Genomic DNA, 57,671 nt, shown 5'->3' with positions numbered 1-57,671 from the left:
GATTTGCTGACTGACTCAGGCACTGGTGCCATGAGTGATAATCAGTGGGCTGGTATCATGATGGGGGATGAATCCTATGCGGGGAGTCGAAATTACTACAACCTGTGTGATGCAGTGGAGCACTTCTTCGGTTATAAGCTCACCGTGCCTGCACACCAAGGGCGTGGTGCCGAGCAAATTTTGTTCCCAGCTTTGATTGAGCGTATGCGTCAGGTGCGTGGTGGCGAAACGCCAGTATTTATCTCGAACTACCATTTTGATACCACAGCGGGTCACATTGAACTCAATGGCGGTAAAGCGATTAACGTGGTAACGGAAGAAGCATTCGACACCACTACGCCTTATGATTGGAAGGGCAATTTTGATATCGATAAGCTGGTGGCAACAATTGAAGCGCACGGTTCGCATAACATTTGTGCAATTATCACCACGATTACTTGTAATAGCTCCGGTGGTCAGCCTGTGTCGATGGAAAACATGCGCAGTGTGTACGAGATTGCAACCAAGTACGATATTCCAGTGGTGATTGACTCGGCTCGTTACTGTGAGAACGCCTACTTTATCAAGCAGCGTGAAGCGGGTTACGAGAATAAATCGATTCTGGAAATCATCCGTGAGATGTACCAGTACGGTGATATGCTCACCATGTCAGCTAAGAAAGACCCGATGGTAAACATTGGTGGCATGTGTTGTATTCGTGATCATAAGGAGTTGTTCCAGGCGGTGCAGACGCGCTGCGTACCCATGGAAGGATTTGTGACATACGGCGGCATGGCTGGGCGTGATATGGAAGCGCTCGCTCGCGGTTTGTATGAAGCCGCGGATGAGGATTTTCTTCACTATAGAATTAGCCAAGTTCAATACTTAGGTGAGCGCTTACGTGAAGGCGGTATTCCGATTCAATACCCAACGGGTGGTCATGCGGTGTTTGTGGATGCCGCTAAGATTTTGCCACATATTCCAGCGGATCAGTTTCCTGCGCAGGTATTGTGTAATGCTTTGTACTTGGAAGCGGGTATTCGAGCAGTAGAGATAGGATCGTTGCTGCTTGGTCGAGATCCGGAAACGGGTAAACAAAAAGCGTCAGAGCTTGAGTTGATGCGTTTGACCATTCCACGTCGTGTCTACACAAACGATCATATGGATTACATTGCGGATGCGATTATCGAACTGAAAAATCGTGCACATGAGTTAAAAGGGCTCACTTTCGAGTACGAGCCACCAGTGCTGCGCCACTTTACTGCTCGATTTAAAGAGATCGATTAACTCAAGTTTAAATCTAGATAAGCAAAAGGCCGCGAGTTTCACGGCCTTTTTCGATTCGTTTATTTCTTAGCGTTACAGTTACGCTAACTCTAATGTGATGCGAACGAACTGGTCGTCTTGATACTGCACTTCATAATTGAAGGTACCACTGGCGTAAATGCTGCCAAGGAAAAGTGAGCGTTGACTCATTGGTCCGCGGAACAGCATCGAAATAGGAGCGATTAGGGCGTTATTATCATCGAAGTGCTGATTTAAGTTCTCAGAAAGCACACACAGCAAACAGCCGTGTTGGTCGTGAGATAAGTCGACGTCTTCCGGTCGCGATAATAACACGGTAGTCCCCAGTTTCTTCTCAATCTCGTTGATCAGCAGCAAGTAGCTATCTAGATCGGGTTGAGGATTTCTGGGTTTGTCTGCACCGACGCAGCGCTCGAGTAATTCTTCCAGATTTCCGTTCTCACCTTTTGCCTGCTGAGTCAAAGATTTTAACGGCTTTTTAATCAGCTTATAGCGATTACTCTTCAGTTTTGGTTTCAGCCATTTCTGAAGTAAGTCATTACGTTCTTTAAGGGAGAGGCCATGCGAGGACGCGTGAATTTTAAAGTGCAGGTGTAATAAAGCGTGAACCGCAAGCTCACTCAGAAGTTGGTTAGCATCTGTAGACTGTCTTGCCTGCTTAGAACTTTGCATTACACTCGAACAAAATTAGGGAAGAAGGATAATGGTGCCGAGAGAGGGACTCGAACCCTCACACCAAAGGCACTAGCACCTCATGCTAGCGTGTCTACCAATTTCACCATCTCGGCATCATGATGCTCTGAATACTCAGAGGCCTCGAAAGAAGCAACGCGAATTATAACCAAAATCCACCTGTTGGCGAGAGCAAAATGACGAATTTTGGCTCTTTCGAGTTTGATTGCATATTTATTGGTCACTTTTATGTTTTTTACCATCAACGCCTATCCTTATGCCCTTACTTTTATTAATGGTATGACGACAAAAGAGTACTTTTGCCTGAATTTTGAACGCTTGAACGTTTGCGTAAATAAATGTGATGAATATCTCTTTTTGTTGGCTATACTTGCGTCCCGTTTAAGCGGGAATTAGGGTTTAGTTGTTCAGGACCCTTACCCATACAAGCCGTCACATGGAGCAGGCCAAGCAACATGCTCGCCAGCAGTGAATGACCCCACGGACCGGACCAGCTACGTTCAATTGCTTGTATAAGGTAAAAATAAGATGTCGAACTATTCGTTCTGTCTACATTCTGGATCTAAAAGTGAGTTATCACTCGCTGCGTTGTCCCTTTCTTCTGCCAATTCCTTTGGCTCTTTTTTCTTTTTCAACGTTTAGTAGGTCCAGCTCATGAGTGTTCTATTTAGTCTATTTGGTATTGTTGCACTGCTAGGTTGTGCTTTCCTACTTTCTGAGGGTCGTTCTTCCATTAATTGGAAAACTGTATCTCGCGCCTTGATGCTACAAATGGGGTTTGCTGCTTTGGTGCTCTATTTCCCGTTGGGTCAAGCGGCGCTGGCGAGTTTAAGTAATGGTGTCGCGGGGCTACTCAGCTTTGCTGATGAAGGGATTAAATTCCTCTTTGGTGACCTCGCTTCTTCTGGCTTTATCTTCGCTATCCGTGTCCTTCCTATCATCATCTTCTTCAGTGCTCTTATCTCCGCCCTTTACTATTTGGGCATTATGCAAAAAGTGATTCAATTTATTGGCGGCGCTATCCAGAAGTTCTTGGGTACGAGTAAAGCAGAGTCTTTGGTTGCAACAGGGAACATTTTCTTATCTCAAGGCGAGTCACCACTTCTTATTCGTCCATTTCTTTCTAACATGACTCGCTCTGAACTGTTTGCCGTGATGGCTGGTGGTATGGCTTCAGTGGCGGGCAGTGTGCTTGGTGGTTATGCTGGTTTGGGTGTCGACCTCAAATACTTGATCGCGGCAAGCTTTATGGCAGCACCAGGTAGTTTGATGATGGCAAAAATCATCGTTCCTGAGCGTCAAACGCCAAGCGATTACAACAATATTGAGCTAGATAAATCAGAAGAAAGTAACGTTATTGATGCGCTAGCAAGCGGTGCCATGGGCGGTATGAAAGTTGCCGTTGCTGTTGGTACCATGCTTATCGCTTTCGTGAGTGTTATCGCGATGGTGAACACGGGGCTAGAAAACTTGGGCGAGATACTTGGTTTCTCTGGCGTAACGCTACAAGCGATTTTTGGTTATTTGTTTGCACCTCTCGCATGGTTGATTGGTGTGCCAAGCCACGAAATCCTAGCTGCGGGTTCATACATTGGTCAGAAAGTGGTGATGAATGAGTTTGTTGCGTTTATCGATTTTGTGCAGCACAAAGCGACACTGTCTGAGCATACTCAAATTATTATCACTTTTGCGTTGTGTGGTTTTGCGAACATTGGCTCAATTGCGATTCAGTTGGGCTCTATCGGCGTGATGGCACCTGAGCGCCGTAAAGATGTTGCAAGTCTAGGCCTAAAAGCGGTTGCTGCTGGTACACTCGCTAACCTGATGAGTGCGTGCTTAGCGGGCATTTTTATCTCTCTCTAATTTAGATTGAAGATACACACTAAAAACCCGCCTAAATGGCGGGTTTTGTTATTTCTAAGGCTTGGGCATTAAGCCGTAAGGTATCGATTTAAAAGCCTCTGGGTGCTCTTGATAAGTTGGCGCTTTATGTACCCCTTTCCAATCGAGCAGCATGATGGCTAGTACGTTACGGTGTTCGCCGTACTTGAGATCAAAGTTACCGTCGACCGACGGAATCATCCCTTTTTCTGCGTTGATTGCGTGACGAATGGCTTGGCGGGTTTTCTTTACGACCGGATCATGGTCCAAGCCTGCTAACAAAAACGAAATGCCGACTTCCGCAATCACGTCTTCTTTGGCGCGCAGTAGGATAGTGTCGATATTGTTGCGAAAGTAATCATAAATCCATTGGTGTTTCTTCTCGCTTACTCGCTCCTGATAATACTGTGAATCGGCAAAGATGATGTGCGTCATACCATAGAGTTTGTTCCAATACTGCTGAGCTGAAAGCATCTTATCTTTATCGTCGGGGTAGGTGTCACGGAAAGTTTGAGTGAATTCCTCGACCACATCTTGCTCTCCTAACTGACGAAGCCAGTAGACTTGGTTTGCAAGCTGAGCTGCCCATGCTTCTATCATCTCTTTGTCCGTAACGTAACGCGAGAAATCGTAGCGCCTAATAATTTTTCTCAGCGTTTTGTCTTGTTTATGCTTTAGGCCGTATTCGTTTGCTCTTGCCATTGCGCCAAGCAAATCCACACCAAGATAAAGGTACTCAGGATGGTGTTTAGTCACGGTATAGCGTCGCTGCCCTCGTTCGGTTTCTTTCTCTTGATACGTGGTCAGCCTTTGAGATGAATAGAGAATGATGTCTTCTGGTTCAACAACTTCATTAGCAAATTGGTTTAACCGGCTGGCTACTTGTGCCATGTCGGTCCAAATGGCAGCGTGATATTTCTCATCTAATGTTTGGCGGTACATGCGTAAGCCAAAATGGCCCTCTTTAAACGCCGGGAGAGTGAACAGTTCTTGTTCGTAGGTACTACGAATCAACTGCGCTGATTGAGTATTATCGAGAAGCGGTACGTCTTCCTGTGATGCCTGAGCAGCAAAGGTAAGTGAGCAAGAGAGTAAGACCGCTAAGCTAAGAGGTTTAATACGCATAAATCCATTCCCTATGAAGTCCTGAACCTAAACCTACCATCAATATTAATTGAGAATGTAAAAGCTGAGTCAATAGTTGAAAATTTGCCTAAAAGTCAGGTTGATACGTTCATCTTTGGTTTTCGCGGTTTTTGGTACGCAGTGCTTCCAGTGATGCTGGAGCTCGCCAGCCATAATCAGTAAGGAGCCGTGAGAAAGCTCATATTCAATCTCAGTTTTACAATGTAAATTTCTAAGCAAAAATCGACGTGTTTCACCTAAGTTCAAAGATGCGATAACAGGGTTTCTACCTAACTCTGGTTCATTATCTTGGTGCCAGCCCATTGAGTCTTGCCCGTGTCGATATAAGTTAGCGAGAACAGAATTAAAAGTGACATCAGCAACTGATTCACAACGCACTTTGAGCTGAGTTAACTCAGGAGTCCAAGGGTGAGGCTGCATGGTTAAGCCTGAGTAAGTATATGCTGCATCACCGTGCCACGCTTGTAAGCGAGGTTGAAGTACTGACTTGCCGAACATAGTAATGTGTTCTTGGTGCCATGGCAGTGTCTTTCGAAGTTGGTCAAAGTAATTATCCGCCTCAAGATGGCTAAGAAAATGAGGATCATAATAAAGTTTTCCTCTTTCTACTTCTTGCCATAGATCGCCGCCAAATAAATCGCCTTGTTGATGCATCATCTCACACCTAAAACATAAAAGTTGTCAATCACTGTTACCTTTCTGATTATGATTGGTTATTCTTGTGATAATAAGAATTTTAACAATAAATAAAAAATCTCGTAGTTGTATACGAGTTGTGGGGAGAAAATGCGTTATTTACCCAGAAAGCGATGCTATTTTGCATTGTTCTTCCTCACCTTTTTCGCTTTGTGTATTGGGGTTATTGAGCTGTTAAATCGAAACCAGCAAGAGCTTCACAAAGAGCGAGTTCAAGTTGAGGCCAAAGAACAACTTTCCATTCTCCGTTCCAATTTGGAAGCGGTACTTATGGCGGATATCTACAAAGCCAGTACTTTAGCGACACTCATTACTTTACTTCCTAAAAACCAAGAAGAAGAATTGAGTATCGCCGCTCACCGAATCCTAAATAAAAGTAAACATATTACAATCATCGGTATCGCGAAAAATGATGTAATTAGTCACGTATTTCCACGCCAAGGTAATGAGCGCCTAATCGGCCTTGATTACCGCGCAGTGCCACAGCAGTGGGTACAGGTGCAAAAAGCCAAGGATGTACAAGAAATTTTCATCGCAGGGCCCGTTACATTGATCCAAGGTGGCCGAGGTTTGATCGTGCGTGTGCCTGTTTTTCTTGATCCTCCAATGAATCAGGACTACTGGGGAGTGATCAGTGCGGTGATTGATTTCGATGCTCTGATGAGAGAAACCGGCGTAATTGATTTCTCGTATCGTTACCCTTTAATGATCCGTGGTTACGATAGCGGTGGCTCATTTGGTGATGCTTTCTTTGGCGCGCAAAGTGTAAATAGCATGGTATATGCAAAAGAGATGGTTCATTTTCCTTATGGTGGGTGGAGTATGGTGGTTTTCTCTGGAGGCAAAGCTGATCGCCAAATCTCTTGGCATCAGTTGCATTTAGCTAGAGTAATCGGCTATCCCATTATATTCGCACTTAGCCTCGCGCTGTTCGCCATTTATCGACTGTATACCATTGCAGATGACAGAGCTTTACACGATGAACTCACGAATTTACCAAACCGTCGCTATTTTATGAAGTTTTACAAGCAGCAGTTCGAAATAGCGAAACGTTATAAAAAGCGTTATAGCTTCGCCTTAATTAATATTGACCTAGATAGGTTTAAACACATTAACGATACCTATGGTCACGACGCAGGTGACAAAGTTTTAATCGCTACGGCTGAAAGGGTAAAAAGCTCTCTGCGTAAATCAGACATCGTGGCCAGAATGGGCGGTGATGAGTTTTTAGTTGTAGTCCATCACCCTGGAACGGAAGAAAATGTTCAGTCCCTTCTACAAAAACTTCGATTAGCGCTATGCTCGACGCCCGTCATTTACGATGAAACGCTTATCTATTTGAAAGCCAGTATTGGGTACGCGATATTTGACCCGAAAATGTCATCTCCTGAGCAAATGATGAAAATAGCCGATGAGAGAATGTATCAACAAAAGCATGGCGGATGAGCCTGAACCCAGTTTCAATAAGGGGTTAGAAGAATGGTAAAGTTGGGAGCCCGAAATCTCATCATCATTGAGGTGCAAGAATATGTGACTTCATATGTTCACAGACACTTTGCTGAGAGAGTCGTTATTAGCAGTGCATTAAGTGGCATATTTGCATAATATTGCATTTTGCAAATGCAGTTTGCGAAATTAATGGTTAATAAAGCAACGATATGCATCTGGATCTACTAAAAAACGGCTTTTTAAAAGTTGGCACGCATCGTGCTTTACTTAGAGTGACCCTTATTAAGCCGAGGGTCACCTAGCCAACTGACGTTGTTAGTGAATACAAATTGTTCACAAGTATATACCGCCAATCACGTATATTGTGATTGGCGTTTTTTCTTTCTAAAGACCGATGATATTCACGTCGCTGCCCGTCTCATCAGCTTCTCCGCACTTGCTGTAACAACTAGGTTGTCTTGGACAAACCGCCCCTCTGGAGCAGATCAACCTTGCTTGGGTTTGAATCCCGCGCTCTATCCAGTTGATGTTTAATATCTTAGCGATAGTCGTTAAGTCTTTTTTGATGTGGGGAGGAATAACACTACTTCCGCCGGAAGCGACACAAAGGGACTTAAGTTCTTCCGCTATGGAAACGGCATCGCCACCTTGTGCAGAAATAGCAGGGTTAAGATCAATACCGGCACATAGCACGCGATTATTTCCCGCAGGGTCAAATACGTTGACCGATTCGCAGCAGTAGATACGTGGCTCGTCGCCAACATTTAAAATCGAAATTTGCGCTGAACTGGTATCCAAAGGCTGGGAAAGGCGTCGGAATACCGCCCAGTGCTGGCAAGGGTCGTTTACTTTGCGCATGTTGCCCCAAGGCAATGGAATACCATTTCCTCGATACACTGCTTTTAACTTGCCGGGGCCATAGGCATCAAAATAGTGCCAATGAGGGTAAGGCGAGACCACCGTCATGCGACGCATTGCAACGGAAGGAGAAACCCCCGCCTTTTTGTGAACATCAATTTCGTAACCGGAGCGGTCAAGCAACTGACGAAATGGTACTTTGGGGCAAAGCAAGGCACCAGCAAAAAAGCTGGACTCAAAATCACGCCAAGCTTGCAGGATATCTTGCGAATTGAGTTCAGAGTTCGACACAGGGCTGTCCATTTGCTCCCAATTGTTTTGATGCCCGATAGATAAAACGTTATTCATTGCATCGCTGCTATGGAGCACTCTATGACCAATATATACCGCCAAGTCATACTTCAATCGGGTTGGATAGTCACGCATTCGTTTATTGAGATAAATAGTCCCAGGTGGCTCCATAAAAGAAGTAATCAACTGTTTGGCGCTGACGCCCAGTTCATCAATCACATCTTGTGGCGCTCGATCAACCCAGCGGATATCCAATCCCATACTCTTTGCAATGTCTACGAGATCCTCTACAGATAGATTCAACCGCTTCAAGCCGACCTCTTCGGCGGCGCGCTCTAAATCAGGAAAATGGTTTTGATGGTTTTCTTGGTGTGCTCGAATCAAGAGATGAGCAAACTGACGCCCCGTGATACCTGTTTGGGAGAGCATTTCTGGTATCGCGATTTGAAGAATATCATTGGAGAACAGGAAGCTCGGCTCCAACGCCATGCCATTAATCCCGCCACGATTTCCTTTGTTGGGTGTGATGGCTTCTAATTCGGGTTCATCATCTAAAAACCACGCCGGATCTTTTTGAAAAACTTCCGCGATCACTTCGAGCATATCGATACTCGGTACGCGTTTTCCGCGCTCAATCATCGAAAGGTAAGAAACCGACGGAGCGTATTCAGGATTAATTCTTACACAACGGGCAGATAAATCTTCCATCGTTAAATGGTTGTTTTTTCTTAGGTTACGAATTTTCGTACCAAGAAAATGAGACTGACGAATAAGGCTTTTTGACACAGACATTTTGTAAAATTCACATTGTAAAATTTTTGTTGTGAAATTGTAGTCAATATTTCGCTAGTCTACATAATGAGCAGGCAAGGAAATTAACCATCCACTTCACAGAATTGCCTGAAACTTAAATAAAGGATTTAAGTTTTACTCTAGGACGAGTTTTTAAGTGCGAGGATATGACGATGAATATGCTGAACTTCGATAAAAAAGAGATGCAACAACAACAACGCCCATTTATCGCTGAAGCCGTATTTGCCGTCGAAGCGGTAAGTGCTGAGCAGCAGAGTGAGAAACAAGTAAAAGCGAAGCAACTACTAGACCGCATGTTTCCATTGGAGAACGGGTCGCACCAAGATGTATCAAGTTACGTGATTGATTACCGCCATGTTTTGGCTTATTTCAAAGACGGTACACACAGCGGCCTGAAAAGCCCAAAACACTTTGTGGCGTACACTGGTGAAAAGGAAGATCCAAAGTCTATTTTGTTCAAAGATGATTCGGGCAATCATGTAGAAGTGCTGTTTGGCTGTCATAAAGGCACTGGTTGCGTGGAATTAGTGGACATTGATGATATTCAATTGGAAACTCGCACGACGTTTCATCCTGAACTAACTGGCAATGCACCAACCGCGATGCGCCATTGGATAAGTCTAATCAAAGGCGACAAAAAAGGTAAGCCGATGGCATGCAGTGAAGATAAAGAATATACCGCAAAAAATGGTGACGACTACATTCTAAGTTACTGTTACAGCGTCGATTAAGATACTCATGATTGGATATAAAAACCCCGCACTTTACGTCGCGGGGTTTTCTTTTTCATCGTAAAAGTCGTTTTCGCTTAGTCAGTTTATTTAAATTGGCATCACGCGGTTACGACCGAGTTGTTTTGCTTCATAAAGCTGTTTATCGGCTTTATTGATTAAGGCTTCAGGCGTATCACCCGGCTCAAATTCTGCTACCCCAAAAGAAGCGGTAATGCTGTGAACTTGTGTGCCTGAGCGCTTATCTCTGATACGCAGTTTTTCTATCATCCGGCGTAGTGTGTCTGCATATTGGCGAGCAATTCGCAGAGATTTGTTAGGTACAATTAACGCGAATTCTTCACCACCAAAACGGTACGCACATATCCCATCTCGACAGCTTTGTTGTAGCCGGCGGGCAATGGCTTTTAACACTGTATCGCCAAAAAGGTGCCCGTAATTGTCGTTAAATGATTTGAAATGATCGATATCAAGCATGATCAAGGTCATTGCCTGATTTGATGCGATAAGTGAAGAGAGATCTTTGTCAAATGCTCGGCGGTTGTATAGGTTTGACAAACCATCGAACAACGCATCTTGCTGTACTTCAGCCAGTTGATTTTTGAGGCGAGAAATTTCTTCACTCGCGTTAGTCAATTGGCTATTCAAAAACTTTGTTGAGTGACGAATTTCGTGTGACTCTGCGACAAGTTGACGAATCACCACCATCACTTCTTCAATGCTTAGGCTATTGTCCTCAACTTTTTCCAGTTTATTAAAGCTTTTGTCTACCATCTCAGAAAAGGAGGAAGTATCTGAAATCGTATCGCTCATTGAACTGGATACTTCATGTAGCAGAACTTCTACATTGGTTCTAAGATCTTCAAGGCTGGTTTCTGCTTTGCTGGCCACATAGTTGTTGTAAAGCTGTTTATTGGTTGCTGGCGGGCAAATACCGTAGTTTTCTAACACCGTGTCTAACTCAAAGTTGAGTTCTGGAATGGTCTTGTCAACGTAGGTATACCAAAGCGCGTAGTTGGCTGGCGTGGCAGCAACATGGTTTTTGATCATCAGTGGGACCGCTTTTTTTAAATTAGCGGTTGATTTCTTAAACTCGTCGGTCATTTCTGCGATGGTACTAGCAAAATGGGATTGGGCTTAGATTAACGGATATTAACTAATGTCGCTTTAATTTTTATCACTTTTGCATGGTTTATATAGAAAATGAGTGATTAAGATCGTGATCAATACCGTTGGATTCAAATTTTATAAAATATCAGTATGAAACATGTACAGGCATTTGGTGGTATTGCGTGTTTTGAGATATCCAGCAAATGGATTCCGTGTGAACGTTAGTAACCTAATGATCGTCAAACTCTCGTTTTCGTATAAAAGCAAGTAAATCAAAAGGCTTAACGTCAGGGTCTCTGTGAAAAGAACTCGTAGACGAAGAATTAACATCTGAGGGTGCGAATTGAAAAAGAAAATAGGACTTTATTGGTTCACGAACGACTTGCGATTGCACGACAACCCACTGTTGAAAAGCGCCAGTGTAGAAATGGACGAGTTAATTTGCTTGTATTGCTACCCTTCAATGACGCCTTACTTGCATCACTTTGCGCAGGAAGCCTCTTTCGGGCGTGCGAAATTGCAGTTTCTCGACGCATCGCTTAGTGAACTCAATCAATCTTTGAATCATCTTGGTCAGCGATTATGGGCGGTTGAACTGACGCCCGATCAAGCAATCAAGTATGCTGTTAATCGCTTCGGCGTCACACATATATATGCTGACGCCTTTCCCGGTTCGGATGAGCAACAAGCGTTAGATCGCGCAGTTGAAGGCGCGTCTCATGTAAAAATAAAACAGCAAGCAATCCGGACCCTGTTAAGGGAAGAACAACTGCCATTTGACTTGAGCAATCTGCCTAGGACTTTCACGCAGTTTAGAAAGCAAGTTGAAGGTTTAGACATCTCTCGGCCCCACGAGAGTATCCGTTCGTTACCTCCAATTCCTTTAGGTGTGAATCTTCCTTCCGTTACTGCATATTACTTTGACACAAAAGCTGCGTTTCATGGTGGAGAAAGCCGCGGGCTTGAACATTGTCGCCAGTATTTTGCTTCCACACTAGCCAGTGAATACAAACAAACACGCAACGGTTTAGATGGCATGGATTACTCTACCAAGTTCTCTCCTTGGTTAGCTAATGGGTGCCTTTCTCCGAGAACTGTTTATGCCATGTTGAAACGTTATGAAGCGGAGAATGGCGCAAATGATTCAACCTACTGGATTTACTTCGAACTGCTTTGGCGTGAATACTTTTATTGGTATGCCCGTCGATACAAGCGACAGCTCTTCCGATTCGGTGGCATCCAAAATCGAGCACCACTCACCAGCTTTTACGCGCACCGTTTCCAACAATGGAAGAAAGGTGAAACGCCATTTCCTATCGTCAATGCGTGTATGCACCAACTTAATGAAACCGGTTATATGTCGAATCGTGGCAGACAGTTAGTCGCCAGTTGTTTAGTGCATGAGCTTGGCCTCGATTGGCGTTATGGCGCGGCATACTTTGAGTCACAACTGGTTGATTACGATGTGGCATCGAACTGGGGAAACTGGCAATACTTAGCAGGCGTTGGTGCTGATCCGCGTGGTTCACGACAATTCAACCTCGAAAAGCAAACCGAAATGTACGATCCGCACATGGAGTTCATCGATAAGTGGCAAGGTCGTTGTGCTGGTGCACATTTGGATAGTGTAGACATGGTCGATTGGCCTATCGTAATGGGCAGCAGTGATAAAGCTTCGTCATCGGAGAAACCGTAATGCGATTTGAAACCGTACGATTGATCTTGGGCGATCAACTTAGCAGTGAGCACTCTTGGTTTCAGCAACCGGATGAGCAAGTGCTTTACCTGATTGCAGAACTCAAGCAAGAGAATACTTACGTCACGCACCATATTCAGAAAGTGTGTGCGTTCTTTTCTGCAATGGAACAGTTTGCGAAAGAGCGTCAGAGCGAGGGTCACCAAGTTCTGCACCTCACATTGGATGACACACAAACCTTCGACGATCTTGAGCAAGTCTTGCAACACTACGTGAGCGAAGTTGGTGCAAGTAAGTTTGAATATCAACGCCCGGATGAATACCGTTTACTAGAGCAGTTAGCCAAACTAAAGCTTGATAGGGTCGTGGCGCGTTGTGTCGATTCGGAACACTTTTTGTTGCCGTTTGAAGAGATAGAATCGCAGTTTCCTCAAGGCAAACACATCATGATGGAGCACTTTTACCGCCGTATGCGCAAGCGCTTCGACATCTTGATGCAAGACGGAAAACCCGTCGGCGGAAAATGGAATTACGATGCCAATAACCGTAACAAGCTCAAAGCCAAAGACATTGAACAACTGCCACAACCTTTGATGTTCAGTACCGACGTGCGCGATATTACTGAGCGGTTGGCACGACATGACATCAAAACTATCGGAAATCTCGAAGGAGACTTGTTGTGGCCGATCAATCGCGCGCAAAGCCTCTCTTTACTCGCGCATTTCTGCCAAGTCTGTCTGCCGTTATTTGGACGTTTTCAAGATGCCATGACAGGCCAGCACGATGCTAAGTGGAGCTTGTATCACAGCCGAATTTCATTCTCGCTTAACAGCAAATTGCTGCACCCGAGAGAAGTCATTGATGCTTCACTCAAGGCATTTAATTCCAACGCAGACATCGACATTTCTCAAGTCGAAGGGTTTATTCGCCAAATCTTAGGATGGCGAGAGTACATTCGAGGCGTCTATTGGGCGAACATGCCTAATTACCCGAAAAAGAGCGAGCTGGGCGCAGAAAGAAAGCTGCCAAACTTCTTTTGGAGTGGCGAAACCAAAATGGCCTGTATGCGCAATGCGATTGAGCAGTCCCTCGATTATGCCTACGCACACCACATCCAACGTTTGATGGTCACTGGTAACTTTTGCTTGCTAACCGAGATCGACCCAGATCAAGTGGATGAGTGGTATCTCGGTATCTATGTTGATGCGATTGAATGGGTCGAAATGCCGAACACACGTGGCATGGCATTGTTTGCGGATGGCGGCATTGTTGGCACCAAACCTTACGCGGCGAGTGGTTCTTACATCAACAAAATGAGCGACTACTGTAAGGGTTGCCATTACGACAATAATGCGAGGAGTGGGGAAGGATCGTGTCCGTTTAACAGCCTTTATTGGCGCTTTATGAACAAGCACGACAAGCGCCTCGCAGCCAATCCACGAATCGGGATGATTTTCCGCTCTTGGGACAACATGGAAGAACAGCAACGCCAAGCGATTCTTGATACCGCAGAGCACTACATAGAAAACGTGGAGAACTTGTGATGGAAATACTCATCGTCGGTGGCAATGGTGGAATTGGTTTGGCAGTGGTGAGAGAAGCCGCAGCTCGGTTCCCTCAAGCGCGCGTGCATGCCACTTATCGTAAGCAGCAACCAGATTGGCAACACCCAAATGTCGTTTGGCATCAAGTGGATGTATCGCAAGACGAGCAGGTAAAAGCGTTCAGTGAGCAGATTGAACACGTCGATTGGTTGGTGAACTGTGTTGGTATGTTGCACACCCAAGAGAAAGGTCCTGAGAAGAATCTTAGCTCGCTCGACGCAGACTTCTTTCAGCAAACCATCACGGTCAATACTTTGCCAAGTTTACTGTTGGCAAAATACTTCACTCCCAAGCTAAAATGCAGTACTGCACCTAAGTTTGCGACCATTTCAGCCAAAGTTGGCAGCATTAGCGATAATCAGTTAGGTGGTTGGTACAGCTATCGAGCATCGAAAGCCGCATTAAACATGTTCCTCAAAACCATGTCGATCGAATGGCAAAGGATGGTCAAACATGGCACGGTGCTGTCACTTCACCCAGGTACTACAGACACCGCTTTGTCGGCACCTTTTCAAACCAATGTGCCAGAGGGAAAGCTGTTCACACCAGAGCGAGTCGCAAAGGATTTATTAGGCTTGTTAGAAAAAGCAACTCCGCAAGATAGCGGGGCGTTTTGGGCTTATGATGGGACGTTATTACCTTGGTAAGAGAACGCGTACAAACGTTAATACAAAGGGAATAACATACTCCAGAGAGGGTCGGAGTGACCTACGTTTTCGTTGATTTATTTCTTCGGCAACGCTCAGAACAATAAACGATTTCCTCCCAATTTCGCGCCCACTTCTTTCTCCAAGAAAATGGGCGCTGACAGACCGGACAGACTTTCATGGGAAGGTTGGATTTAAAACCTTTCATCGCGCTGAATGTTCACTCCTAATTTGGTTAAAACTACTTATCAAATAGGTACAGGTAATCGCCGTAGCCTAAACTCGCCATCTTGTTCACAGGTACAAATTTCATCGCAGCAGAGTTCATGCAATAGCGTAATCCCGTCGGCTTCGGACCATCTTTAAACACATGACCTAGGTGTGAATCACCAAACTTACTGCGGATCTCCGTTCTAGGGTAGAGTAGTTTATAATCGGTTTTCTCCACGATGTAACCCGGGTTAATTGGTCGAGTAAAGCTTGGCCAACCTGTCCCAGATTTGTATTTATCAGTAGAAGAAAATAGCGGTTCACCGGTCACAATATCCACATAAATTCCCGCTTCTTTGTTGTCCCAGTATTCATTATCAAACGGACGCTCCGTGCCTTCTTCTTGCGTCACGTAATACTGTAGCTCTGTTAAGTTTGATTTGATTTCAGACTGAGCAGGCTTACTGTACGCTTTCACTTTCGAAAGCAGCCTTTTTTCTTCAATCAACTGTCGAAGTGTTTTAGGGCTTTCTTTTCGATCTTCACCAAATACTTCGTCGAGATATTTATCGCGACCTGATGCGTAGCGGTAGTATTTGTACTTCAGGCTACTCTTCTTGTAGTAATCCTGATGATACGACTCCGCAGGGTAAAACTTTTCAAACTCGATCAGCTCTGTTTTCAACGGTTTTGGATAGATCATCGCCTTGTCGATTTCCATCATAAACTGCTTAGCAATCTGCTTTTGCTCCGCATTATGATAGAAGATCGCCGGACGGTATTGAGGACCACGGTCAACAAATGAACCTTTATCGTCGGTAGGGTCGATATGACGGAAGAAGTAATCCAGCACTTGTTCGTAGTTCACAACAGCAGGATCGTACTTCACCTCAATCACTTCAATATGACCAGATTTACCAGAAGAGACTTGGCGGTAAGTCGGGTTTTCAATATGACCACCTGAATAACCTGATACAACATCGATTACGCCGGGCAGTTGCTCTAAATCCGATTCTGTACACCAGAAACAACCGCCAGCTAGCGTTGCGATTCTTGTATTCTCTGAAGCCTTCAGCTTATCCATCGTATCGGCGGTACCTGTTTTACTCAATAGTAGAAACAAGACTGGAAGTGCGAAGGAGAAACCGGCCAATAACTTAGACATATTCTTCATAGCTACCTCATCGTTATTTTTGTAGAAAGTGTTACTTGAATAAAAAGTGTTACGTATAGAGAAAGGTAACCGAGCGAAAAAATTACAGTAATGTTGAAAATTCCGTTGCCCTTTTATGCGATAGAGCTAAAGTATCGACAAGAAACACACCGCTAGTAAGGGCAACGATGCCTTGAATGAGCGATGCTAAATGAGGTAAATCATGCAAGCTGAAGTTAAATGGATAGAAGATTTTAAATTTCTTGGGCAATCTCAGTCGGGCCACTCCGTAGTGATGGATGGCAATGGCGGTGCAACCGCACCAAGCCCAATGGAAATGGTACTAATGGCTGCTGGTGGCTGTAGCTCTGTCGATGTTGTTGATGGTTTGAAAACAGCAGGCCAAAAGGTTTCGTCAGTTAATGCCAAGCTAACCACAGAGCGTCGTGAAACCGCACCGCGTATCTTTACGCAAGTGAATATCCACTTTGAAGTGTCAGGTGACGAGCTTGACCCAGAAGTCGTAGCAAAAGTGGCGGCTGACTCGCTAGAAAAATACTGCTCGGTTTGCTTAATGCTAGGCGAAGGTGTTGAGATGACCCACAGTTGGGAAATTGTGTAAGTTGACAGACTCCACAAAATATAAAAACAGGAAAGAGAAAAGTCCGGGCTTTTCTCTTTTTTTATTTCGCAGTTCACGTACCTTGTGAAGAATCTGAAAGCAGTAATTGCAGGTTGTAGGAGTCTTCCAGTGACAGAACTAGAAAAAATGATGTCTGGCCAGGTCTTTGATGGCATGGACAAAGAAATTGACGCCATTAGAAGCCATGCTCTTCAAGCACTTAGAGCACTTAATAATAACACCGACGAAAGTCAGCGCGACGAATTGCAAAAGCAGCTATTTGGCAAGGTAGGCCGTTGTATTGTCCAGTCCCCTTTTCATTGTGAATTTGGTAAGACCATCGAAATAGGTGAAGAAACCTTTATCAACATGAACGTGGTCATGCTCGATGGTGCCAAAATTACCATCGGGAACCACGTGCTCATTGGACCGAGCGTGCAATTCTATACCGCTTCTCATTCTGTTGATTACCGAAGTCGTCGACGTTGGGAAACGTTTTGTAAACCTATCACGATTGAAGATGATGTGTGGATTGGCGGAAATTCCGTCATCAACCAAGGTGTAACAGTTGGCGCTCGCTCGGTGATTGCGGCGAACTCGGTCGTTAACCATGATGTGCCGCCAGATTGTCTATACGGAGGCACGCCAGCTAAGTTGATTCGTCGTCTCAACGAAGAAGAGTAGAGATCAGTATGCAATAACACTGGCGATTAGAGAGTTCTGACTGAGCTCTCTTCGTCGAGTACATCGTTATATTTTAATGTTAATTTCTCATTCAATTGCTAAAAGAACGGCACCAATTGATAAAGTCAGGGCAACGACAACAGAGTTAACAATGATAATACCCAGTAATAGAATCGACAAATAACGATACCATTTTGGTACTTCTCTAGAAATATTAGGTAATTTTCGCTTTTCACCTGAGCTAGGTTGAACGATTAAACGAACAAACATCAATGTTCGGAAAAATGCGTAAGGCCACCCTGTGAATAAAGAAAGCTCAAATTCATTAAAATATGGTTTTTTAAAATAGTTCCCAACAATCTCCTTCGGCATCAGAAAGTGCATGACACCGATAAAAATGGTTTGTAAGAAAATAATAATCACACCAGTCATTAAAGTGTAAAAAAGAAATGTGATTACTTGCTGCATATAGACTCTATTCCAGTACTAGCGACTAAGTTTGGCTTGCTTTCAATTGAATTATAAAAGCTTTTTGCCACTTTACCGGATGCATAACCTACAGCCGTTGAACCGGCAGCGAGTACAATGGCAGTCACCCAGCCAATAGGGTTTGATACTAAAAATAGACCGACTAACGCGCTGGTACCCATTCCTACAGCTGTGCTAGTTATTGACTCAACAAAAATTTCATTCTTCTCATGTTGGTCTTGTGTATTCGCAATCTGAATGCAGGAAGCCGTCAGACCAACACCGACTAAAACATGTCCGCCCACTTTAGATGCTTGAGCTATTTTATTCAGTTTTTCGGCTTGTTTAACTATATGAGCATTCGCAGGTAACCCTCAACTTCGAGCGATGCGGATAGACTCGTAAGCTTTTTATTATCAAGTGATAAATTTAGCCTTTCATATGGAGTACCATACATGTTTAATATAATTGATGATAAGTTATCATGAGTTTTTATTTTATACTCAAATAATCCCGACACAGAGCACCTCTAGCTAATAATTTGTTTGTGCAGATACTAACAAAAAACTATATTTAAAAAGGTTTATTTTTTGCCTTCTAGACTTTCATTTTAAAAAGTTACAAATTAGCTGATGTATTTATTATTTGTATGAAATTGTTAATGTGATTTTTTACATTTAAAGTGTGATATTAAACTTGGTTGGATAAGTGAAGGTCATACATGATTTGCTAGTGATAAAAAACCTGCGATAAAAAATACAAGTGCTAACATTGTAGAGTTTATGATAATTACCCATATTATTATGAAGGATAATAGACGGTACCACCTAGGCACCTCTTGGGATACATCGGGTAACTTTCGTTTTTTACCTGAGTTAGGTTGAACGATTAAACGAACAAACATCAATGTTCGGAAAAATGCGTAAGGCCAACCTGTAAATAGAGCTAGTTCGAAAGTGTTAAAATAAGGTTCTTTAAAGTAGCTATTGACAATGTCTTTTGGCATTAAAAGGTGCATGATACCTATAAAGAATGTTTGAAAAAAAATAACTAATACACCAGAGAACATTAAGTATCCAATAATGTTCCAGATCAATTGCATATTGCACCTATCCTTATAATAAACCGATGCTTTTTCAAAGGTTTTATCCTAATTTTTATCATGAAGAAATAAAGAGACTAACAGATAACCTATATCTTAGCTATGAATGTAAGGCCGTTTTGAAGGAGTGTCGAGAACGAAAATAAGAACTATTTTATTGATTTTTATGTAAATATAGTTGGTCGTGTATAAAATTGATAACGTGAAATGGCGAGATGTAAGCCTTGCACAACTAACAAAGGTTGGTTAAACAAGGCTAATAATCGGTTATGGATGAATAACGATTTGTTGCTCCTCTGTCATCACAAGTGTCGCTTTGCTTTGTTCGATAAGTTGGGCAGCATAAGAAGGGGTAACTGCCTGCATATCACCTTTAGATCGAAGAGTTAAAGACTCCCACGCTTGATCTCGATATTTCCCTGCTTGGGTGTATTGAATCAGTACTTTCATAGCTTCACGCTCCGGTGTGGTTGACGTGCTACTTAAGTTAACGATCTTAGGTTGGTTGCGCATCTGTTAAAAATGAAACATTAGTTTAACTAAATGTGCCTTTCCAAATATCTCGCATTGAGCAGAGCAATGTAGAATCCTTGTGATGGAAGGATGAAGAACACTCAATCTTTCGATTCATACTGCGCAATATAATGTTTGAGAGATTTGGTTTCCGCACTCTGAAACTCTTCATCGTGCATACGCAGTGCTTGGATACGGTCGAGGCGGAACTGGCGATAGTCATCGCGCAATTCGCACCAGGCGACCAGCGTCCAGACTTTGCCCCAAAAGAACTGGCCTAACGGTTGGATTTTTCTCTCGGTCACCTGTCCGCTTTCATCTTGGTAATCCAAACTGACCTTAAACTGATGATCAATCGCGTGGCGCAGAAGCTGCCCTCGTTTGGCAGTCTCGGATTGGGTGTGATAATCGGGCACAATCAGCGGACAATCTTCCACTTGTTGTTTGAGCTTATCTGGCAATACCGAAAGTATTTTGGTGGACGCAGAGTGAGACGCTTCGGCGAGTTCGGCGTCCGACCAGGCTCGAACCATCCGCATACCCAGTTCAAGCGCCATCATCTCCTTTTCTGAGAACATCAAAGGTGGCAGATGAGAGCCAGCTTGCAACAGGTAGCCGACACCTGCTTCACCTTGAATCGGAACACCAGAACTGAGCAACGACTGAATATCGCGATAAATCGTACGTTCGCTGACTTCCATTCTTTCTGCGAGCTCTTTCGCTGTCACTGCGTAACGCTTTGCGCGCAAAAGCGTCAGTAGCTCAAACAGTCGTTCTGATTTGCTCATGATGTTCCTTATCTAGACCTACTGGTTGTTAGTAGTAGTGTGGCTGATTACTTCTCTAGCTCACTGCACATTTTTAAGTTGTGATGTATAAGCTCGAAGCTTTCGCAGTCAATCATTGATAACAGAGGCTGAAATTCAGCGGCTTGCTTAAGCTGTTTTCCCGCCTGTTTTGCATCGTCCATTGAACGCCAGTAAATGATGTCTGTCCACACATCGTCCGTCGCTTCGTGACTGAGTGAGCGATACAAAAAGCCCGGCAGATTCTTCACAAACGTTTGTGACTGTTTGGCAGCGGCGATCACGTCTTGCTCTGTTGTGCCTGCGGTTAGACGAAATTGCACAGTTTCGATAACGGTTTCCATATTGTGATTCCTTATTGGTTTTGGCGGATTGCCTGTTGAGTTCCAAATAAGGTTACGCGGATGGAATGTCAGAACATGTCAGTAGTGAAATCTCACTCACTTATCATCAATATGGTTATTTTTCTGGGCTGTTGTAACGATCCCAGTAAGGTAAATCTGTGCCGAGTTTTTCGCTGATAAAATCGATAAAGGCTCTTACTTTCAACGGCATGTGCTTGCGCTCAGGAAAAACCGCATAAATGGCGTGTTCTGGTAGAGAGTACTCTTCCATCACCGGTTTTAGATTTCCTGCGGCAAAGTCTCTTCCTGCAATAAATGTTGGCAGTTGCGCAATGCCCGAACCTCTTAACAGCAACTGGCGAATGGCTTCGCTGTTATTGACGATAAAGTTTCCTTTTGGAAGTACCTTGTATTCGCTGCCGTTGTTGATGAACATCCATTCGACGCCACCACGGAAATAGGAGTAGCGCAGGCAGTTGTGACCGACTAAATCACTTGGTTTTTGTGGTGTTCCAAACTCCGCTAAGTAATCTGGTGAGGCACAAAGCACACTTTTACAAGGGGCGAGACGTTTTGCGATTAGATTGGAAGAGGTGAGTTCACCAATACGGATCCCCAAATCAAAACCGTCTTTAACCAAATCGACCATTTTGTCTTCGAGGTTTAAATCCACTTCAATTTTCGGGTAACGAGCGAGAAACTCGCTGATCAAAGGCGCGATATGCAGCACACCGAAAGACATCGGCACGGTAATTTTGAGCCGACCTTGTGGAGAGCCTTGCAGCTCCGATACCGCGTCCACGCCTTGTTGGGCTAGGTTGAGCGCTTGAGAGGCGTACTCAAAATAGCGTTCTCCCGCTTCGGTCAGGCTCAGCTTACGCGTGGTTCGGTTAAGGAGACGAATGCCCAAATCGTCTTCTAGTTGGTTGATGCGTTTGCTGATCGCCGATTTCGTCAGATTCAGCTGTTTGGCCGCAAGGGAAAAGCTGCCGCATTCGACAACAGCAACAAAAACGGGCAGGGAGGCAATCGCGTTCACATCAATCTCCTATTATCGTGAAGCATTTATTGTTGAGCACAAGGATACAATTAATTTCCAATTATAGAGATTATCTTCAAGAAGAAAACAATCTAGACTATGCACCAGTATTACGACCTTGATTTTGGGAAGAAGAAAATGAAGTACGATTGGATCCTGTTTGACGCTGACGAAACCTTATTCCACTTTGATGCTTTCAAAGGTTTGCAGCTTATGTTTTCTCGCAAAGGCGTAGATTTTACTGAACAAGATTTTGCTCATTACCAAACCGTAAACAAACCGCTTTGGGTGGATTACCAAGACGGCAAAGTAACGGCAGATGAGCTAAAACATAAGCGTTTTACCGAGTGGGCTGAGAAGTTGAATACCACAACAGCAGATCTCAACAGCGCATTTTTAGAAGCAATGGCCGATATTTGCAGCTTGTTGCCAGGTGCAAAAGAGCTGATGGAAGCGCTGCAAGGCAAAGCTAAAATGGGCATCATCACCAACGGTTTTACAGAGTTGCAAGCGATTCGCCTTGAGCGCACAGGGATGACTGAGTACTTCGATAAAGTGGTGATCTCTGAACAAGTGGGCGTAGCAAAACCGGACTTAGGTATTTTTGAATACGCGATGCAGCAAATGGGCAACCCATGCAAAACGCGCGTACTGATGGTGGGTGACAACCTTCATTCCGATATTCTGGGTGGTAATAATTTTGGTATTGAAACTTGCTGGTTAAATACCACAGGCGCAAGCGTCGATGAGCGTATCGCACCAAATTACACCGTTGAGTCTTTGAGTGAACTAAAGAACATTTTGGTGGCGTAACCGAATCCGGTATTATTCCGCAGTAACCCTCAGAAAAATCAAGGAATAACCATGTCAGACATCAAACAGCTAGACAGCAAAGTCGTTTACCAGAATAAGTGGATGACGGTGCGTGAGGACAAAATTTTACGTCCGAGCGGCGCAGAGGGCATCTATGGTGTGGTCGACAAACCTGATTGTGCTGCGATTCTGGCTATCGATAACGGGATGATTCACTTGGTTCAGCAGTACCGTTACACCGTAGGTCAACGTTGTTGGGAGATCCCACAAGGGGCGTGGGAATCAAACCCAGATGCGGATCATCTTGAGCTTGCCAAAGGCGAGCTGCGTGAAGAAACGGGCATGCAGGCGAGCGCTATGGCGTATGTCGGCGCGCAGTTTATCGCATACGGCTTTTTGAATCAGACATGTCACGTCTACTTCGCCAGTGATTTAACGGACGTGGGCAATCAACTCGACAGTGAAGAAGAGGATTTGATCACTCGCGCTTTTTCTGTTGAGGAGTTCGAACAGATGATGATCGACGGCACGATCAAAGATTGTGTCACCATCGCCGCTTATGGTTTGGCGAAGCTGAAGAAATTCATTTAGTTATCCATGACGATTTTTTAATGAAAACAGCGGCCTAGTGCCGCTGTTTTTAGTTTGGGTGAGTTCGTTGAGCCATCGCTTACTCGTCGATTTTCTTACCTAAGATTTCCACTTGCGCTTTTTTGGTCACCCCCGCGACTTGCAGCGCAGTGCTGCCAACCGATTCATAGTTCAACTCGATTTTGTCTAACTTCGCGTTATCTTTTGTTGGTAGGCTTAAGCTTCTTGATGACATGCCTTTAGTCAGAACACCTAAACTGTCGAACGTCTTTTCCTGAGCATCTTTCATGATTACTTTAACGCTTTTCAGATCGACCGTACCTTGCGTACATTTGATTTTGATGTGGCTAAAACGAGCGTTAGCAAATGGTGACAGTGGATTGACTGTGTCGGTTTCCGATTTAAAACTGACGGTTTTATCTGCAATCTTGTCCCAATCGTTGTCTCCAGCAATCGATTGGAAAGAGGCTACAGCCGCTAAAAGACAGAGCGCGATGGTGTTGAACAGTTTCATAACTTTTCCTTACCTTAGGTTTAGATATTCTGTTTAATCAGTTCGATGACGTGTGTGACTTCGTCTTGAGTTAAAGCCCCTTCTTTCACGAATAAAATTTCACCTTGTTTATTTTGTACGATAATCGCAGAACTTTCTTGCTGCAGATCCCAAGTTGTTGCTAATACGCCATTTTTGTCTAACACCATGGAAGACCAAGAGAATGTCTTTTTGCTGTCCTCTGCCGACGATTTAACAAATGTACCGGTTCCCCAAATGGCGTCTTCTTGGTTGATCACGGTTGTGGTCTGATACTGATCTTCAGGAAAGTGAGCGGCAGTGATTGCTGACATCAGCGGCGCGTTCATCTCTTTGGCTTTACTACGACCTGCAATGGCTTGTATCACATGGACTTTGCCTAACATCTGCTGAGTTTCCCAAGGTTGATAAGCCACATCGTCTCCTTGCAGCGTCATTTCGCCATAGGTATCAATGCTGACGGAAGGGGTGGTTTGACCGACAGAAAGGTTATGAGAGAAGGCGAATGTCGGGGCGAGTGCGAGTAAGAGTGACAGAACAGATGGAGTTTTCATTGGGGGGGCCTGTAACGAAGTGAGGTTAGAGCGAATCAAAATAAGGGGCAAATACGATGCCCCTTATCGGATGTGGCGATTAGTTAGAAAGTACAACGCGCGCATTTAGCGGTTGCAGCGGACGATTGTTTTGTCCCATGACTTCCATCAGTTTCGCGGCTTGATCTTTGGATAAGGTTTGAGTGTCTTTAAGCACAAACCAGCGCACACCTTCTGAACATGGCGGTGTGGTTAAAGAGCCGTTAAATCGATAGTGGTTTGCAGTTTTTGGCAGTAAGTCGTTAATCTCAAACGTATCTTTGAAGAACGTGGTTTGATTCTCTTGTGGGATTGCGTTGATCAGTTTAGACAGTGCTGCGTTTTGATCGCCAGCATCAAACATCACCGAAATTACCGCCAACTCGCCGTCTGCGTTGGCGTGCACAAAGTGCGCTTCAAGTGGATATTGGCGGCCTTTGATTTGGTTTTCTGAAGGTGTGTGGAAATGGAACTGTTGCAGCTCGAACGTCTCGCCATCGATGGTGAAGCTGTTACGTCCGTTCACTTGCGCTTGCAGCGTATGACCATTGTTGGTTAAACCAATGACCTGACCAGTGTACGAAAGGTTCAGTGCTTCCAGTTTTGCGTCGGCTGGGTTGTCGATGTTGATTGGGCTTTGGTTTTTCGTGGTTGCGCAGTCTTTGGCGATTTCTCCCCAGTGTTCTGGCCCGTGTTTGTCATTGCCATAGCCCCATTCCGAAGCCTGAGCCGCGCCTAGAGTGAGAAGTGAGAGTGAAAAAGCAAGTAGTGTTTTGTTCATAATAATGTCTCTGTTCGGTCGCCTTGATAAGCGTTGTTACAAGGCAATGACCTAGAGGTTTGATCACTGCCTGACAAATTAGAAACGGTGGCTGAGCTGGGCACCAATTAGGAACGCATTTGAATGGGTCACGCCCGTCACCATCGGTGCAGGAACACCTTCATACGCGTACTCTTCTACGTTGACATCTTCACCAATCAAGTACGTCATGCCGATGTCAACCGTGGTATCTGATGACCATTGGTAAGAGGCCCCCGCAGATAACCAGTGACGGTTCGAATCTGGAATAGAAAGCGAAGTCAGCTCATCGACAGGTGTTTTGTCGAACATGTAACCCGTGCGAAGTGTCCAACGTTCATTGGCGTACCAAGTCGCACCGATGGAGTAGTGCGCGGAGTCTTGCCACTGAAAATCTTTTAGCAACTGATCATCAGCTTTCAAGCTGTCAAATGCTGACCAACCAATCCACTGCACAGAATAGTGCAGGGCAAATTTAGGTAAGACGCGGTGATAACCGGAAAACTCCGCAATATCCGGTAGCGGCATAGCAAGCGAGTCGTACGATTCGCCAGCAAAGTGGATGTCGCCCTTGGCATCTATGTTAGGGCTGTGCTTGTAGCTTAAACCTAAGCGATGACGTTCGTTAAACTCGTACATCATGCCAATGTTCGCGCCAAGCCCAATGCCGCCAGCTTCCACATCAAGTGCGTTGCCTTTTACGGATCCACAGCGTTGTTCTAGTTCGTTTCCAAGTATGTTCCCACCAACGCAAACACCCACGTCCATATCGCGGTACAGCTCACCAGAGCCGTAAATCACATCAATACCACCACCGATACTAAAACGATCGTTCACCTTGTATGCCAAGCTTGCGCCAAGGTTGACACTCGCTACGCTGGTGACACCGCCAAAAACAGGTGCGCCATAGTTTGGTTTAAACTCCATGTCGGTTCCGAAGTTGGAATATGCCGATAAGCCTAGATACCAGTCGTCGTTGATAGGATGAATAAAGTAAAAATTGGGTACAACGGCTGGTTGACCAACGCCATCGACGTCATCAATGTCGGTCACGGTTTGAGAGAAGGACGGGGTAATGTCAACTTGAGGGGACGGAGGAAAACCGCCCATACCAACATTGACATCTGCATTAATGTTAGCTCGATGATATTGCGCATTTTTAACGGTAACGTCAGGTTTGACGTAAGTGACACCGAACGATAAGGCATTTTGTTTAAACAGCGTCATCGCTGCGGCGTTGCGGCTGACTACAGATGCATTATCACCAATGACGGCATCACCAGCAAAAGCACGACCAAGACCCGTCGCAGAATGTTCGTTAATTTGAAAACCACCGGCATACGCCGTCGAGGAGGCTAACCCGATTAATAAATAAATCGGTGAAAGAGTTAATTGTCGCTGCATGTTTTTCTCATGAATTAATTAGAAGTTGTATTGCAACGAAAATCAGTAAAATAAACAAATCTGACCAGTGCATTTAAGAGTAAAACTAACAGTGTGCTGACAATAAGTAAATTTAACTTAATAAATATTTATTGTTGAATTTATTAATGCTTCATGGCGTGAATATAGTGGTTATTTTACGTGTAAATTAAATCCTGAACTTCTATTTTTATTTTTGCGGTATTACTTCTCTATTTTTATTGTACTGACTGTTCCCTAACAAATAGAGGGAAATCCAGCGATAAAGTGTCCGTGATGGAAACTCTGAGTCATTTGTATTTCCATTGCATCCCAACGTTGGTAGTTCGAATCAGCAAGAGAACTATCGTTTAAACCCACATGACACACTCCTCTCGGTCTTACCTGTGTTATGTGGGTATTTTTTATTTAACTTGTCACTTAACTCCTCTTGAAATTCAACAATTAAAAAATGGCCATAATGAAATCTAAATGGATGACATATTGAATAAGTTTAGATTTTACTGGTTTGTTGGTATTTAAAAATTTTGTTTATAATACTTATAACTTGAATTTCTATATTAAAAATGATCTTTGCTATACGTATTGAATAATATAGTTTTGAAGTGACTATAATATCTCGGATTTTTCACGTTAGTGAAGTTATTCCTTCAGTATCTTGACGTTAATTTACCTATCTTTACGTCTCGTACCCTGTACGGCTAAGACAAATAACAGTATAAAATCAAAACGATTATTTACTTCACTCCTGCTATGAAACTCAATAAAAAATGGCTCGTTTTGTGTGGCCTACTTGCTATTGGTGCTGGTGGTTATCATTATCTGCAACGTCCAGAACCCATTTCTCCTTACGCGACAGAAGTCGTTCGCAAAGGCAATATCGAAAAGGCGGTATTAGCCAACGGCATGCTGCAAGCGTCCAAATTGGTGAATGTAGGTGCGCAAGTATCTGGGCAAATTCAACGCCTCGCTGTGAACTTAGGGGATGAGATCAAACAGGGAGATTTGATTGCACAGATTGACAGCCTGACTCAGCAAAACAGCCTCAAAGAAGCTCAAGCGTCTCTTAATAGTCTCAACGCTCAGTACCAGGCTAAGCAAGCGCAGATTAAACAAGCAAACTATGAATACGTGCGCCAAAAAGGCATGTTGGCAGCGAAAGCGAGCTCACGAGCTGATTACGAGAATGCCGAAGCGACGCTCGCCATCTACAAAGCCGAGTTAGCGCAACTGGATGCCGAAATCGAGAAAGCCAAAATCAACGTCGACAATGCGCAGTTAGATCTCGGTTACACCACCATCAACGCACCGATGGATGGCACGGTGGTCTACACCGCGGTGGAAGAAGGACAAACCGTAAACGCCAATCAAACCACGCCAACGATTATCGAGTTAGCCAAGTTAGATACGATGACGGTGAAAGCCGAAATTTCGGAAGCCGATGTGATTTTTGTTCACCCAGGCCAAACGGCGCTGTTCACCATTTTAGGCAAACCGAATCAGCAGTTTAAAGGTACATTGCGCGCCATTGAGCCGGGGCCAACCATCATGGATGGCGATGACAGCGATTTGAGCATTTCAGATAGCGACGCCATTTACTACAACGCTGTATTTGATGTGAAGAACCCGCAAGGTATTTTGCGTATTGGCATGACTGCGCAAGTTTCGATTGTCCTTGAGCAATCGGAAAATACCTTGATTGTCCCTTCACAAGTGCTGCAAAAATCTGGCGGCAAAGGCAACTATACCGTGCCAGTGCTTGAACAGGGCCAAGTGGTGGAAAAGCCCGTGACAGTGGGTATTAACAACAAAGTGAACGCAGAAATTCTCTCAGGTTTGAAGGAGGGTGACCAGGTTGTTCTTGGCAATGCTATGGATGGAGAATCATCAAGCCGAGGTGATCGTCGTCGACCTCCAATGAGGTTCTAAGATGAGTGACGTGCTTTTAAAAGTTGAGGATTTAACTCGACGTTTTGTCTCTGGCGACGAGTCGCTTACTGTGTTGAACCACATTAATTTAGAGATAAAACGCGGTGAAATGGTCGCGATCGTGGGGGCTTCGGGCTCAGGTAAATCGACGCTGATGAATGTGCTCGGCTGCTTGGATAAACCGTCCAGCGGTCGATACTTCATTAATGGGCAAGATGTATCGACGTTGGAATCCGACCAACTGGCGGAGCTGCGCCGCGAGTATTTTGGCTTTATATTCCAGCGTTACCATCTGCTGGGGGATTTAACCGCGGTGGCAAACGTGGAAGTACCTGCGGTTTACGCGGGAGTTCCTCATCGTCAAAGAACGGAGCGAGCGCAGTCACTATTGGCTCGCTTGGGGCTGGAAGATCGTTTGACTCACAAGCCCAGCCAACTGAGTGGTGGCCAGCAACAGCGCGTGAGTGTTGCTCGTGCACTGATGAACGGTGGTGAGGTGATTCTCGCCGATGAGCCCACTGGCGCATTAGACAGTCACAGTGGGCAAGAGATGATGGCACTGCTTAAAGAATTGCATCAACTTGGGCATACGATCATCTTAGTGACTCATGATATGAACGTGGCGAACTTTGCGGATCGCATCATTGAAATCAAAGATGGTGAAATCATTGCAGATACGCCAAATGCACAAGTTGTAATCAATGAGCAAGCAGCAAATACACCGAGCGCGTCTTTTCATCGCCCAGCGCAAGCCGCCAGTAAGTGGTGGAAGTGGGACAGTTTTATTGACGCGCTCAAAATGGCGCTGCTGGCGATGTCTAGCCACAGAATGCGCACGTTTTTGACCATGCTCGGCATCATTATTGGTATAGCCTCGGTGGTTTCCGTGGTGGCACTAGGTAATGGTTCACAACAGCAAATTTTGTCGAATATTTCATCCATGGGAACAAACACCATTGATGTCAGGCCGGGCAAAGGGTTTGGTGACCGCCGCTCCGGACGAGTGAAAACGCTAACCGCCGACGATGCTAAATCGTTGGAGAGTCTACCTTTTGTCGACAGTGTCACGCCGTCTTTATCCAACAGCTTAACCGTGCGTTACGCCAATCAGGATGCAACCGCGTCTGTGGAAGGGGTTGGGGAAGATTATTTCCGTGTGCGCGGTTATGAGATCGCCAAAGGTCAGTTTTGGGATGAAGAGAGTGTGAATTCGCTCGCCCAAGAAGCAGTGATTGATGACAACACCAGAAAGGAAATGTTTGCGGATAGAAATCCGATTGGTGAAGTGATTTTTCTAGGTTCATTGCCAGTGCGTATTGTGGGTGTCACGCAGAAAAAAGAAGACGCGTTTGGCAACAGCGACGCGCTGAAAATTTGGGTGCCATACACCACCATGTCGGGACGAATGATGGGACAACGCTACCTCAACGGCATTACTGTACGGATTGATGAGAACGCCCCAAGCGCAGCGGTAGAACAGAGCATCATCAACTTGTTAAAAATGCGTCACGGTACAGAAGATTTCTTCACGATTAACACTGACACCATTCGTCAGAGCATCGAGAAAACCACCGCCACCATGACGTTACTGATCTCAGCGATTGCGGTGATCTCCCTAATTGTCGGCGGAATTGGCGTAATGAACATCATGTTGGTGTCGGTGACAGAGCGCACGAAAGAGATCGGTGTACGAATGGCTGTGGGTGCGCGGCAAGCGGATATTTTGCGTCAGTTTTTGATTGAAGCGGTACTAGTGTGTTTGTGTGGTGGCATTGCTGGTATTGGCTTGGCGTTTTTGATTGGTTTTGCATTCAGTACATCTGGCAGCAGCTTCCAAATGATTTACTCAATGAACTCGATCATCTGGGCGTTTATTTGCTCAACGTTGATTGGCATCGCTTTCGGCTTTTTACCCGCTCGCAATGCAGCCAAACTCGATCCGATAGAAGCGCTAGCGAGAGACTAAAAATGAGTAACACAATGAAATTCAAGACTCGATTGGTCGCGGCTGCCTTAAGCGCAGTGTGGTTGTCAGGTTGTGGTTCGCTTATGCGTAGCGACTATCAAGCTCCTGAGGTGCAAGTGCCTGCAAATTGGCAACAGATGCATGTTGCGGGTGATGTCAGTATGGATCCTTGGTGGTTGGCGTTTAACGATCCAACTCTTAATCAATACATTACTCAGGTGTTGGCTCAAAATAACGATTTGACGCTGGCAACGCTAACGCTAAAGAAAGCGCGTTTACAGCTGGGTTTAGCGCAAGATGACCTTTTCCCTACGTTGAGTTCTTCCACATCAGGACAAGTTCAAAAATCTCTTGATAGCGGGGAATCGGCAGATAGTTACAGCACTAACTTATCCGTCAATTACGAGTTGGATTTATGGGGAAAAATCTCGGCAGACGTTGACCAAGCCAAGTGGTCGGCGATGGCAAGTCAACAAGATCGCGAGGCGACCGCACAAAGTTTGGTAGCAACGACGGCATCGCTATATTGGCAAATCGGCTATCTGCAACAGCGCTTAAACCTCAGCCAGCGTAATGTGGTAGACGCAGCTCAAACGCTACAATTGATTAAAAAACAGTACCAACTTGGCGCTGTGGATCAGTTAGATGTGCTTGAAGCCAAACGTACGTTGGCAAGCTTACAAGCGCAGCAAAGTGAGTTTGAACAGAGTTTACTTGAGGCAAACCACGCCTTTGCGATTTTGTTCAATCAACCGCCGAAGAGCATCAGTGCAAACATCCAAATGCTGCCTGAAGGCGATATGCCATCGTTGAGTGTTGGTGCTCCGTCTGATTTATTGATCCGCAGACCCGACATTAAAGCAGCGCTTTATGAAGTCAAAGCCGCGCTAGCAAATAAAGACGCAGCAGATTTAGACTACTTGCCCAAGCTGACGCTCACTGGGGCTTTGGGTGGATCGTCACAAGCGCTCAAAGACCTGCTTTCCAACCCGATCGGCAGTTTAGGTGCGGATATGACGTTGCCGTTTTTGCAGTGGAATGAGATGAAAAATAGCCAAGCCATTGCCGATTTAGACTATCAATCGGCTATTGTGAGTTATCGCCAAGTGTTGTACGCCGCATTCCAAGATGTCGAAAATGCCTTGTCAGCACGCGAGAAATTGAAGTATCAGGCGGCGCGTTTACAAGAGCAATATGATGCCGCAAGTGCCGCTGAGTCCATTTATGCTGCGCGGTATCAGTATGGCTCGACGTCGATCATGGACTATTTGAATGCACAAGAAGACACCAGAAACGCGCAAGCTTCTTTGTTGGAAAACCGCTACAACCAGTTTCTCACTCAGGTTACGCTTTACCAGTCTTTAGGGGGAACCGACGTCGCGCCGTTGTAATTAGGTGTCAGCTCACACTAGCGAAGCGCCATGCAACAAAGCCTTTTTTGAAGGTATTACTGGTCCCATGAATGGGACCAGTAATAAAAGCTTAAGTTACTTGGCGAACTTCTTGAAAGGTGCATCAACCGGGGTGTCAGCTAGGTGATTGGTGTAGTTACTCATCACTTTTTGCGCTAGACCAAGAACAATTTCAAGCAGTTGCTGCTGTCCGTAACCTGCCGCAAAGAATTTCTCTATCTGAGACTCTTCCACTACACCACGTTGACGCACCATTTGAAGCGTTGTTTCTCGTAGTGTTTCAAGTTTTTCGTCTGCCAATGGTGTTTGGTTGACGAGAGCATCAACAATCTCCTGATCCACTTTCATTGACGCCGCGATCGCACTATGAGCAGGAACGCAGTAGTGACAACCATGTTCAACGTTGATGGTTTGCCATACGACGGTCAATTCTTCTGCGTTAAATGATGTTTGTTGAAAGAGCTCATGCACGACTTGATAACCCTCAAGCAAGGTTGGCGCTTCAGCCATAACAGCATGAAGATTTGGTAGCATGCCAAACGCTTTGACTGAATTTTCAATCAGATGCTTTGATCCTTCGGGTGCGTTTTCTGCGGTATACAGTTTAAATTCTGCCATGTTTAAATCTCCTGTAATTGGATATGAGCGGATTAGGCAAGAACAGGATAGTTGATTTTGAGCGGTCGCTCAATATAAAATTGAGCATATGTTCAAAATTGATAATTGCTCATGGCGAATACAAAGAAATTCCAACGTGATGAAGTGGTGAAAGCTGCCTCGGATCTATTCTGGAAGAAAGGTTTTCATGCAACATCTACACGTGATTTACAAGATAGCGTTAATCTGCGTCCTGGAAGTATTTATGCGACGTTTGGGTCAAAAGAGGGGCTATATTGTGAAGCGCTAAAAATGTACGTTGCGAACTTACAAGCCCTGTTTGAGTTGCATTTAACTCAGAACACAACGGTTCTAGATGCAATAGAAGCTTTCGCGATTGATGTGGTTATCAATCAGCGAGACTCCAATCCCAGTGAAGTGTGCATGTTAGTCAAATCAGCAAGTGAATTTGCTGAGGATTTTAATGCTCTGCGCAATCAAACAAACAGCTTAGCAAACCAATTTGAATCTTTTCTTGCAAAGCTGTTTGAGCGAGCAATCGAGAATGGCGAAATTGAAGCTCAGGATACATTGCTTCTTGCTCAGTTGTTCCAGGTTCAGTTTACGGGTATACGAGCCTACTCATACCGCAGTGATGATGTAACCTTAAAGACGTTGATCTCTATTATGGTGGACAGTTTCCGCGGTAACGTACCAAAAACAGAAAGCTGAATGAGGCTGCTCAAAGTCAACGTCTCTAAATCAACGGCTTGAAGTAAGCGAGCTCAAATAAACCCGTTATCGGGGTTCGATATCGATAAAAAATGACCACGAAGCATCGTGGTCATTTTTATGCAGATTAACTTGCAATGAACAACAACGGCTCATTAAAAGCGAAACTCTTCTAAGTTATTGCTGCTTTCTAACATTTTTTCAGCCACATAACGATGCGTTGCTGTGGTTGGGTGAGTCACATCCCAGAACACGAACTTATCTGCGCCAGATGCTGCACATTCAGAACGTAATGAGTGAGTGTACATGTAGTCAACAGAGGATGAACGGTTGATGTCTAAGCAAGGGTCGCTTGCATTTACGAAACCGTGTTCTTCTGGTGCCGAGGTTAACTTCTCAAACAGTGCGTGTGTATCAAACAATGCGATGTTGTAGCCTTGGGCTTTGTAGTACATCGCTTGTGCTTTGATGAACTCGTTCATCTTCAATACTTTCGCACGAATCGTTTCAATTTCTTCCTGTGTTGAGTATTTGAACTGTGGTGCTTTGGTTGCATCTGGCAGTGTCATCAACATGAAGTTCTTCGCGCCAGCGTCTGTTAAACGAATCAGAGCTTCAGCGTAATCCGCTTTTACTTCCGGCACGCTACGGTTGTAGTTCATGAAGTCATTTAAACCAAACTCTAACGTAAACAATGTGTTAGCAGGGTTGTAGTTCTTCGCCAGCTTTGTGTAGGTTAAGTAAGAAGAAACTTGTTCGCCGACACCAGTTAGCGCGATGTATTGGTTTTCACCTGCTGCGCCACCAACTGCCCAGTTGTATAGCGGTAAGTTTTTGGCTTTAGCAACGTATTCCGTCCAAACAAAACCGTTTGAGAAGTGACCCAAGAACCAGCTATTCGGGTTAGGAAAGCGCCATTGGGACGCGTTAAAGATGTTGCCTGTATCAGACAAGCTATCGCCTAAAGCCACTACTTTGTTTATCTGATCTGGTTGCATTGCAGCATCATTGCTCCAGATCGTGTGGTTATAAGAATAACGATTGTCGGCAGCAAAAAATGTAATGTCTGCGTTCTCGTTCGCTAGATCTAGTGTTTCCTCACAACGCTGGCGAATTACGTTTTGTGAGGTATTGGTGTAGAACATGTTTTTAAATGAAACAGAGCTCCACCAATAACCATCGATAGTGAAGTCACTACCATCTTGGTTTTTTGCCCATTTCCAATCGGTAGCCGCATCGTCCTTGGAGTGGCTCGTACGATACCAGCATCGAACGTACGTATAAGTTTGATTTTCTTGCGCGCTAACCACTTCAGCCGCAGAAACCATTGCTGGTGATAAAGTTGGCTCCTCTGCAATGGCGGAGGCAAGCGGAAGTAATGCAGTTAATAGTGTGATTGTTTTTTTCATCATTCACTCTTCTTGTAATGGTTATTGTTCCGAATGCGTGAATACGCTCGGCTATAACAGTATTTAGATGAGAATTTTTCTCACTAAACCTTCTAATTCTGAGTAAATGCTCAAGACAGTCAACAACTAAATATTCAATATTTCAGTTTTGGCACCACGGTCAAAAAATCCATTCAGCATAGCAATCGATTAAATGGGTGATATTTAGAATAATTACTCACTAACATTAATTTAACATTCACTTTTTGTTAATTAAGTAATTGCTTTATAAGGTTTTGTTGATGATTTTTAATGTTAACTTAAAGTGTTTATTGAATGATCTTTTGTACAAATTTGTATATTCATGAAACAAATTGTTTGGCATTTTTGCTCTGTAAACTATAGCTGAAGCTCTCATGCAAACATCATGATGATGACTTTTCATGAGAATATAGTGAATAAAAATTAGCTCAAATAAGGAATAGGGCAAATGCACTACACAACAAGTAAAAAACAAGGCTTATTTTCGTTGTCTGCTGTAGCAATAGCACTGACCACTTCGATGTCAGCGTTTGCGGCTCCACCAATGGGATTTGATGAATCTAAGTTACCGACGAAGTACATCGTCAAATTCAAAGAAGATGCAGTCAGCCGTTCTTCAATGGGTGGTAACTCATTCTGGGGGCCACGAATCGCGCAGGAGTCTGTTCTAGAACAGGTGAAGGCACGTAAGGTGGAAAAACTGGGCAATCGCGCCATTTACAGCGTTGAACTGGATGGCGATGACTTAGAGCCGCTTCGCAATCGTAGTGATGTGGAATACGTGGAAGTCGATCCACCTCGCTATTTGCTCAGCGAAACGACCCCATGGGGATATGAAGCGGTTAATGCTCAACTGCTAGCTGACTTCAATGCGGGTAATCGCACTGTATGTATTATCGATTCAGGGTACGACATTTCGCACAACGACCTAAGCGGTAACCGCGTTGCTGGTACTAACGATAGTGGTACGGGATCATGGAGTGATCCGGGTAACAACAATGCCCACGGTACTCACGTCGCGGGTACGATTGCTGCGATTGCCAACACCGAAGGTGTAAAGGGTGTGATGCCAAACCAGAATGTGAATTTGCACATCGTGAAAGTATTTAACGAATCGGGTTGGGGTTACTCATCTGGGCTTGTTAAAGCAATCCAGACCTGTGCCGATAATGGTGCTAACGTTGTGAACATGAGCCTTGGTGGTAGTCAATCAAGCCGAACTGAGCAAAATGCACTGCAAAATATTTACGATCAAGGCGTTCTATTGATCGCCGCTGCGGGTAATGATGGCAATACAGCGCACAGCTATCCAGCTTCTTATGACTCAGTGATGTCTGTTGCGGCTGTTGATAATCAAAATGATCATGCAGCGTTCTCACAATCTACTAGTCAAGTTGAGATCTCAGGCCCGGGTGTGGCGATCTTATCAACGGTTACGGTAGGTGAAGGTAAACTTTCTGATATTACCTTGAATGGTGTCAGTCAGTTTGATCGTGGGATTGTTCCTCACAATCGTTTGATCAATAACGGTTCTTCGTATGTTCCGGATCCAATCGCGGGTTCAGTAACGGCAACGCTAGATAGCTGTGATGTATCTGGCGGTAACGTTAACTGTGGTGATATGTCGGGCAAAATTTGTTTGACTGAGCGTATTGGCAACCAGTCTTCAGGAAACTACCCTGAAGTGGATGCGGTTCAGGCTTGTTACAATGCGGGTGCGCGAGCTGCAATCGTATACAGCAACTCTGAACTACCTGGTTTACAAAACCCATTCTTGGTAGACACAAACAACGCTTATCGTATGGTTTCGGTAACGGTTGATCGTGCATTTGGTCAAGAGCTGTTGGGGTATGTTGGTCAGGAAATTACTGTTGCAACAACCTCTGGTGAAGATTACGAATACTACAATGGTACATCAATGGCGACACCGCACGTAACGGGCGTAGCTGGCTTGGTGTGGAGTTACCACCCAACCTGTACAGCAGCGCAAGTGCGTAATGCCCTAGTGAAAACTGCAACAGATATTGATGTTGCTGGTCGAGACAACCGTACTGGCCACGGCCTAGTTAATGCTGAAGCGGCGAAGCTGTTCTTGGACGCTGGCTGTAATGGACCTGATGGTGGTAGCTCTTCGGATTCTAGCTTCTCAAATACCAGCCCTGTCGCGATTCCAGATAATAAATCTTCTGGCGCAATCAGTGCAGTAGAAGTCGATCGCTCTGGTGATTCAGGCACAGTAAGTATTGACGTTGATATTAGCCACACTTACATCGGTGATCTACGAGTGACTTTAACGTCACCGACTGGTGGAGAAGTTGTACTTCACAATAATACCGGCGGCAGCGCTAACGATATAAAAAATACGTTCCAAGCGGATTTTTCTGGTTTTGAATCGCAAGGTACATGGGAACTAAAAGCGGTGGACAGTGCCAGAAGAGACACAGGCACCATCAACAGTTGGACTCTGACCTTTCAATAAGGAGTGGCTATGAAGAAGTTGACCTTACTTTCTTTGTCTGCGGTAGGCGCTACCGCACTATTGGCAATCGGACTGAGCTCAAGCAGCTTGGCAAACAATCAAGGATTTCCTCTCGTGGATGAACGCCAAGATCAAGCCGAGCAGCAACCTGCACGTTACTTTGTTAAGTATCATGAAGGAAAAGAGAGCGAAGTGAGAGCGCTTCTTCGTCAGCACAACATTGAAGTGGTCGACGCTCTGGTGAAACAACACGTATTGATTGTGGTGGGTGAACAGGCGGAAGTCGATAAGCTCGCCGCTCACGATGCGGTCGAATACACTGAGCAAGAGCCGACAAGAAAGCTGCTATCTAACGGAAATACGCTTCAATAAGCCAAACTTTCTTAAGATAGTACCAAAAAGAAAAACGCCCCTCACGTGCGGGGCGTTTGTTTCATTTATTTGTGGAAGATGAAGACTAAGGACGTTCACCTGCCGCTAGGCGACGTTCGATATCTGCAACCACTTCTGGGAAGTCAGCGATCGTATCGATAAGGTAGTGCGGCGAGCTCTTGAGCAGTTTTGCACGCGCTTTTTCACGAGCGGCATCAAGCGTTGCTTCGTCCGCGGCTTGGTATTCTTCAAACGTTAGACCTGCTTCGTTACCAGAAAGCAGCAAACCAACGGTCCACATACCGGCGTTGTGACCTTCATCGATGCCCGGTGCGGCGTCATCCACTTTGATACACGCATTAACGTCGGTAACATTCAGCTCAATCACGTTTTTCAGTGCCATAAATGGTGCTGGGCGACCACCTTGCGGCAGGTCATCCGTTGCTACTACGTAATCTGGTTTGTAGCCGTAATCCGCAGCCACAGGAATCAGCACATCCATCACTTCACGAGGGTAACCAGAACAAGAACCGATCTTGATGCCTTTGTCTTTCAGACCGTTCACAACTTCAATCGCATTAAGGATTGGCTCTGCGTGGTCAGCCACTTTTGCTTTTTGCAGCGGCATGAATGCTGCGTAGATAGCGTCGATGTCTTCGCTGGTCATTGAGCGACCAAACTTCTCATTCCAACGCTTATCAACCGCAGGGATGCGACCCACCGCTTGGATGTGCTCCCACTTACCAAGCCCCATTGGTTCGCGCGCTTCTTCAAGGTCGATTTCAAAATCAAAGCCTTGTTTGAACGCTTCCACAAAGATACTGGTTGGCGCAAAAGAGCCGAAATCGACGATAGTGCCAGCCCAGTCAAAGATCACTGCTTGAATTGGTGAATTGCTCATGTTCAATCCTTTTTCTTGCTTGCCAGAGGGCTTGTCTTCACGTTGGAACCGCGCTCTGGATAATTGGTTTTGTTGAGGTCTATTGACCCTAAAAGTAGTTAAAGTCTTTGCACACTTTGGCGATGGCTTCTTCGAAAATTGCCAACGCTTCTGTCAGCTGTTCGTGAGTGATGATCAGCGGTGGGCTGAGTTGAATCACGTTACCTTGCGATACCTTGAAACTCACTCCGTTGTTGAGGCATTGGTACAGCACGGCCTCGGCTTCGTCGTAGGCGCGCTGCTTGCCCTCATGGTCGGTGACTAGCTCAATACCCCAAAGCATGCCGATGCCGCGCACATCGCCAATTACTGGGTATTTGGCTTTCATTTCTAGCAGCTTGTCACGCATGAACTGGCTGTCAGCTTTAGCTTTGTCTAGCAAACCGTCTTGCTCAATAGCTTCCATGGTTGCCAGTGCCGCAGCACAACCGATAGGGCTTTTCTCATGAGTGTAATGACCCATGGAGATTTGCTCGGCAGTGTTGTATTTGTCTTTGGTTACCATGGCTGCGATAGGCACTAATCCTCCGCCCAAACCTTTACCGATGCAGAGCATATCTGGCTCGATGTCATAGGCTTGGTAGGTAAACCATTCTCCGCTGCGACCCATGCCATTCGGGATGTCGTCGATGATCAACATGACATTGTGTTTGTCACAGATTTCTCGAATGCGTTTCCAGTAGGCTTTGCTCGGCACTTGTACGTCGGTATTACGAACCGCTTCTGCGATAAATGCGCCCACGCCGCCTTCTTTCTCAATCACGTATTCAAGGTAGTCGGCGTAATGCACGTCGCTGCCGTCCGCAATTGGGAAAGCGCCACGGTAAGATATGGCTGGTGGAATGCGTTCAACACCTGCCATTAATGGTCCCATTCCTTGACGAAAACACGCTTCGCCGCCCACTGAGATGGCATCCAATGATGCGCCGTGGAAGGAATCCCACAGAGACACCACCTTGTAGTTGCCCGTGATATGGCGCGCTAGTTTAAGTGCCATGCCCACTGCAGATGTGCCACCCGGCGCAAACAGCACGCGATTCAATTCGCCGCCACATATTTGGGTAAGTTTTTCGGCACACTCAATTGCGGTTTCATTGGTAAAACGACGTGGTGAAAACGGCAGTTTGGCAATTTGCTCTTGCACACGTTTAATCACATGCGGATGACCGTAGCCCAACTGATGGACGTTATTGCCATGGAAGTCCATGTACTTTTTGCCGGTGGCGTCTTGGATGTAGATGCCTTCTGCTGCTTCCAAGGTATCTAAGCAAGGCGTTGACATGGCTTGATGAAGAAAGACCTCCGAATCACGCTTCAACAAAGCTTGCGTGCGTTCGTCGTCCATCGATGCATTCCAAGCTTGGCGCGCTGGTGTCGTGTTGACATCACCTTCGCTGCGGAAATGGGTCGGTTTGATATTCTGAGTCATAACGCTCTCTCAATCAGAAGGCTGCTTTAAGCAACTTGCCAGTACATTGCTTTTTCAATCGCACCGATTAAGCGCTCGATATCTGCTGGGTAAACTTCGCCAATGTTGCCGATGCGGAAGCAATCTGCGTTCGATACTTTACCCGGATAAATCACGAAGCCCTGCTCTTTCAAACGTGTGTAGAACGCTTTGAACTGGTAATCACTGTGCGTCGGAGAGTAGAAAGAAGTGATGATTGGCGAATGAAGGTCATCACTCAGTAGTGGTTCGAACCCCAGAGAACGCATTCCTGCAACCAGTGTTTTCTGGTTAGTTTGGTAACGGTTATGACGAGCCTCAATGCCGCCTTCTTGTTCCAGCTCTAATAATGCTTGGTAGAAAGCGCGAACTGTGTGCGTTGGAGACGTAAAACGCCATTTGCCGTGGTTCACTTCCATGCAATGCCATTGGTCGTAAAGATCAAGGCTCAAAGAACGTGCCTGACCTTGGCACTTTTCGAGTTCAGTTTGTTTTGCAATCACAAAGCCAAAACCCGGTACGCCTTGAATACATTTGTTTGCAGAGCTGATCATAAAATCGATGCCTAGCTCTGCGATATCGATAGGAATGCCACCAAAGCTCGACATGGCATCGAGAATCACGACTTTACCGTGTGCTTTCGCTGCAGAAGCAAATGCCTCAATTGGATTCAGCATGCCAGTGGTTGTCTCACAGTGAACAATCGCCACGTGTGTGATCGCAGGGTCCGATGCCAATGCAGTTTCCACCTCGTTCAAGTGTGGCTGTGATGTTTCGCCTGGGGAAACTACATGGCATGGAATATTTAGGTAATCAGCGATCTGAGCGATACGCGCACCGTAAGCACCGTTGTCGACAACCAACAATTTTCCATCTTTGCCAATGGCACTGCCAATCGTTGCTTCGACTGATGCGGTGCCGCTACCTTGCATTAGTACACTGGTGTAGCCGTCTTGCTCCGTCGCCAGTTTTACAAGCTTAGTGCGGATCACTTCTACAATGTCTTTGTTGTATTCATCATCCCAAGTACACCAGTCTTTTAGCATGGCTTCACGTACCGTTTCAGAAGTAGATAGAGGACCTGGAGTCAGTAGTAGGTATTCGTTTTTCATCTCGATTTCCATCAGAATAGGCTAATTGGTCTACACCAAATTTCGAGTTCACTTTAGCGAGGAAGAAAAGGGCAGTAAATAGGCGAATCTCCAATTTCATAAAACTTTAATATCCAGAAAATGGCGGATCAATTGAACGATTATTCAGCGCAAATTTTCGTAAAACTGCCATTTAATGGTCATGATTTCGTCACAAAGGCTCAGTAGGGTGTATATCGTCAACTGGTACAGACCAAACGAAAACTTAGCCAAATTAACTGGAGAAAATGATGAAAAACCGTTTGATGAAAGGATCGCTGGCTGCACTTGTCTCTCTGCTAGCTACGAATGCAATGGCAGCACAGGAAGTCACGGTTTACACCGCTTTCGAAACTGACATTCTTGCTAAATACAAGTCTGCGTTTGAGAAAGATAACCCAGATATCAAGATTAAGTGGGTTCGTGATTCAACAGGTATCATGACGGCGAAATTGCTGGCAGAAAAGAATAACCCTCAAGCAGAAGTGGTTTGGGGTCTGGCTGGCTCGTCAATGGCACTGCTTAAAGATGAAGGTCTTCTTAAGCCTTACACACCAAAAGGTTTGGAAGAGCTGCACGCGAACCTAAACGACCCTCAATCAAACCAAGCTTGGTTCGGTAACGATGCGTTCTTTAACGCAGTTTGTTTCAACGAAGCGGTAGCGAAACAACTTAACCTACCGAAACCAACATCTTGGGAAGACCTAACGAAGCCGGTTTACAAAGGTCACATTGCAATGCCGAACCCTGCGTCTTCGGGCACTGGCTACATGCAAGTTTCTGCGTGGCTACAAAACATGGGTGAAGATCAGGCATGGAACTACATGCGTGACTTAGACAAGAACATTGCACACTACACGCACTCGGGTTCTAAGCCATGTGTTCAAGCGGGTATGGGTGAAGTGGCTATCGGTATCTCGATGGCAAGCCGCGGCGCGAAGTTGAAAACACAAGGCGCGCCACTAGCGGTGATCACACCAAAAGGCATCGGTTGGGAATCAGAAGCCGTTGGTCTAGTAAAAGAGTCGGATGCAGCGAAACGTGTTGTCGACTGGTCAATCTCTAAAGCGGCAAACGAGCTTTACGTAGAAATGTACCCAGTGGTTGCACATAAAGAAGTGAAAGCTACTGTGTCTAACTTCCCTAATGTTCAAGAGAACATGGCGAAGATGGACTTTGCGCAAATGGGCAGCAAGCGTGCAGAGATTCTAACGGCATGGTCTGAGAAATTTGACGCGAAATCAGAGCCAAAATCTTAATTGAATTTGCTTTGAGTTGAATACTGAAATCCACCTCGGTTGAGGTGGATTTTTTGTTTTCTATGTTATTTCAGAGTTTGCTGCAAGTAGATTCCTAGTCTCACCTAGGTTCGCTGGAATGACGGACTTAAGAAAGTCGGGAATCTCTAATTACCACTCTCATCTCCCTTCATCTATTTGTCATCTTCTGGCTATAAATTTGTCATTGGAACGTAACACTCCAAAACTAAAGTTGGTATATACCATCTGGAGCGTGTGTTATGTCAACTAACCAACATTACCTAAATATCGAAAATGTAGTGAAGCAATTCGGACAGTTCACTGCATTAAAGAAAATCTCGCTAGCGATTGAAAAGGGCGAGTTTGTTTGTTTTCTTGGTCCTTCTGGCTGCGGTAAAACCACTCTGCTACGTGCCATTGCAGGTTTAGACTTGCCAACGTCTGGTGCGATTTTTCAAAACGGTCAAGAGACCACATTCCTACCACCAGAGAAGCGCGATTTCGGCATCGTATTCCAATCTTACGCGCTGTTTCCGAACCTAACTGTGCAAGAGAATATTGCAGTGGGTTTGAAGAACCAAGGTATGTCGACCAAAGAAGCGCTAGAGAAAGTAGATTACTGGTTAGAAACCATTGGTCTTCCAACCTCTGGCGAGAAATTCCCTAACCAACTTTCTGGTGGTCAACAGCAGCGTGTAGCACTCGCTCGCGCATTAGCGCTATCTCCGGGTTTACTGTTATTGGATGAGCCGCTGTCAGCGCTGGATGCAAAAGTGCGTGTTCACTTACGTGATGAGATTTGCAAGCTGCAACGCAAGCTTGGCATCACCACCATCATGGTTACGCACGATCAGGATGAAGCGTTGTCGATGGCGGATCGTATCGTGGTAATGAAACATGGTGTGATTGAGCAAGTTGGCACACCTCAAGAGATTTACCAACAACCAGCCACGCGCTTTGTTGCTGAGTTTGTCGGCAGCATGAACTTTATTGAAACCTCAGTCGCAACGGATTCCCAAGTACGAATTGCAGAAACCTTGATGCCAGCGCCAAGCTTGACTAATCGTAAGATCCAACGCGGTGACCGCTTCGACCTTGCGGTGCGTCCTGAAAGCATCAAGTTCGTTGAAAACTACAACAACTCTTTACCAGTGCGAGTTACCGCAACCGAGTTTTTGGGGGCGTTTTTCCGTATTGATTGCGTATTGCAAAACGACAGCTCAACGAAAACCATCGTCGTGGATGTGCCTGTGGAAACGGTTCAAAAACTCAATATCAAGACGGGCGATGTACGTTACATCCAGTTTGCTGAAGAAGGGCTGCATGGTTACGCCGTGCCCTCGGTTGATAAAGCGTTAGCAGCGTAGGTGTAAACATGGATGCGAAGACAATGACGATGAATAGCCTGACCACACAAGACAAAGCAAAATCCTTACTCGGACGTGTTAGCCGCGACAACCTTGTGTTGTTCGGTTTGCTCGCTGGCTTGTCGACCATGATGGTGATTTTCATCTTAATGCCGCTTTGGGCAATGTTGACCAAGAGTGTGCAAAATGCCAATGGCGAATTTGTCGGATTGGCAAACTTTGCGACGTACTTTTCCTCTTCAAGCTTATGGGTATCGGTAGGTAACACCTTCACTTTAGGCGTGATTGTGACCTCGGTAGTGGGTGTGCTTGCGTTTGGATATGCCTACGCGCTGACTCGCTCATGCATGCCGTTTAAAGGTTTGTTTCAAATCCTAGGTACTGCGCCGATTCTCGCGCCTTCGTTGTTACCAGCGATCAGTTTGATTTTCCTTTTCGGTAATCAAGGCATTGCCAAAGAGATGCTGTTAGGAAACTCGATTTACGGCGTGATTGGTATCTCGATGGGTTTGATTTTCTGGACCTTCCCTCATGCATTGATGATCTTAACCACTTCGCTGCGCACTTCAGATGCCCGTTTGTATGAAGCAGCCCGCGCACTTAAAACCTCACCAATCAAAACTTTCTTTATGGTGACGTTACCTGCGGCGAAATATGGTTTGATCAGTACGCTTATCGTCGTCTTTACACTTGTTATCACGGACTTTGGTGTGCCGAAAGTGATTGGGGGCAGCTACAACGTTTTGGCGACTGACATCTTCAAACAAGTTGTGGGACAGCAAAACTTTGCCATGGGTGCGGTGACCAGCATTATGCTTCTATTCCCTGCGGTAATGGCGTTCGGCGCAGACCGCTGGGTTCAGAAAAAGCAAAAGAGCTTATTTGACACTCGCTCGGTGCCTTATCAGCCAGAACCTAACAAAGCGCGCGACAGCATTTGTTTGGTTTACTGCAGCATCATTTCTATCGCAGTGCTCGCAGTGCTTGGCATGGCGGTGTATGGCTCGTTAGTTACGTTCTGGCCTTGGAACAAAGCGTTGACGCTAAACAACTACAACTTTGCTGAAATGAGCACTTACGGTTGGAGCCCATTCTTCAACTCGCTAACGCTGGCAGGTTGGACGGCAGTTATTGGTACAGCCATCATCTTTGTCGGTGCTTACTGCATTGAGAAAGGGCGTGCGTTTGGTCCAATTCGCCAAGTGATGCAAATGCTCAGCGTGGTGCCAATGGCAGTTCCGGGTATGGTGCTTGGCTTGGGTTACATCTTTTACTTCAATGATGCGAACAATCCTCTGGACGTGCTTTATGGCACCATGGCATTCTTGGTAATTAACACGGTAGTGCATTACTACACAGTGGGTCACATGACCGCCCTGACAGCGCTAAAGCAGTTGCCATCGGAGATTGAAGCCACGGCGGCATCGGTGAAGCTTCCTCAATACAAGTTGTTCTTTAAAGTGACATTACCTGTGTGTTTACCTGCGATTTTGGACATTGCGACTTACTTGTTTGTTAATGCATTGACCACCACTTCTGCGGTAGTATTCCTTTACTCAACCGATACGATTCCGGCTTCGGTCTCGATTCTGAATATGGACGATGCAGGTCAAACTGGCGCTGCAGCGGCAATGGCTGTGATGATCATGATGGCTGCCGCAATTGCGAAGATTGTTCAGATGACTTTGGGTAAATTGTTAGAGAATCGCACACAAGCTTGGCGCAAAAGATAAGGACACTTCGTGCAATACGTAAAAATTAAAGATTCGATTGTTGAACAGATTGAAGCAGGCATGCTATCGCCGCGTCAAAAACTGCCAGCAGAGCGTAAGTTGGCTGAGTCGTTCGATACTACACGCGTCACTCTGCGTGAAGCTTTATCATTGCTAGAAGCGGAAGGTCGAATCTATCGCGAAGATCGCCGAGGTTGGTTTATCTCACCTGAGCCATTGCGTTACGACCCAACCCAAACGCTGAACTTCCCGAACATGGCGAAAGCGCAAAATCGTGTGCCAAAAACGGAGTTGGTCGCAGCAAAAGGGACGTTGGCAAACAAACAAGCCGCGCGCTTGCTGGACTTGCAACCTTTCTCGGACGTGTATCGAGTCGACCGTGTGCGATACCTTGAGGATAGACCTGTGGTGTTCGTAACAAACTACATTCGCCCAGAGCTTTTTCCGAACCTGCTGGATTACGATTTATCAAATTCACTGACGGACATTTACCGCGAGCATTATGGCGTGACGTATCAAAAGATTCGCTACCGTATTTCAACCAGCACCTTGTTGGGGGAAATGGCTCAGGCACTGCGCGCGACAGCCGGCACGCCCGCGATGGTGGTGGAACGCATCAACTACAACCAACACGGTGAGTTGATTGATTGCGATATCGAATATTGGCGACACGATGCCATTAGCATTGAATCTCTGGCGGAACTCAATCGTTAAGTGGATTTTCTCATTATCTAAGGCTCCATCTCGGGGCCTTTATTTTATTCAGACAGGAACATTGAAATGGATTTGTTGGCGATTGGTCTCGTCGTTTTTTCTGCTGTTCTCCATGCGGGTTGGAATATCCTTGGTAAAAGCAACTCAGGCTCTGGACTCGCGTTTACTATGGCCGCCAGCTTTTCTGCATGTTTCATTCTTACCCCTTATTTGATTTGGTATTTGGCAACCATTGGCTGGACATCATTACCGAGTGAGTTTTGGGGGTTGCTGTTCATTAGCGGCATTTCACAAATGGTTTATCTGGTTGGTTTGATTGTCGCTTATAAGCATGCTGACGTGGGTGTGGTTTATCCCATTGCTCGGGCACTGCCAGTGATGATGGTCGGCGCAATCAGTGTGGCATTGGGACATGAATTATCCAGTCAGCAGTGGCTTGGGTTCTTGCTGATTACCCTTGGTTGTATGCTGGTGCCACTGACGAATTTTCGTCAAATGACATTGGGCTCCTATTTGAACGTCGGTGTGTTCTGGGCATTAATTGCCGCAATAGGCACAACGGGTTACTCGGTGGTCGATAAAGAAGCGCTGAGTTTACTTACAGGGCAAGCATCAGAGATCTTGAATGATCAGTACAGTGCGATCTTTTACTTAGGCGTGCAGTTTTGGGCAATTGGTATTCCTGCCCTTGTGTGGTGCTTGGCTACAGGCAAGCCAGATGAGATTAAGACAGCGTGGCAGATCCGCAAAACAGCCAGCATGGCAGGGGTAATGATGGCATCCACCTACGGCTTGGTGCTGTTTGCGATGACCATGACTGACAACGTGAGTTTGGTGGTGGCACTAAGGCAAATCAGCATTGTGTTTGGGTTGTTTATGGGGATTTGGTTTCTGTCTGAGAAATGGTATCTCACCCGAGGGCTTGGCGTTACTTCTATCGTGGCGGGGATTATTCTCGCGCTTGTGTATTGACCTATATTCACGAAAAAAGGCAGCGAATGAGCCTCTCGCTGCCTTTTGTATTAACTTGTAAGCCTTGTTTAAAAACGCAGTTGCGCACCAAACATCACGCCGCTAGAGTCAAAATCGCTGTTTTTTGAGTACACATATTCTGCATTCAAACCAAAGTGTTTATAGCTCCAGCCGATACCGCCAGCGGCTTCCCCTCCGACACTTGAGTGTTCGATGTTCTTGCTCTGACCGTTCACTCTATAAGTGTATTCGAGAGTGTAGAGAGTGACACCTGCCTTGCCGTACAGTTCGAAACCTGAACCCAGAGGATAGCTAGCATAGCCACTCAAGCGAGGTCCGGAGAAGCTCGTATCGGTGACTTCTGAAATCGGACTCACGAGTATCGAGCCGATACCGTCAAACGCGCCTTTATAACCTGCTTCGATACCAAAGTTATGTGTTGGCATGTAGCGGTAATATATTTCACCTAAGAACATGTCGCCTGATTCTTTGCTTGTCGGAGCATCGTAGTTCACATCGCCATAGCCAATGTTTGTACCTATGATGTGCTCACTGGTTTCTGCATTGGCTGACAAAGAAAAAGCCGACAACACTAAAGCAGTAATGAATGAATAACGCATGAACGCTTCTCCTTAGCTTTTAGCTTGCTCGCCTTTTAATATTTGTTCGAAAGTGACCTTGGTGTTGTCTAGCCATTCATAACGGCGACGATACATCGAACGCTTAGAGCGCGACATGCCTTCGATATCTCTACGGGGTGCATTTACATCAATTGAGTAAAAATGACGATTGTATTCGGTGCCGCCCAATTCTTGCCAGAGTGCATCGTAATCCGTTTTTATTCGCCCTTTGCTGTAACGTTTAGCTGCGTAAGTATGGGACTGCGTTTTCACCGCTAGAATCGTATTTACTTCCCAAATTTGTGCGAGCAAAGTGAGCAAGCTCACCATCAAGCTTTTTGGTCTCTGTCCGTAAAGCTTACGAGTTAGCTTTTTAATTTTCGCGTTGTTTTCTTCACTGCTTCGCGGTCCTTGTAAGCCTCCAATCATAATGCTGCGTCCAGATTCGATGTGACCTAGCGTAAAAGAGAGCGTGTAGAAGTTGCCATCTTCAGCGCTGTGCAGCACTAGGCTCATGTCGCCTTCTTTTTGATAACGTGCTTCGTATACTAATCTCACCGAGTACAGTATTTCGTCAATTTCAAAAGAGGCTAATGTTAGGCCTTTCGAGTCTGTGTAGATTTCTTCGATTGTTTGTTTAGAAAACAGTTCTGAAATAGTTTTATAGTGATCAACTACCAAGTTAGAACGATCGAACGCTGAGTTGTTTTTGATGATATACGGACGAAACGGTTTCTCTAAAAACCGATGCGTACGTGTACAAAGCAACTCTAACAATGACGATTCAATATTGTTTGAAAGGTGCTTAAATGCACGTTTGTAATAAAGCGCACGTAAGATGAACTTAGCTCTGTAGGTCCAAATTGGCTTGTAGACATCAGCATAATCATCTGAGTAAATCGATTTGCTATGGTAAAAAATAGATTTGTTCGCGGTCATTTTCACTCCAGATTAACTTGTGCTCAATAGCGACAATTAAGAACCGACGGACGAGCAGCGAAGAACCCGAAAAGGAGGAATGCAAAGCACGACTGAAAAGAGGTGGTTTTTGCTGTGTCCGACGTTTTTGTAAGGTTTTGAACACTGTTCTTTTGCTGGAATTCTAAGAGAAAATTGACCTTAGGTATTGTATGGTTTGGTAAGGAAATGTCAGGTTGAAACCCATTGTTCAAAAGGAAGAAAATGCGAATGTCGGCTGAATATGACGTTGAGTTGCTAAGTTAATGTGAAATAAGTTGAACGAAAATTGAACATTATTTGAAATTGTTTTGACGTGTTTTAGGTCTTTATACGTACCTTATAAGTATCGAGCCAATTTTGGCCCGATGTAAAGGTAAGTAAGGAGAGGTTTATGAAACGCTTAACAACTTTAGCAAGTACGATTGCTCTGATTGCTGCACCTTCTATGGCTCTTGCTGGTGGTTATCATTGGACAAACGATACCGAAACTATCCATGGCGACGTAATGGATAGCAAACAAGCGGCTTATGAAATGGGCCGAGACATGATCCAAAGCTACCAAAATAAATCATCTGGACAACTCCGTGATGAGTTTACGAGCCTTACAACGTATGTTGATCGCCAATCGTTTTCTATCACTGACTCAAAAGTCATGGTAAATGAGTTCTTGCAAAGTGACGGGCAAGTTGTTTACCAGCCTATTCTCAATGTTCAATACGAGTACCGCATGCGTGATACCGGTAAATATTAACCAGTAAGACGGACTCGAATTGTTTACCACTAATATTTTTGCTGTTTGTTTTGGGGAGCCACGAGCTCCCCATTTTGTTTTTGTTGGAAGCGAAAATTCGCACACTCTCAGTGCAACATTTTCTATCGCTCAGCGTTAGATTTTCTTGCTCGTTGATTGTCATCATCGTTTGTAAAGTGTTTGCGGAAATGGATGTAACGCACTAACGAGGATACCCGATGACACATCATTCATATTGGTTCAAGCAGGCAATTGAAGCTGAGCAACCAGAAACGCCACAACCGTTACAGCAGAACATTAATACTGACGTTGCGATTGTTGGTGGCGGATACACCGGACTTTGGACCGCGATTATGATTAAGCAGCAATCTCCGGAAAAAAAGGTAGTCGTGATTGAAAAAGGCCTTTGTGGCAGTGGTGCATCGGGCGCAAACGGCGGTTGTATGCTGACTTGGTCGACAAAGTTTCCGACATTGAAACGGTTATTCGGTGAAGAACATGCTGCTTGGTTGGTAAAAGAGTCGGAACAAGCAGTGCTAGAGATTGACGACTTTTGTCAGCAGCACAACATCGATGCGCAATTATCGTTGAAAGGGGTTTATTACACTGCAACCAATCAGGCTCAAACTGGGGGAATGCAGCCAGTTGTGGACGAGTTAAAGCGATTAGAAGTGAACAGTTGGCGTCGTTGCTCGGTGGAGGAACTGCGTGCCAATGCGGGATCGCCGCGCAATATAGAAGGCTTTCACTCTCCAGTTGCAGCCAGCGTTCAACCTGCTTTATTGGCGAGAGGATTAAGACGCGTCGCAATGGAGTTGGATGTTGAAATCTATGAGAATACGCCGATGACGCGTCTAGATTATGGAAAACCTGCCACTGTCTGTACACCTAAAGGAAATGTTCAAGCGCAGCAGGTGGTGTTGGCATTGAACGCATGGATGGTGGAGCAGTTTAAACAGTTTAAAAACAGTATCGTGGTGGTCTCTTCCGACATGGTGATCACCAAGCCGCTTGGTGACGCACTACCTCAATCTGGTTGGCAGGCAGGTTCTAGTGTGTTGGATTCTCGTATTTTTGTACACTATTACCGAGATACGCCAGATGGCCGTTTGATGTTGGGGAAAGGCGGCAATCAGTTTTCTTTCAATAACCAAGTTGACGCAATGTTTAACAAGCCAACACGCTACCAAGGTCTACTGCGTAAGTCGTTCGATAAGTTGTTTCCTCGTTTGAGAGGCGAGGAGTTTGCTTATTCATGGACGGGGGGCTCTGATCGTTCTGCTACTGGTTTCCCTTTTTTCGGCGATCTAGATAAACAGAGCAATATCTTTTACGGATTTGGTTATTCAGGCAATGGTGTAGCGCAGACTCGCATGGGCGGAAAGATCCTATCTTCATTGATATTGGGAATCGATAACGAGTGGACGAACAGTGGTTTAGCCAAAGGACCGTTGGGGTGTTTCCCACCAGAACCGCTTCGCTGGACCGGGGCTATGATAGTGCGCAACGCGGTACGTCGAAAAGAGGAAGCAGAAGATAACGAGAAAACGCCGTTTATCTGGGATAAGTGGCTAGCAAAACTTGCAGGACCAGCAGGTAAAGCGGATAAGCTTGACTAAACTGAAGACTTTAGCCACAAACGAGACAGTTTGCAGTGAAAGTCATTGGGGCGCGATGAAGCCTTGTGTTAGCCTCTGTCTTTCAAGCTCAGATTTAAAAGGTGAGTCATAAAATGAAAGTATTCAGCAACTTCGATAGCGGCAGCATTCACGTAGTGAAAGCGGACGACAAAAACGACATCCAACTCAAAATTCCTAACGACAATATGTCGGAATTCTACCAGTGGTTCCACTTCCGTCTTGAGACAGAAGTCGAGCAATCACACACCATCAAATTGCTTGATTTGGCTAAATCGGCTTATCCAGAAGGATGGCAAGGTTACGATGTGGTTGCGTCTTACGATCGTGAAGAATGGTTCCGACTACCGGCAGAGTTCGATGGCGACACGCTGACTTTCACTGTAATCCCTGAGCGCAGCTCAATTTACTTCGCGTACTTTGCGCCATACACGTACGATCGTCATTTAGACTTGTTACACATGGCACAAAGCGCGCACCACTGCCAACTAGAGACGCTTGGTCATACGCTAGATGGCAATGACATGAGCTTGCTTACTTTCGGTGAGCCAGAAGAAGGCAAAAAGAAAATCTGGATGATTGCACGTCAGCACCCAGGTGAGACAATGGCGGAATGGTTCATGGAAGGTATGATCCAACGTCTGTTAGATGAAAACGACACGGTTGCGCGTGCATTGCTTGAAAAAGCGGTGCTTTACGTCGTACCAAATATGAACCCAGACGGTGGTATTCGCGGTCACTTGCGTACCAACGCAGTAGGTGTAAACCTAAATCGTGAATGGCAAACGCCATCAATGGAAAAGAGCCCAGAAGTCTACCTTGTGCGTCAGCGCATGCTGGAAACGGGTGTTGACATGTTTTTAGATATCCATGGCGATGAAGCGATTCCGTATAACTTCGTCGCTGGCTCAGAAGGTATTCCTTCTTACGATGAAAATCTTGCCGCTTTAGAGGCATCATTTAAGCAAGCGTTATTGACTATTACGCCAGAGTTCCAAGATGAGATTGGTTACGATAAAGATGAGCGTGGTAAAGCGAATTTGACTGTGGGTTCAAATTGGGTTGCAGAGCAGTTCAAATGCTTGTCTTACACAATCGAAATGCCATTTAAAGATAACAACAATCACCCAGATCCACTTTACGGTTGGTCTCCTGAGCGTAGTGTCTTGTTTGGACAAGATGTATTAGCTGCAACGTTAACCGTAGCGGATAAAATTTAGCGCGACGAGTTAACGCTTTTTCATTATTTCGAAAACAGCTCATTTTAAATGAGCTGTTTTTTTGTGCTCTCCATATCCACGCTCCCCTGTAAAAATTTGTTGCCATTCACAAGCTTAAATGATGATTCTTAAATTTGAGAAAGTGGCTTTTTATGGTGATTTGCGTCACAGAAAGTTGGCTTCTTTGTGATATTCTCCGCAACGAATTGACTATGGCTAAACCAACGCAACGAACTTTATTTTTCGGTTGGGTATGCGGATGAAGCTCATGAATAGATGGTCTTGAGGTTACCTTTTTCCGTTTTACGTCATTGGCGTTTGAATATCATTTTTGATTCTTTCCTACGCTATTTAGCTATTTCTATTCGAAGAAAAGAGAAAGTTACGGCTTCATATTTTACGGCAGTATGCTGCCGCGATGTGTTGCTTTGTGTACAAGAAAAAGGAAAAGAATAATGAAAAAAATCGCTATAGCAGTGGCTACTGTACTTGCTGGTGGTGTGATCTCAAACGTTGCACTTGCTGACACTTACATGGGCGGTAAAATAGGTTACAACTCTCTAAACGATGCGTGTTACCTAAACGAACCTTGTGACGACGACAGTTTTGCAGCATCTATGCACTTAGGCTACAGCTTCAACAAGTACGTTGCAGCAGAGTATGGTGTTGATTACCTTGGTGACTTCACTGCAAACTTCAAAAAGCCTGGCCTAAACACAGTTGACGGTGACCTATGGGCACTAACTCTAGCTCCTAAGTTCAACCTACCACTAACGGATTCTTGGAATCTATTCGCGAAAGTTGGTGCTGCATACATGATGGCTGGTGACGAGAAAGATTTCGTACCAACTGGCTCTCTGGGTGCTGAATACCAAATCAACTACAACTGGAGCCTACGTGCTGAATACCAACGCTACCAAGATATGTCTGATGATGTAATTGAAGACATGGATTCAGATTTCTTCGGTATCGGTTTCAACTACAAGTTTGGTTCTGAGCCAGTCGTTCAAGAAAAAGCCGTTGAAGAGGTGGTAGAAGCACGTCCTGCAACCCGCATTGTAGATCACGTTTACCCTGCTCAAACAACAGCGACAGTACAATTCGACTTAGAAAGTGCAGAAGTGAAAGACGCGTCGAACCTTTCTGGTACCGTTGATTTGATGAATACTTACCCACAAGCTCAAGTTGAGATCACGGGTTACAGCGATACGACAGGTTCTGCTGCTTACAACAAGCAACTCACAGAAAAACGTGCGAAAGCCGTTGCTGACGAGTTCCAAGCAAAAGGTATTGCGGCTGAGCGTATGACAGTGAAAGGCATGGGTGAAGCTAACCCAGTAGCAAGCAACGAAACACGTCAAGGTCGTCAAATGAACCGTCGTGTTGAAGTAGTTGTCCCTGCGTTTGAATACCAAACCACTGAGAAAGCAGAATAATTCCTGCTTAAGATAAAGTTCCAAAAGCCAGCGTGTATCACGCTGGCTTTTTTGATCCCGCTTAACAAACTCAGCACTTTCATCAATTTGTCATCACCAGTTCATACCATGGCTGCCAAGTGTTTGGGAGAGTGTTATGCAAAGTTTACCGCCGCTTAATTTGCTCCGAGCGTTTGAAGCCACGGCGCGATTACAGAGCTTCACTAAAGCCGCAGAGGAGCTAAATGTGACCCGTGCGGCCGTCAGTCAGCAGGTGAAATCGCTAGAACTGCAGTTAAATGCAACATTATTCGAGCGCAAGGGTACGCATCTTACGCTGACCAGCTCAGCAAAAGAATACTGGCCTGTGGTTAACCATGTGCTTCAAACATTATCGACCACGACGCAGCATTTATTTACTCGTCCCAAGAATACGCAAGTTAACTTACATGTCGCTCACAGCTTTTGCTCTCAGTGGTTAATGCCAAGATTGGCTGATTTTCAGCGACAATTCCCAGACATTTCCTTTAAAGTCTCGACAACTGCTAATACAGTTCCAAACGCCAGTGCGATTGCGGATATCGAAATTATTAACGGAGATGGAGATTGGCAAGAGCAAGAAGCCATACGATTAACCCAAGAAAACTGGATTGTTGTCGCAAGCCCCGGCTTTATGCATTTAACCCCGATAAATGACCTCTCGCAGTTAGCTAAAGCGCCTAAAATCTGTACTAGCGGTTATCATGAATCTTGGCAAGAGTGGCTTGCGCACCAAGGTTATCAAGGGAAGGTGAGCAAAGTCGTCGCCGAGTTTGAGCATTCATTGCTTGCTATTCATGCTGCGATTAATCAACTTGGCGTGTTGTTGGTAAGAGACTTTCTTGTTGAGGATGAGCTGCAACAGGGTGTATTAGTCCAGGTTGGAACTTGGCATATGCCAAGTTCTGGTGCACATTATATGATGGTTCGAGCATCCGAAAAATCACACGTAAACACCTTTGCTCAATGGTTAATACAGAGTCTTTAATGTTCGTTCAGCGAGTGAGTAGAGCGCATGTGTGGTTTGGCTCTTATTAGCAATAGCAAGTCATCAGTCTAGGACTGAGCGACATGCTTAATGACATCTAATAACCACTGATTTACCGGAGCTTGCTGTTGAGAGCGACGACAGCTCATCACGTAGCGAACATCAAGCTCTAGCCCAGCAGGAAGCGCGATACTTCGGCAACCCTTAGGAACATGTCCACTCATCGTTATGCCAAAATGATTCGTTTGCAGAAGCACTTTTTGAATCATCGCTGGATGCTCAATTTCCACTTTAGGTGTGGTTCTAAAACCCATATGTTTGAGCCTTTCCAACACAGGGTATCGGTAGTCGTTCCATCCCGGTGTTTTAAAAAGTATAAAAGGGTATTCTTCTAGTTCTTGGGAGTTTTGAGCGGGATGATCTTCTCGAACAAAAAATACCGCTTTTCCTCGCCCTAGTTCGGTCTGAACAATTGACTGTGGCAGATCTTCATCAAAGTAATGAATCGCAATGGCGTTTTCACCGTCAATTAATCGTTTTTTTGCTTCGCTACCCCAGCGCAAACATGAGAATTTTGCGTTTGGGGCGTGCTTTAGTAACTCCAAGTAAAACTTGTCACCGAAGTACTCCCAAAACAATGTGTTGGCATAAATAGTGATTGAACCGTCAAAATGAGCTGGTGAAAAATGCTGTGGTTTGATGGAATCAACGCTGTTGATTATTTGCTCAAAATGCGCAATGTTCGCTTCCACAAAAGCTGTTGGTTCAAAGCCATTTTTGGTCTGAACGAATAGCGGATCATTGAGCTGAGTTTTCATCTTTGTCAGATTTTTGCTGATTGCTCCTGACGTTTTACCGAGTGATTCTGCGACTAACCGGACGTTACGTAACTCATACATCCGTTTTAATACCAAAATATTTTGAATATCCAGATTAACGCTCATACATTGTCTCGCTTGGCTTTTGTCGACAAATCATATCGCTGAATTTCTTAAGAAAAGACAACGCTCGGTCAATTTAAGTCGCTGCCTTATCCCTGATTTATTGAAGGTAACGATAAGTTATTCTTGGTTACATCAGTTTATTAGCTTGGATTTCCATTTGGTAAATAATGGCTTTCCTCGTATGAGCGCGTTTCTGTTGTTACAGTTTTTCCACCGAAAGAAAGTAAGAACGATAATAGAGGTGATGTATGAAAAAACTAATCGCACTTGTTTTGATGGTTTGCTCAACAAACGTAGCATTTGCTGGCGATGGGTCATACACGGGCACGATTGATATGACGATGGCAACGAAAAATCAGGTTGACGTAGAGCGTGCAGATTCTCAATTGACGCTGAAGGGTCGCAATGAAATGGCCTATGGCGGTGTAACAATCCATTCGGATGCTGCAACTCAAAAAATTGAACTTCGTGGTCGACGTGATTAATCGAATAGTTTCTTGTTAAGAAAATGCCGCGAAGAACGCGGCATTTCTATATGTAATATCATCAGATCACAATTACCGGATAAGCGTATGGTGAGAAGCTAAGCGCAATGACCACTTGCCATTATTCGCATGGCGGTGCCATATGAATGACAGCTAAGCCCCCCAAAGAGGTTTCACGGTATTTTTTATTCATATCTTTACCAGTCTGATACATGGTTTCGATAACTTTATCTAACGAAATTAAGCATTTACTTGTGCGCTTTAATGCCATACGCGATGCATTAATCGCTTTCATTGCTCCCATGGCATTTCTTTCAATACAAGGTACTTGAACCAAGCCGCCAATCGGGTCACAAGTCATACCCAATGAATGCTCCATCGCAATTTCCGCAGCAATACAAATCTGCTCGTTACTGCCCCCTCTTAGCGCTGTTAAGCCAGCGGCAGCCATGGATGAAGAAACCCCAACTTCTCCCTGACACCCCACTTCTGCACCAGAAATTGACGCGTTAGTTTTATATAAGATGCCGATAGCGCCGGCGACTGCGAGAAAGTCTTTTAGCTGTTTAACATCTAGCTCTTTGATGAAGCGATGGTAGTACATCAATACCGCCGGAATCACCCCTGCTGCGCCATTCGTTGGAGAAGTAACGACTTGCCCTCCTGCTGCATTTTCTTCACTAACCGCAAAGGCGAAGAGATTGATCCAATCCATGATCTCCATCGGATCGTTTTCAACTGCAGCGTTGGCTTCGAGCTTTTTCAAAAGGTTTGGTGCTCGACGAGTGACATTTAGACCACCTTCCAAAATCCCTTCCGTATCGAAGCCACGTTGCATGCAGAGCGACATCACTTTCCAAATTTGCTCTGCTCTTTGGTTAATTTCTTCGTCTGAGCGAAAGGCGAGTTCGTTTTGGAGGATCATGCCTCCCAAGCTGAAACCGTTCGTCTCGGCTTTTTCTAGCATCTCATCTGCGGATGTAAACGGAAATGGTACTGCGACTTCATCTTGTTGCGTGCCGTTCTCTAGTTCGTCGGCGGTGGCGATGAATCCGCCCCCAATGGAGTAATAAATTTCAAACGCTACTTGATCTCCAGCAGCGTCTAATGCCGTAATCGTCATGCCATTTTCATGCAAGGGAAGGTTGTCGCTATGAAAGACGATGTCATGGTCGTAGCTAAACTCAATCTGGTGTGTACCGGCGAGCATGAGCGTATTATTGTCTATGGTATTTTGTAGCGCACTTTTGGCACTGCTCATTTTGATGGTATCAGGTTTATTTCCCATCAAACCAAGGACCGTGGCTCGGTCTGTATGGTGCCCTCGACCTGTCAGTGACAATGAGCCATAAAGGTCCACTTGCACCCGATGCACTTTCGCCATAGAGTCGCTAACTAGCTGAGTGAAATGGAATCCGGCAAGCATAGGACCATTAGTATGGGAGCTGGATGGCCCGACACCAATTTTAAATATATCGAAAATCGACAGCATAATTGACTTCCTTTAACAGTGAACCTTTATAAAGGTCTCTAGAACAGTGTTGTTAACTAGATGTTAAAGCTT

At 45.2% G+C, this 57,671-nt stretch carries 54 protein-coding genes and 1 tRNA gene (1 of these 55 only partly in view); 28 read left to right on the top strand and 27 right to left on the bottom strand.

Features of this window, described 5'->3' with window-relative positions; translation table 11 throughout:
* A protein-coding gene (locus tag R7E47_RS06265; RefSeq protein ID WP_005384172.1) for a tryptophanase crosses the window boundary here: on the top strand, positions 1–1,266 show its 3' portion. 135 nt of this gene lie to the left of the window's left edge; only the last 1,266 of its 1,401 coding nucleotides appear in the window; its start codon lies beyond the left edge, outside the window; the stop codon is at positions 1,264–1,266.
* A gap of 78 nt (positions 1,267–1,344) precedes the next feature.
* On the opposite strand, the gene R7E47_RS06260 is transcribed toward R7E47_RS06265, so the two are convergent.
* Positions 1,345–1,956 carry a DUF2913 family protein gene (locus R7E47_RS06260; RefSeq protein ID WP_005384170.1) on the bottom strand — a complete coding sequence of 204 codons (612 nt, stop codon included), beginning with the start codon at positions 1,954–1,956 and terminating at the stop codon, positions 1,345–1,347.
* Positions 1,957–1,988: 32 nt separating this feature from the next.
* Positions 1,989–2,072: transfer RNA gene (locus R7E47_RS06255), tRNA-Leu, on the bottom strand.
* A 559-nt stretch (positions 2,073–2,631) separates the two neighbouring features.
* Here R7E47_RS06255 and R7E47_RS06250 point away from each other — a divergent pair.
* Positions 2,632–3,840, top strand: coding sequence for a NupC/NupG family nucleoside CNT transporter (locus R7E47_RS06250; RefSeq protein WP_017635515.1), 1,209 nt, complete (start codon positions 2,632–2,634; stop codon positions 3,838–3,840).
* Positions 3,841–3,894: 54 nt separating this feature from the next.
* Here the strand turns inward: R7E47_RS06250 and R7E47_RS06245 are convergent, their stop codons facing one another.
* Both R7E47_RS06245 and R7E47_RS06240 read right to left on the bottom strand, forming a co-directional pair.
* A complete protein-coding gene (locus R7E47_RS06245; RefSeq protein WP_085569244.1) occupies positions 3,895–4,983 on the bottom strand; it encodes a DUF3541 domain-containing protein in 1,089 nt (362 codons plus the stop codon).
* Between the two features lie 69 nt (positions 4,984–5,052).
* Positions 5,053–5,658 carry an alpha-ketoglutarate-dependent dioxygenase AlkB family protein gene (locus R7E47_RS06240; protein WP_005374161.1) on the bottom strand — a complete coding sequence of 202 codons (606 nt, stop codon included), beginning with the start codon at positions 5,656–5,658 and terminating at the stop codon, positions 5,053–5,055.
* 132 nt (positions 5,659–5,790) lie between these two features.
* Here R7E47_RS06240 and R7E47_RS06235 point away from each other — a divergent pair, with 132 nt between their 5' ends.
* A complete protein-coding gene (locus R7E47_RS06235) occupies positions 5,791–7,146 on the top strand; it encodes a diguanylate cyclase (protein ID WP_021035911.1) in 1,356 nt (451 codons plus the stop codon).
* Between the two features lie 387 nt (positions 7,147–7,533).
* Here R7E47_RS06235 and R7E47_RS06230 read toward each other — a convergent pair whose 3' ends face one another.
* Positions 7,534–9,090, bottom strand: coding sequence for a DUF3612 domain-containing protein (locus R7E47_RS06230; protein ID WP_081048934.1), 1,557 nt, complete (start codon positions 9,088–9,090; stop codon positions 7,534–7,536).
* A gap of 173 nt (positions 9,091–9,263) precedes the next feature.
* Here R7E47_RS06230 and R7E47_RS06225 point away from each other — a divergent pair, with 173 nt between their 5' ends.
* Positions 9,264–9,842 carry a malate synthase gene (locus tag R7E47_RS06225; protein WP_005374156.1) on the top strand — a complete coding sequence of 193 codons (579 nt, stop codon included), beginning with the start codon at positions 9,264–9,266 and terminating at the stop codon, positions 9,840–9,842.
* Between the two features lie 90 nt (positions 9,843–9,932).
* On the opposite strand, the gene R7E47_RS06220 is transcribed toward R7E47_RS06225, so the two are convergent.
* Entirely contained in the window at positions 9,933–10,946 is a 1,014-nt protein-coding gene (locus tag R7E47_RS06220) for a GGDEF domain-containing protein (RefSeq protein ID WP_005374150.1), read from the bottom strand.
* 349 nt (positions 10,947–11,295) lie between these two features.
* Here R7E47_RS06220 and R7E47_RS06215 point away from each other — a divergent pair, with 349 nt between their 5' ends.
* The 3 genes from R7E47_RS06215 to R7E47_RS06205 are packed head-to-tail and all read left to right on the top strand — an operon-like array spanning position 11,296 to position 14,899.
* Entirely contained in the window at positions 11,296–12,648 is a 1,353-nt protein-coding gene (locus tag R7E47_RS06215) for a DASH family cryptochrome (protein WP_318083978.1), read from the top strand.
* Complete coding sequence (locus tag R7E47_RS06210; protein ID WP_318083977.1) at positions 12,648–14,192, top strand: cryptochrome/photolyase family protein; 1,545 nt, start codon at positions 12,648–12,650, stop codon at positions 14,190–14,192. The genes R7E47_RS06215 and R7E47_RS06210 overlap by 1 nt, the downstream gene beginning before the upstream one ends.
* Positions 14,192–14,899, top strand: a complete 708-nt coding sequence (locus R7E47_RS06205; protein ID WP_064354492.1) for an SDR family oxidoreductase — start codon at positions 14,192–14,194, stop codon at positions 14,897–14,899. Before R7E47_RS06210 ends, R7E47_RS06205 begins: the two co-directional genes overlap by 1 nt.
* A 61-nt stretch (positions 14,900–14,960) precedes the next feature.
* Here R7E47_RS06205 and R7E47_RS06200 read toward each other — a convergent pair whose 3' ends face one another.
* Both R7E47_RS06200 and msrB read right to left on the bottom strand, forming a co-directional pair.
* Positions 14,961–15,107 carry a DUF2256 domain-containing protein gene (locus R7E47_RS06200; protein ID WP_005374142.1) on the bottom strand — a complete coding sequence of 49 codons (147 nt, stop codon included), beginning with the start codon at positions 15,105–15,107 and terminating at the stop codon, positions 14,961–14,963.
* Positions 15,108–15,140: 33 nt separating this feature from the next.
* Positions 15,141–16,283, bottom strand: coding sequence for a peptide-methionine (R)-S-oxide reductase MsrB (gene msrB, locus R7E47_RS06195; RefSeq protein WP_206958695.1), 1,143 nt, complete (start codon positions 16,281–16,283; stop codon positions 15,141–15,143).
* A gap of 202 nt (positions 16,284–16,485) precedes the next feature.
* Here msrB and R7E47_RS06190 point away from each other — a divergent pair, with 202 nt between their 5' ends.
* Both R7E47_RS06190 and R7E47_RS06185 read left to right on the top strand, forming a co-directional pair.
* Positions 16,486–16,884 carry an OsmC family protein gene (locus R7E47_RS06190; RefSeq protein WP_005374132.1) on the top strand — a complete coding sequence of 133 codons (399 nt, stop codon included), beginning with the start codon at positions 16,486–16,488 and terminating at the stop codon, positions 16,882–16,884.
* A gap of 129 nt (positions 16,885–17,013) precedes the next feature.
* Positions 17,014–17,568 carry a sugar O-acetyltransferase gene (locus tag R7E47_RS06185; RefSeq protein WP_031780875.1) on the top strand — a complete coding sequence of 185 codons (555 nt, stop codon included), beginning with the start codon at positions 17,014–17,016 and terminating at the stop codon, positions 17,566–17,568.
* Positions 17,569–17,655: 87 nt separating this feature from the next.
* Here R7E47_RS06185 and R7E47_RS06180 read toward each other — a convergent pair whose 3' ends face one another.
* The 6 genes from R7E47_RS06180 to R7E47_RS06155 form a co-directional block, all read right to left on the bottom strand.
* Positions 17,656–18,036, bottom strand: a complete 381-nt coding sequence (locus R7E47_RS06180; protein WP_005374128.1) for a hypothetical protein — start codon at positions 18,034–18,036, stop codon at positions 17,656–17,658.
* The gene (locus tag R7E47_RS06175) at positions 18,024–18,341 is read right to left on the bottom strand and encodes a hypothetical protein (protein ID WP_235213034.1); all 318 of its coding nucleotides are present in this window, start codon (positions 18,339–18,341) and stop codon (positions 18,024–18,026) included. The genes R7E47_RS06180 and R7E47_RS06175 overlap by 13 nt, the downstream gene beginning before the upstream one ends.
* A gap of 1,064 nt (positions 18,342–19,405) precedes the next feature.
* The gene (locus tag R7E47_RS06170; RefSeq protein WP_021035913.1) at positions 19,406–19,588 is read right to left on the bottom strand and encodes a hypothetical protein; all 183 of its coding nucleotides are present in this window, start codon (positions 19,586–19,588) and stop codon (positions 19,406–19,408) included.
* 164 nt (positions 19,589–19,752) lie between these two features.
* Entirely contained in the window at positions 19,753–20,439 is a 687-nt protein-coding gene (locus tag R7E47_RS06165) for a helix-turn-helix transcriptional regulator (protein ID WP_005497912.1), read from the bottom strand.
* A 47-nt stretch (positions 20,440–20,486) separates the two neighbouring features.
* Complete coding sequence (locus tag R7E47_RS06160; RefSeq protein WP_029795225.1) at positions 20,487–20,801, bottom strand: hypothetical protein; 315 nt, start codon at positions 20,799–20,801, stop codon at positions 20,487–20,489.
* 115 nt (positions 20,802–20,916) lie between these two features.
* Positions 20,917–21,840 carry a LysR family transcriptional regulator gene (locus R7E47_RS06155; RefSeq protein WP_053307145.1) on the bottom strand — a complete coding sequence of 308 codons (924 nt, stop codon included), beginning with the start codon at positions 21,838–21,840 and terminating at the stop codon, positions 20,917–20,919.
* A gap of 138 nt (positions 21,841–21,978) precedes the next feature.
* On the opposite strand from R7E47_RS06155, the gene yjjG reads away from it, so the two are divergent.
* Both yjjG and R7E47_RS06145 read left to right on the top strand, forming a co-directional pair.
* Entirely contained in the window at positions 21,979–22,653 is a 675-nt protein-coding gene (yjjG, locus tag R7E47_RS06150) for a pyrimidine 5'-nucleotidase (protein WP_005374109.1), read from the top strand.
* A 51-nt stretch (positions 22,654–22,704) separates the two neighbouring features.
* Complete coding sequence (locus tag R7E47_RS06145) at positions 22,705–23,244, top strand: NUDIX domain-containing protein (protein ID WP_020834877.1); 540 nt, start codon at positions 22,705–22,707, stop codon at positions 23,242–23,244.
* Between the two features lie 79 nt (positions 23,245–23,323).
* Here the strand turns inward: R7E47_RS06145 and R7E47_RS06140 are convergent, their stop codons facing one another.
* The 4 genes from R7E47_RS06140 to R7E47_RS06125 form a co-directional block, all read right to left on the bottom strand.
* On the bottom strand, positions 23,324–23,758 hold the full coding sequence (locus R7E47_RS06140; RefSeq protein ID WP_136976320.1) for a hypothetical protein: 435 nt from the start codon (positions 23,756–23,758) through the stop codon (positions 23,324–23,326).
* Positions 23,759–23,778: 20 nt separating this feature from the next.
* Entirely contained in the window at positions 23,779–24,330 is a 552-nt protein-coding gene (locus R7E47_RS06135; RefSeq protein WP_136976319.1) for a YtfJ family protein, read from the bottom strand.
* A 79-nt stretch (positions 24,331–24,409) separates the two neighbouring features.
* Positions 24,410–25,129, bottom strand: a complete 720-nt coding sequence (locus tag R7E47_RS06130; protein ID WP_025768040.1) for a carbonic anhydrase — start codon at positions 25,127–25,129, stop codon at positions 24,410–24,412.
* 78 nt (positions 25,130–25,207) lie between these two features.
* Positions 25,208–26,551, bottom strand: coding sequence for an OmpP1/FadL family transporter (locus R7E47_RS06125; protein WP_005497916.1), 1,344 nt, complete (start codon positions 26,549–26,551; stop codon positions 25,208–25,210).
* A gap of 771 nt (positions 26,552–27,322) precedes the next feature.
* Between R7E47_RS06125 and R7E47_RS06120 the strand changes: the two genes are divergently transcribed.
* Genes R7E47_RS06120 through R7E47_RS06110 form a run of 3 tightly spaced genes read left to right on the top strand, consistent with a single transcriptional unit; the run spans position 27,323 to position 31,855 of the window.
* Entirely contained in the window at positions 27,323–28,498 is a 1,176-nt protein-coding gene (locus R7E47_RS06120) for an efflux RND transporter periplasmic adaptor subunit (RefSeq protein ID WP_033906270.1), read from the top strand.
* Position 28,499: 1 nt separating this feature from the next.
* Positions 28,500–30,464 carry a MacB family efflux pump subunit gene (locus R7E47_RS06115; protein WP_021484336.1) on the top strand — a complete coding sequence of 655 codons (1,965 nt, stop codon included), beginning with the start codon at positions 28,500–28,502 and terminating at the stop codon, positions 30,462–30,464.
* Positions 30,465–30,478: 14 nt separating this feature from the next.
* Positions 30,479–31,855, top strand: a complete 1,377-nt coding sequence (locus R7E47_RS06110; protein WP_318083976.1) for an efflux transporter outer membrane subunit — start codon at positions 30,479–30,481, stop codon at positions 31,853–31,855.
* 96 nt (positions 31,856–31,951) lie between these two features.
* Here R7E47_RS06110 and R7E47_RS06105 read toward each other — a convergent pair whose 3' ends face one another.
* Positions 31,952–32,494 (bottom strand): carboxymuconolactone decarboxylase family protein, encoded by a 543-nt coding sequence (locus tag R7E47_RS06105; protein WP_005374097.1) that lies wholly within the window; start codon positions 32,492–32,494, stop codon positions 31,952–31,954.
* A gap of 111 nt (positions 32,495–32,605) precedes the next feature.
* On the opposite strand from R7E47_RS06105, the gene R7E47_RS06100 reads away from it, so the two are divergent.
* The gene (locus tag R7E47_RS06100) at positions 32,606–33,205 is read left to right on the top strand and encodes a TetR/AcrR family transcriptional regulator (RefSeq protein ID WP_033906273.1); all 600 of its coding nucleotides are present in this window, start codon (positions 32,606–32,608) and stop codon (positions 33,203–33,205) included.
* Between the two features lie 155 nt (positions 33,206–33,360).
* On the opposite strand, the gene R7E47_RS06095 is transcribed toward R7E47_RS06100, so the two are convergent.
* A complete protein-coding gene (locus tag R7E47_RS06095) occupies positions 33,361–34,617 on the bottom strand; it encodes a type 2 secretion system lipase (RefSeq protein ID WP_017819748.1) in 1,257 nt (418 codons plus the stop codon).
* A 466-nt stretch (positions 34,618–35,083) separates the two neighbouring features.
* On the opposite strand from R7E47_RS06095, the gene R7E47_RS06090 reads away from it, so the two are divergent.
* Entirely contained in the window at positions 35,084–37,114 is a 2,031-nt protein-coding gene (locus R7E47_RS06090; protein ID WP_206949453.1) for a S8 family serine peptidase, read from the top strand.
* Positions 37,115–37,123: 9 nt separating this feature from the next.
* Entirely contained in the window at positions 37,124–37,486 is a 363-nt protein-coding gene (locus R7E47_RS06085; RefSeq protein WP_318083975.1) for an ATPase, read from the top strand.
* Positions 37,487–37,571: 85 nt separating this feature from the next.
* Here R7E47_RS06085 and phnX read toward each other — a convergent pair whose 3' ends face one another.
* From phnX to phnW, 3 genes are all read right to left on the bottom strand, one after another.
* Positions 37,572–38,387, bottom strand: a complete 816-nt coding sequence (phnX, locus tag R7E47_RS06080; protein WP_318083974.1) for a phosphonoacetaldehyde hydrolase — start codon at positions 38,385–38,387, stop codon at positions 37,572–37,574.
* An 88-nt stretch (positions 38,388–38,475) separates the two neighbouring features.
* On the bottom strand, positions 38,476–39,855 hold the full coding sequence (locus tag R7E47_RS06075) for an aspartate aminotransferase family protein (RefSeq protein ID WP_318083973.1): 1,380 nt from the start codon (positions 39,853–39,855) through the stop codon (positions 38,476–38,478).
* 26 nt (positions 39,856–39,881) lie between these two features.
* Positions 39,882–40,985: a 2-aminoethylphosphonate--pyruvate transaminase gene (gene phnW / locus R7E47_RS06070; protein WP_005432490.1), complete on the bottom strand. Its 1,104-nt coding sequence runs from the start codon at positions 40,983–40,985 to the stop codon at positions 39,882–39,884.
* Between the two features lie 266 nt (positions 40,986–41,251).
* Between phnW and R7E47_RS06065 the strand changes: the two genes are divergently transcribed.
* From R7E47_RS06065 to R7E47_RS06045, 5 genes are all read left to right on the top strand, one after another.
* Positions 41,252–42,262 carry a putative 2-aminoethylphosphonate ABC transporter substrate-binding protein gene (locus R7E47_RS06065; protein ID WP_171342663.1) on the top strand — a complete coding sequence of 337 codons (1,011 nt, stop codon included), beginning with the start codon at positions 41,252–41,254 and terminating at the stop codon, positions 42,260–42,262.
* A 260-nt stretch (positions 42,263–42,522) separates the two neighbouring features.
* Entirely contained in the window at positions 42,523–43,629 is a 1,107-nt protein-coding gene (locus tag R7E47_RS06060) for a putative 2-aminoethylphosphonate ABC transporter ATP-binding protein (RefSeq protein ID WP_256900355.1), read from the top strand.
* 8 nt (positions 43,630–43,637) lie between these two features.
* Positions 43,638–45,362 carry a putative 2-aminoethylphosphonate ABC transporter permease subunit gene (locus R7E47_RS06055; RefSeq protein ID WP_104980389.1) on the top strand — a complete coding sequence of 575 codons (1,725 nt, stop codon included), beginning with the start codon at positions 43,638–43,640 and terminating at the stop codon, positions 45,360–45,362.
* A gap of 9 nt (positions 45,363–45,371) precedes the next feature.
* Entirely contained in the window at positions 45,372–46,076 is a 705-nt protein-coding gene (phnR, locus tag R7E47_RS06050; RefSeq protein WP_005374048.1) for a phosphonate utilization transcriptional regulator PhnR, read from the top strand.
* 66 nt (positions 46,077–46,142) lie between these two features.
* Positions 46,143–47,048, top strand: a complete 906-nt coding sequence (locus R7E47_RS06045) for an EamA family transporter (RefSeq protein WP_225455338.1) — start codon at positions 46,143–46,145, stop codon at positions 47,046–47,048.
* 68 nt (positions 47,049–47,116) lie between these two features.
* Here the strand turns inward: R7E47_RS06045 and R7E47_RS06040 are convergent, their stop codons facing one another.
* Positions 47,117–47,668: an outer membrane beta-barrel protein gene (locus R7E47_RS06040; RefSeq protein ID WP_085569210.1), complete on the bottom strand. Its 552-nt coding sequence runs from the start codon at positions 47,666–47,668 to the stop codon at positions 47,117–47,119.
* Positions 47,669–47,680: 12 nt separating this feature from the next.
* Positions 47,681–48,607 (bottom strand): VirK/YbjX family protein, encoded by a 927-nt coding sequence (locus R7E47_RS06035; protein WP_181881307.1) that lies wholly within the window; start codon positions 48,605–48,607, stop codon positions 47,681–47,683.
* 412 nt (positions 48,608–49,019) lie between these two features.
* Between R7E47_RS06035 and R7E47_RS06030 the strand changes: the two genes are divergently transcribed.
* The 5 genes from R7E47_RS06030 to R7E47_RS06010 all read left to right on the top strand — a co-directional run bounded on the left by R7E47_RS06030 (position 49,020) and on the right by R7E47_RS06010 (position 54,678).
* Positions 49,020–49,379 carry a DUF3316 domain-containing protein gene (locus R7E47_RS06030; RefSeq protein ID WP_064369428.1) on the top strand — a complete coding sequence of 120 codons (360 nt, stop codon included), beginning with the start codon at positions 49,020–49,022 and terminating at the stop codon, positions 49,377–49,379.
* A 218-nt stretch (positions 49,380–49,597) separates the two neighbouring features.
* Positions 49,598–50,998: an FAD-dependent oxidoreductase gene (locus tag R7E47_RS06025; protein WP_115386471.1), complete on the top strand. Its 1,401-nt coding sequence runs from the start codon at positions 49,598–49,600 to the stop codon at positions 50,996–50,998.
* 113 nt (positions 50,999–51,111) lie between these two features.
* A complete protein-coding gene (locus tag R7E47_RS06020) occupies positions 51,112–52,236 on the top strand; it encodes a M14-type cytosolic carboxypeptidase (protein ID WP_115386472.1) in 1,125 nt (374 codons plus the stop codon).
* 455 nt (positions 52,237–52,691) lie between these two features.
* Positions 52,692–53,672, top strand: a complete 981-nt coding sequence (locus R7E47_RS06015) for an OmpA family protein (RefSeq protein ID WP_065275126.1) — start codon at positions 52,692–52,694, stop codon at positions 53,670–53,672.
* A 136-nt stretch (positions 53,673–53,808) separates the two neighbouring features.
* A complete protein-coding gene (locus R7E47_RS06010; RefSeq protein WP_318083972.1) occupies positions 53,809–54,678 on the top strand; it encodes a LysR substrate-binding domain-containing protein in 870 nt (289 codons plus the stop codon).
* Between the two features lie 68 nt (positions 54,679–54,746).
* Here R7E47_RS06010 and R7E47_RS06005 read toward each other — a convergent pair whose 3' ends face one another.
* Positions 54,747–55,622, bottom strand: a complete 876-nt coding sequence (locus R7E47_RS06005) for a LysR family transcriptional regulator (protein ID WP_318083971.1) — start codon at positions 55,620–55,622, stop codon at positions 54,747–54,749.
* 248 nt (positions 55,623–55,870) lie between these two features.
* On the opposite strand from R7E47_RS06005, the gene R7E47_RS06000 reads away from it, so the two are divergent.
* Positions 55,871–56,107 (top strand): hypothetical protein, encoded by a 237-nt coding sequence (locus tag R7E47_RS06000; protein ID WP_005374030.1) that lies wholly within the window; start codon positions 55,871–55,873, stop codon positions 56,105–56,107.
* 121 nt (positions 56,108–56,228) lie between these two features.
* Here R7E47_RS06000 and R7E47_RS05995 read toward each other — a convergent pair whose 3' ends face one another.
* Positions 56,229–57,599 (bottom strand): L-serine ammonia-lyase, encoded by a 1,371-nt coding sequence (locus tag R7E47_RS05995; RefSeq protein WP_017819764.1) that lies wholly within the window; start codon positions 57,597–57,599, stop codon positions 56,229–56,231.
* Between the last annotated feature and the right edge of the window lie 72 nt (positions 57,600–57,671).

It is taken from the genome of Vibrio sp. Vb1026 (assembly GCF_033338745.1).
Taxonomy (GTDB): domain Bacteria; phylum Pseudomonadota; class Gammaproteobacteria; order Enterobacterales; family Vibrionaceae; genus Vibrio; species Vibrio alginolyticus.
Note: the sequence above shows the minus strand (reverse complement) of the source record. Positions and strands in the feature narration are given on the sequence as shown.

Coding starts and splice junctions, on each gene's coding strand:
- R7E47_RS06260 (WP_005384170.1), bottom strand. CDS start 1,956: ATGCAAAGTTCTAAGCAGGCAAGACAGTCTACAGATGCTAACCAACTT.
- R7E47_RS06250 (WP_017635515.1), top strand. CDS start 2,632: ATGAGTGTTCTATTTAGTCTATTTGGTATTGTTGCACTGCTAGGTTGT.
- R7E47_RS06245 (WP_085569244.1), bottom strand. CDS start 4,983: ATGCGTATTAAACCTCTTAGCTTAGCGGTCTTACTCTCTTGCTCACTT.
- R7E47_RS06240 (WP_005374161.1), bottom strand. CDS start 5,658: ATGCATCAACAAGGCGATTTATTTGGCGGCGATCTATGGCAAGAAGTA.
- R7E47_RS06235 (WP_021035911.1), top strand. CDS start 5,791: ATGCGTTATTTACCCAGAAAGCGATGCTATTTTGCATTGTTCTTCCTC.
- R7E47_RS06230 (WP_081048934.1), bottom strand. CDS start 9,090: ATGTCTGTGTCAAAAAGCCTTATTCGTCAGTCTCATTTTCTTGGTACG.
- R7E47_RS06225 (WP_005374156.1), top strand. CDS start 9,264: ATGAATATGCTGAACTTCGATAAAAAAGAGATGCAACAACAACAACGC.
- R7E47_RS06220 (WP_005374150.1), bottom strand. CDS start 10,946: ATGACCGACGAGTTTAAGAAATCAACCGCTAATTTAAAAAAAGCGGTC.
- R7E47_RS06210 (WP_318083977.1), top strand. CDS start 12,648: ATGCGATTTGAAACCGTACGATTGATCTTGGGCGATCAACTTAGCAGT.
- R7E47_RS06205 (WP_064354492.1), top strand. CDS start 14,192: ATGGAAATACTCATCGTCGGTGGCAATGGTGGAATTGGTTTGGCAGTG.
- R7E47_RS06200 (WP_005374142.1), bottom strand. CDS start 15,107: ATGAAAGGTTTTAAATCCAACCTTCCCATGAAAGTCTGTCCGGTCTGT.
- msrB (WP_206958695.1), bottom strand. CDS start 16,283: ATGAAGAATATGTCTAAGTTATTGGCCGGTTTCTCCTTCGCACTTCCA.
- R7E47_RS06190 (WP_005374132.1), top strand. CDS start 16,486: ATGCAAGCTGAAGTTAAATGGATAGAAGATTTTAAATTTCTTGGGCAA.
- R7E47_RS06180 (WP_005374128.1), bottom strand. CDS start 18,036: ATGCAGCAAGTAATCACATTTCTTTTTTACACTTTAATGACTGGTGTG.
- R7E47_RS06170 (WP_021035913.1), bottom strand. CDS start 19,588: ATGAAAGTACTGATTCAATACACCCAAGCAGGGAAATATCGAGATCAA.
- R7E47_RS06165 (WP_005497912.1), bottom strand. CDS start 20,439: ATGAGCAAATCAGAACGACTGTTTGAGCTACTGACGCTTTTGCGCGCA.
- R7E47_RS06160 (WP_029795225.1), bottom strand. CDS start 20,801: ATGGAAACCGTTATCGAAACTGTGCAATTTCGTCTAACCGCAGGCACA.
- yjjG (WP_005374109.1), top strand. CDS start 21,979: ATGAAGTACGATTGGATCCTGTTTGACGCTGACGAAACCTTATTCCAC.
- R7E47_RS06145 (WP_020834877.1), top strand. CDS start 22,705: ATGTCAGACATCAAACAGCTAGACAGCAAAGTCGTTTACCAGAATAAG.
- R7E47_RS06140 (WP_136976320.1), bottom strand. CDS start 23,758: ATGAAACTGTTCAACACCATCGCGCTCTGTCTTTTAGCGGCTGTAGCC.
- R7E47_RS06135 (WP_136976319.1), bottom strand. CDS start 24,330: ATGAAAACTCCATCTGTTCTGTCACTCTTACTCGCACTCGCCCCGACA.
- R7E47_RS06130 (WP_025768040.1), bottom strand. CDS start 25,129: ATGAACAAAACACTACTTGCTTTTTCACTCTCACTTCTCACTCTAGGC.
- R7E47_RS06125 (WP_005497916.1), bottom strand. CDS start 26,551: ATGCAGCGACAATTAACTCTTTCACCGATTTATTTATTAATCGGGTTA.
- R7E47_RS06120 (WP_033906270.1), top strand. CDS start 27,323: ATGAAACTCAATAAAAAATGGCTCGTTTTGTGTGGCCTACTTGCTATT.
- R7E47_RS06115 (WP_021484336.1), top strand. CDS start 28,500: ATGAGTGACGTGCTTTTAAAAGTTGAGGATTTAACTCGACGTTTTGTC.
- R7E47_RS06110 (WP_318083976.1), top strand. CDS start 30,479: ATGAAATTCAAGACTCGATTGGTCGCGGCTGCCTTAAGCGCAGTGTGG.
- R7E47_RS06105 (WP_005374097.1), bottom strand. CDS start 32,494: ATGGCAGAATTTAAACTGTATACCGCAGAAAACGCACCCGAAGGATCA.
- R7E47_RS06100 (WP_033906273.1), top strand. CDS start 32,606: ATGGCGAATACAAAGAAATTCCAACGTGATGAAGTGGTGAAAGCTGCC.
- R7E47_RS06095 (WP_017819748.1), bottom strand. CDS start 34,617: ATGATGAAAAAAACAATCACACTATTAACTGCATTACTTCCGCTTGCC.
- R7E47_RS06090 (WP_206949453.1), top strand. CDS start 35,084: ATGCACTACACAACAAGTAAAAAACAAGGCTTATTTTCGTTGTCTGCT.
- R7E47_RS06085 (WP_318083975.1), top strand. CDS start 37,124: ATGAAGAAGTTGACCTTACTTTCTTTGTCTGCGGTAGGCGCTACCGCA.
- phnX (WP_318083974.1), bottom strand. CDS start 38,387: ATGAGCAATTCACCAATTCAAGCAGTGATCTTTGACTGGGCTGGCACT.
- R7E47_RS06075 (WP_318083973.1), bottom strand. CDS start 39,855: ATGACTCAGAATATCAAACCGACCCATTTCCGCAGCGAAGGTGATGTC.
- phnW (WP_005432490.1), bottom strand. CDS start 40,985: ATGAAAAACGAATACCTACTACTGACTCCAGGTCCTCTATCTACTTCT.
- R7E47_RS06065 (WP_171342663.1), top strand. CDS start 41,252: ATGATGAAAAACCGTTTGATGAAAGGATCGCTGGCTGCACTTGTCTCT.
- R7E47_RS06060 (WP_256900355.1), top strand. CDS start 42,523: ATGTCAACTAACCAACATTACCTAAATATCGAAAATGTAGTGAAGCAA.
- R7E47_RS06055 (WP_104980389.1), top strand. CDS start 43,638: ATGGATGCGAAGACAATGACGATGAATAGCCTGACCACACAAGACAAA.
- R7E47_RS06045 (WP_225455338.1), top strand. CDS start 46,143: ATGGATTTGTTGGCGATTGGTCTCGTCGTTTTTTCTGCTGTTCTCCAT.
- R7E47_RS06040 (WP_085569210.1), bottom strand. CDS start 47,668: ATGCGTTATTCATTCATTACTGCTTTAGTGTTGTCGGCTTTTTCTTTG.
- R7E47_RS06035 (WP_181881307.1), bottom strand. CDS start 48,607: ATGACCGCGAACAAATCTATTTTTTACCATAGCAAATCGATTTACTCA.
- R7E47_RS06030 (WP_064369428.1), top strand. CDS start 49,020: ATGAAACGCTTAACAACTTTAGCAAGTACGATTGCTCTGATTGCTGCA.
- R7E47_RS06025 (WP_115386471.1), top strand. CDS start 49,598: ATGACACATCATTCATATTGGTTCAAGCAGGCAATTGAAGCTGAGCAA.
- R7E47_RS06020 (WP_115386472.1), top strand. CDS start 51,112: ATGAAAGTATTCAGCAACTTCGATAGCGGCAGCATTCACGTAGTGAAA.
- R7E47_RS06015 (WP_065275126.1), top strand. CDS start 52,692: ATGAAAAAAATCGCTATAGCAGTGGCTACTGTACTTGCTGGTGGTGTG.
- R7E47_RS06010 (WP_318083972.1), top strand. CDS start 53,809: ATGCAAAGTTTACCGCCGCTTAATTTGCTCCGAGCGTTTGAAGCCACG.
- R7E47_RS06005 (WP_318083971.1), bottom strand. CDS start 55,622: ATGAGCGTTAATCTGGATATTCAAAATATTTTGGTATTAAAACGGATG.
- R7E47_RS06000 (WP_005374030.1), top strand. CDS start 55,871: ATGAAAAAACTAATCGCACTTGTTTTGATGGTTTGCTCAACAAACGTA.
- R7E47_RS05995 (WP_017819764.1), bottom strand. CDS start 57,599: ATGCTGTCGATTTTCGATATATTTAAAATTGGTGTCGGGCCATCCAGC.